This is a genomic window from Pseudofrankia inefficax, assembly GCF_000166135.1.
In the GTDB taxonomy this organism is placed as follows: domain Bacteria; phylum Actinomycetota; class Actinomycetes; order Frankiales; family Frankiaceae; genus Pseudofrankia; species Pseudofrankia inefficax.
In genome coordinates, this window is the sequence record NC_014666.1 from 3,847,779 (window position 1) to 3,905,449 (window position 57,671).

General features: G+C 72.2%; 18 protein-coding genes, 1 tRNA gene and 5 pseudogenes (1 of these 24 only partly in view). 9 read left to right on the forward strand and 15 right to left on the reverse strand.

What is annotated here, in order from left to right:
- Positions 1 to 561 carry the 3' portion of an amidohydrolase family protein gene (locus tag FRAEUI1C_RS15695; RefSeq protein ID WP_013424293.1) on the forward strand. It extends 657 nt beyond the left edge of the window, so only the last 561 of its 1,218 coding nucleotides appear in the window; its start codon lies off the left edge, out of view; it ends in the stop codon at positions 559 to 561.
- Here the strand turns inward: FRAEUI1C_RS15695 and FRAEUI1C_RS15700 are convergent.
- The 4 genes and pseudogenes from FRAEUI1C_RS15700 to FRAEUI1C_RS15715 form a co-directional block, all read right to left on the reverse strand.
- Complete coding sequence (locus tag FRAEUI1C_RS15700; RefSeq protein ID WP_013424294.1) at positions 545 to 1,552, reverse strand: acyl-CoA dehydrogenase family protein; 1,008 nt, start codon at positions 1,550 to 1,552, stop codon at positions 545 to 547. The genes FRAEUI1C_RS15695 and FRAEUI1C_RS15700 overlap by 17 nt on opposite strands.
- The gene (locus FRAEUI1C_RS15705) at positions 1,549 to 2,760 is read right to left on the reverse strand and encodes an acyl-CoA dehydrogenase family protein (RefSeq protein ID WP_157734952.1); all 1,212 of its coding nucleotides are present in this window, start codon (positions 2,758 to 2,760) and stop codon (positions 1,549 to 1,551) included. Before FRAEUI1C_RS15705 ends, FRAEUI1C_RS15700 begins: the two co-directional genes overlap by 4 nt.
- A gap of 105 nt (positions 2,761 to 2,865) precedes the next feature.
- Positions 2,866 to 4,125: pseudogene (locus tag FRAEUI1C_RS15710) on the reverse strand (amidohydrolase family protein).
- Between the two features lie 88 nt (positions 4,126 to 4,213).
- Entirely contained in the window at positions 4,214 to 5,431 is a 1,218-nt protein-coding gene (locus FRAEUI1C_RS15715; RefSeq protein WP_013424296.1) for a CaiB/BaiF CoA transferase family protein, read from the reverse strand.
- Positions 5,432 to 5,701: 270 nt separating this feature from the next.
- Here FRAEUI1C_RS15715 and FRAEUI1C_RS40225 point away from each other — a divergent pair, with 270 nt between their 5' ends.
- The gene (locus tag FRAEUI1C_RS40225; protein WP_013424297.1) at positions 5,702 to 5,863 is read left to right on the forward strand and encodes a hypothetical protein; all 162 of its coding nucleotides are present in this window, start codon (positions 5,702 to 5,704) and stop codon (positions 5,861 to 5,863) included.
- Between the two features lie 89 nt (positions 5,864 to 5,952).
- On the opposite strand, the gene FRAEUI1C_RS15720 is transcribed toward FRAEUI1C_RS40225, so the two are convergent.
- Positions 5,953 to 6,921, reverse strand: a complete 969-nt coding sequence (locus FRAEUI1C_RS15720; protein ID WP_013424298.1) for an aldo/keto reductase — start codon at positions 6,919 to 6,921, stop codon at positions 5,953 to 5,955.
- Between the two features lie 447 nt (positions 6,922 to 7,368).
- Here FRAEUI1C_RS15720 and FRAEUI1C_RS39030 point away from each other — a divergent pair, with 447 nt between their 5' ends.
- On the forward strand, positions 7,369 to 32,760 hold the full coding sequence (locus FRAEUI1C_RS39030) for a CLIPPER-2 domain-containing protein (RefSeq protein ID WP_013424299.1): 25,392 nt from the start codon (positions 7,369 to 7,371) through the stop codon (positions 32,758 to 32,760).
- A 98-nt stretch (positions 32,761 to 32,858) separates the two neighbouring features.
- Here the strand turns inward: FRAEUI1C_RS39030 and FRAEUI1C_RS41660 are convergent, their stop codons facing one another.
- Both FRAEUI1C_RS41660 and FRAEUI1C_RS15740 read right to left on the reverse strand, forming a co-directional pair.
- Complete coding sequence (locus FRAEUI1C_RS41660; protein WP_013424300.1) at positions 32,859 to 42,083, reverse strand: MauE/DoxX family redox-associated membrane protein; 9,225 nt, start codon at positions 42,081 to 42,083, stop codon at positions 32,859 to 32,861.
- Positions 42,084 to 42,605: 522 nt separating this feature from the next.
- Positions 42,606 to 43,469, reverse strand: a complete 864-nt coding sequence (locus FRAEUI1C_RS15740) for a class I SAM-dependent methyltransferase (RefSeq protein WP_013424301.1) — start codon at positions 43,467 to 43,469, stop codon at positions 42,606 to 42,608.
- Between the two features lie 218 nt (positions 43,470 to 43,687).
- Here FRAEUI1C_RS15740 and FRAEUI1C_RS15745 point away from each other — a divergent pair.
- Positions 43,688 to 43,772 (forward strand) — tRNA-Leu (locus FRAEUI1C_RS15745).
- Here FRAEUI1C_RS15745 and FRAEUI1C_RS39035 read toward each other — a convergent pair.
- The 5 genes and pseudogenes from FRAEUI1C_RS39035 to FRAEUI1C_RS15755 form a co-directional block, all read right to left on the reverse strand.
- Positions 43,754 to 44,050, reverse strand: coding sequence for a hypothetical protein (locus tag FRAEUI1C_RS39035; RefSeq protein WP_095522664.1), 297 nt, complete (start codon positions 44,048 to 44,050; stop codon positions 43,754 to 43,756). The genes FRAEUI1C_RS15745 and FRAEUI1C_RS39035 overlap by 19 nt on opposite strands.
- A 262-nt stretch (positions 44,051 to 44,312) precedes the next feature.
- Positions 44,313 to 44,435, reverse strand: a pseudogene (locus FRAEUI1C_RS41905) (recombinase zinc beta ribbon domain-containing protein); the annotation flags it as partial.
- A gap of 197 nt (positions 44,436 to 44,632) precedes the next feature.
- A pseudogene (locus tag FRAEUI1C_RS41910) lies at positions 44,633 to 45,211 on the reverse strand (recombinase family protein); the annotation flags it as partial.
- A 549-nt stretch (positions 45,212 to 45,760) separates the two neighbouring features.
- Positions 45,761 to 46,726 carry a hypothetical protein gene (locus FRAEUI1C_RS15750; RefSeq protein ID WP_013424302.1) on the reverse strand — a complete coding sequence of 322 codons (966 nt, stop codon included), beginning with the start codon at positions 46,724 to 46,726 and terminating at the stop codon, positions 45,761 to 45,763.
- A gap of 13 nt (positions 46,727 to 46,739) precedes the next feature.
- Positions 46,740 to 47,393 carry a SigE family RNA polymerase sigma factor gene (locus FRAEUI1C_RS15755; RefSeq protein WP_013424303.1) on the reverse strand — a complete coding sequence of 218 codons (654 nt, stop codon included), beginning with the start codon at positions 47,391 to 47,393 and terminating at the stop codon, positions 46,740 to 46,742.
- An 817-nt stretch (positions 47,394 to 48,210) separates the two neighbouring features.
- Between FRAEUI1C_RS15755 and FRAEUI1C_RS15760 the strand changes: the two genes are divergently transcribed.
- The 3 genes and pseudogenes from FRAEUI1C_RS15760 (at position 48,211) to FRAEUI1C_RS41090 (ending at position 50,989) form a co-directional block, all read left to right on the forward strand.
- Positions 48,211 to 49,413 carry an EAL domain-containing protein gene (locus tag FRAEUI1C_RS15760; RefSeq protein ID WP_232425442.1) on the forward strand — a complete coding sequence of 401 codons (1,203 nt, stop codon included), beginning with the start codon at positions 48,211 to 48,213 and terminating at the stop codon, positions 49,411 to 49,413.
- Between the two features lie 748 nt (positions 49,414 to 50,161).
- A pseudogene (locus tag FRAEUI1C_RS41920) lies at positions 50,162 to 50,611 on the forward strand (PKD domain-containing protein); the annotation flags it as partial.
- A gap of 78 nt (positions 50,612 to 50,689) precedes the next feature.
- Positions 50,690 to 50,989 carry a hypothetical protein gene (locus FRAEUI1C_RS41090; RefSeq protein ID WP_041259379.1) on the forward strand — a complete coding sequence of 100 codons (300 nt, stop codon included), beginning with the start codon at positions 50,690 to 50,692 and terminating at the stop codon, positions 50,987 to 50,989.
- 642 nt (positions 50,990 to 51,631) lie between these two features.
- Here FRAEUI1C_RS41090 and FRAEUI1C_RS15775 read toward each other — a convergent pair.
- From FRAEUI1C_RS15775 to FRAEUI1C_RS15790, 3 genes and pseudogenes are all read right to left on the reverse strand, one after another.
- A pseudogene (locus tag FRAEUI1C_RS15775) lies at positions 51,632 to 52,633 on the reverse strand (IS256 family transposase); the annotation flags it as partial.
- A 327-nt stretch (positions 52,634 to 52,960) separates the two neighbouring features.
- Positions 52,961 to 53,458 (reverse strand): hypothetical protein, encoded by a 498-nt coding sequence (locus FRAEUI1C_RS15785; protein ID WP_232425443.1) that lies wholly within the window; start codon positions 53,456 to 53,458, stop codon positions 52,961 to 52,963.
- Between the two features lie 260 nt (positions 53,459 to 53,718).
- The gene (locus FRAEUI1C_RS15790; RefSeq protein ID WP_013424307.1) at positions 53,719 to 54,111 is read right to left on the reverse strand and encodes a hypothetical protein; all 393 of its coding nucleotides are present in this window, start codon (positions 54,109 to 54,111) and stop codon (positions 53,719 to 53,721) included.
- A gap of 500 nt (positions 54,112 to 54,611) precedes the next feature.
- Between FRAEUI1C_RS15790 and FRAEUI1C_RS15795 the strand changes: the two genes are divergently transcribed.
- The gene (locus tag FRAEUI1C_RS15795) at positions 54,612 to 55,370 is read left to right on the forward strand and encodes a hypothetical protein (protein ID WP_013424308.1); all 759 of its coding nucleotides are present in this window, start codon (positions 54,612 to 54,614) and stop codon (positions 55,368 to 55,370) included.
- A gap of 323 nt (positions 55,371 to 55,693) precedes the next feature.
- Positions 55,694 to 56,722, forward strand: a complete 1,029-nt coding sequence (locus FRAEUI1C_RS15800) for a hypothetical protein (protein ID WP_041259384.1) — start codon at positions 55,694 to 55,696, stop codon at positions 56,720 to 56,722.
- Positions 56,723 to 57,671 lie beyond the last annotated feature (949 nt).

The window sequence follows — 57,671 nt, forward strand, 5'->3', positions numbered from 1 at the left end:
GCGGCCGAGGCCGGGGTCGTCGTCGCCACGCATGACGGCCAGGACGAGACGTACACGCCGGTGACGGACCTGATGGCCTCGGTGTGGGGCGAGGCCCACATGGCGGGCATCGCCCCAGGCGACACCGCGCACCTGGGCCAGTCCTCGACCTTCTCCGGCCTGATGAAGCACCGGACGGTGCACGACTTCGCCTACGTCCTCGTCGCCCACCGGCTCTTCGAGCGGTTCCCCGCGCTGAAGGTCGCCTACATCGAGAACGGCTGCGCCTGGGTGCCGTCGCTGCTGCTGTCCCTGGACTACCTGGGGCACGGCGAGGCGTTCAGGACCAGCCCGCGCGACCAGTTCATCGAGCACTGCTGGGTCGCGCCCTTCGTCGAGGAGGACGTGCGCGACCTGTCCCGCTACCTCCCCGTCGAGCGGATCCTCTTCGGCTCCGACTGGCCGCACGGCGAGGGGTTTCCCACCCCGAAGCACTTCCTGGCCAACGTCGCCGGCTTCACCCCGGCAGAGCAGCAGCGGATCCTCTACGACAACGCGCGGGAGCTCACCTTCCCGCGCTGAGCAGCGCCGCGAGCGGCACGGCGGTGTCGCCGCGGGTCTGGCGCAGCCGGGCACCGAGGCCGTGCGTGAGCGCGGCCGAGGTGCCCAGCAGCGCGTCGAGGGCGAGCACGCGGCTGTGGAGGTGGTGGTGGCTGTGCTCGCTGGTGAAGCCGATGCCGCCGAGCACCTGCAGGGCCCGTTCGCAGACGAGCCGCCCGTTGCGCCCGGCGAGCGCCTTGACGACCTCGTCGTGGTGCGGGGGAGCGGCCGCGTCGAGGCTGACCGCCTGCGCGGTGACGCTCGCCAGCGCGGCGGCGTCGGTGGCGGCGGCCGCGAGCAGGTGGCGGACGGCCTGGAACGTCCCGATCGGCCGGCCGAACTGCTCGCGGGTGCCGGCGTAGGCGACCGCGTCCGCGAGCGCGGTCTCCGCCGCGCCGAGGATCTCACTGGCGAGGGCCACCCGGCCGAGGAACAGGCTCCTGGCCCGGGCCGCCGCGGCCGTGCTCTCGTCGAGCGTGATCACGGCCGTGGCCGCGTCCGGGTCGAGTTCGTGGACGGCGAGCCGGCCGGCGATGGCGACGGGCCGCAGGGGGACGTCGGCCGCCGCGAGGACGACGGCGCCGTCGCCGGGCCGGTCGACGAGCAGATGCCTGCCCGTCGCGTCCCCGAGGACGACGTGACGCGGGCCATGACGTCCAGACTGCCGGGTGACGGTGGCGATCATCGTGCCGGCCGCCAGACCGGTCGCGGGACGGAACGGCTCCGCGAGCAGCGCGCCGAGCGCTGCGGAGCTGGCCAGCTCCCGGCCCTGGGCGCGGAACAGGGTGAAGACGGCCGCGCGGGTCTCGGGGTCCGCCAGGTCGGTGAGCAGATCCCACCAGCCGAGCGTGTCCAGCGGGTCCTCGCGGCCCGCGTCCGGGTCGTCCTCGCCCGGGGCGCGCAGCGCGAGGCACGCCGCCGCGAGAAACGCGTCCTCGTCGGCGCGCGCGGGGCCGGTCGTGGTGCCCGTCATGGGAGCCGCAGGATCTGCTTGGCGATCGTGTCGAGCTGCATCTGCTGGGAGCCCCCGTAGACGGTGACGATCCGCGAGAACAGGTAGTCCTGTCGGGCCACGGCGACCTCGTCGTCCTGGATGCCGATGGCGAGGTCGGGGTCGGCCGCGAGCATCCAGTCGCCGACCGAACGCTCGCTGGCGCACAGCAGGAGCTTCACGAACGCGGCGCGCGGGCCGAGCGTCGCGCCGGCGGCGTGCGCGAGCAGCCCGTCGAAGCTGGTGGCCCGCACGGCCGCCAGGTCGAGGACGGCCGCGCCCAGTTCGCCGTCGAACGCCGCCGCGCCGGGCCCGACCTGCTCCAGGTGCTCCTGGAGCCGGCGCTGGAAGAAGCAGTGCTTGAACCAGGCGAGCGTCCCGCGCTCGCTGCTGAGGATGTGCATCGCCACGGCCCAGCCGCCGCCCGGCGCGCCGACGATCCGGCCGGCCGGGACGTGCACGTCGTCGAAGGTGACCTCGGCCAGCTCATCGGTGCCGTTCGCCTGCTCGATCACCCGGACCTCGACCCCGGGGGAGCGCAGGTCGACGGCGAACGCGGTCAGCCCGCGGTGGCGCTCGGCCGGCGTCCCGGTGCGGGCCAGCACCAGGCACCAGGTGGCGTAGCGGGCCCAGCTCGTCCAGATCTTGCGGCCGGTGACCACGTAGCCGCCCTCGGCGGGGACCGCCCTGGTCCGCAGGCTCGCCAGGTCGGAGCCGGCCTCGGGCTCGGAGAAGCCCTGCGACCAGGTCTCGTCGCCGCGCAGGAACCGGGGGAGCACCTCGGCGACGAACGCGGGCTCGCCCAGCGCCGCGAGCGTCGGCGCCAGGATCTCCAGGTGCTCGTACAGCGCCATCGTCGGCAGGCCGGCCCGCGCGAGCACGTCCCACAGCGCGGCTCGGTGCTGGATCGCGCCACCGAGGCCGCCCAGCTCGACCGGCCAGCCGTAGCGGGACCAGCCCTCGTCGAAGAGGACCCGCATCAGGGCGGACGTCGCCGTCACCCGGTCGGCGTACTCGGCGATCGGCCGGGCCGCCGCGCGCAGCGCCGCCGGGCCAGCGGCCGCCCACTGCTCGAAGGCGGCCGCGAACCCGAGTGGATCGGCACGCGGATCACCGACACCGGGCGCGGCCGGGTGCGGATCGCCGTCACGCGATACGTCGTCGCCCTGACCCGGGGTGAAATGCAACATTGACGTCAATATAGACATTGGGTCCTGATCGCGCAATCCGGACGGCGCCGGCTCGGCGCGAAACGCCTGGCCGGCGCCGTCGCGGCGCGCTCGCGCGGCCCGAATTCAGGCGGACGCCGCCTGCGCGGCGTAGCGGGCCGCCCATTCCTTGCGGGTCCGGACCCTGACGTCGACGTCGGTCGCCTGGGCCCGCAGCGCGCCGACCGTCGCCTGCTCGTGGGCGAGGCCACGGAAGGGGTCCCAGTCGAAGAACCGGCAGGAGTTCTGCCAGGTGATCTTGTTGATGTCGTCGTCGGAGGCGCCGGCGTCGGTCATCTCGGCCATGACCTGCTCGGGGGCGTCCGGCCAGATCGAGTCGGAGTGCGGATAGTCGCACTCCCAGGCGATGATGTCGATGCCGATGTCGTGGCGGACCTTCAGCGCGACGGGGTCGGTGACGTAGCAGGCGAGCGAGTGGTCCCGGAAGACCTCACTCGGCAGCTTGCCGCCGAAGTCGCGGCGCAGCCAGCGCTAGTTGAGGTAGTGCCGGTCGCAGCGGCTGAGGTAGAAGGGGATCCAGCCGATCCCCGCCTCCGACCAGGCGATCTTCAGGCTCGGGTAGTTCCGCATGGCCGGGCCCCACAGCAGGTCCTGGGCGGCGAGCGTCGACACCTGGGTCGCCAGGATGATGAAGTTGTCGATCGGGGCGTCCGACGGCTGCTTGAGGGCGCCGAACCCCTGGCCGATGTGCAGGCACATGACCATGCCGGTGTCGCTGAGCGCCTCGAACACCGGGCCCCAGTGGCCGAGGTCGTGATAGCTCGGCAGGCCCTCGATGTGCGGCAGCTCGGGCATCGACACGGCCCGGCAGCCCTTGGCCGACACCCGCCGGATCTCGGCCACCATCAGCGCGCTGTCCCAGGTCGGCAGCAGGGCGAGCGGGATGAAGCGACCGGGGTAGGCCGTGGCCCACTCGTCGATGTGCCAGTCGTTGTAGGCCTGGACCATCGCGTAGGCGACCTCGTCGCGGCCCCGGTTCAGGTTGCCCGCGCTGAAGCCGGGGAACGTCGGGAAGCACATCGACGCGAAGATCCCGTTGCGGTTCATGTCGCGGACCCGCTCGTGGATGTCGTAGGCGCCGGGCCGCATCTCGGCGTAGCCGGCGGGGTCGAGCCCCCACTCCTCCGGCGGCCACGACACCACCGCGTTCAGGGACAGCGTCCCGGTCCGGTTGCCGTTGAACTCCCAGGACTGGAAGCCGTCCTCGGTGGTGACGACCTTCGGCGCCTGGTCGGCCCACTTCGCGGGCACGTGCCGGGTGAACATGTCGGGCGGCTCGACGACGTGGTCGTCGATGCTGACCAGGATCATGTCCTCGACCCTCATGGTCGTCACTCCTCTGTGGCTTTGGCGTCTGTGGCGGTCAGCGTCTGGGCGTTCGGTGTCCGGGCGTTCGACGTCTGTGGGGTTCGGGTCAGGCGACGACGCCGTCGACCTTGAGGGCGACGACGGTGTCCCAGTCGTAGCCGAGCTCGGCGAGGATCGCGTCGCCGTGCTCGTTGAGCTCGGGGGCGCGGCCGGGCTGGGCCGGCTGCTCGTCGAACTGGACCGGCGCGGCGACCAGCTGGAACGGAGTGCCGGCGGCGTTCTCCAGGGACTGGACGTAGCCGTTCGCGACCGCCTGCGGGTCCGTGATGGCCTCCAGCGTGGTCTGGACGGCCGTCCACTGGCCGCTGAACGGGCGCAGCCGGTCGCGCCACTCGGCCAGCGGCGCGCTCCCGAACACCGCGCGCAGCTCCTTGGTGGCCTCGGCGGCGTTGGCGCTGATCGTGGCGAAGTCGGCGAAGCGCGGGTCGGTGGCGAGGTCCGGGCGGCCGACGAGGCCGCACAGCTCGGCCCAGTACCGGGTGACCTGCAGGCAGGAGAAGCTCAGGAAACGGCCGTCGCTGGTCTCGTAGCTGTTGACCAGCGGGTTGCCGGTCCGCCCGCCGGGCGGCTGCGCCCACGGGATGCCGAGTTGCCCCGACAGCGCGATCGCCTGGCCCATCGACCACATGCCCGCTCCCATCAGGGAGACGTCCACGATCGCGGCGTGGCCGGTGCGCTCGCGGTGGAACAGCGCGCCCATCAGGCCGCCGGCGATGGTCATCGCGCCGATCGAGTCGCCGAAGCCGGGTGCCGGCGGGAACGGCACCCGCCCGGGGCCGTCGTCCATCATCATCGCCGCGGCGATGCCGGCCCGGCCCCAGAAGGCGAGGAAGTCGTAGGAGCCCCGGTCGGCGTCCGGCCCGCGTTCGCCCTGGCCGACGCCGCGCGCGTAGATGATGGTCGGGTTGTGGGCGCGGATGTCCTCGACGTCGATCCTGAGCTTCGTCCGGACGCTGGGCAGTTTGTTGGTCAGGAAGATGTCGCAGGTCGCGGCGAGCTCGTAGAGGATCTTCAGGCCCTGCTCGGTCGTGAGGTCGAGGGCCAGGCTGCGCTTGCCGCGGTTCGAGTGCTCCAGCAACACGTGGACCCCGCCAGCGATGGGGGCGGTGCCGGTCGAGGCGAGGCCGCGCATCGCGTCGCCGCGTTCGACATGCTCGATCTTGATGACCTCGGCGCCCCAGTCGGCGAGCAGCGCCGAAGCGGCCGGGACGAACGTGTGCTCGGCCACCTCGAGCACGCGGACGCCCGTCATGATTGCGGTCATGCAAGTCCTCCGGCGGTCTGTGCGGGGTACCCGTGGCGAGGCGTCGGCCCTCGTCGTGATCCGGCCCGCTACCAGGCCCGGTGCGTGATCCGATCAGGACGTTGGTTTCAAAGTCGACATCGACCTCGATGTTGGCGAAGATAGTGGTCCACGCCCGCACTGGCAAGGCCGGGGGCTCGTCGCGGGCGGCCACCGGCTCGCGAGGCAGCGCCACTGGTGACGGACGGTTATGTTTCAGCGACAGACTGTCTGCGGAAGGTTGGCGCGACGATGAAGGCTGTACTGCCCTGGGCGTTCTGGATCTTCGTGGCCTTCTACGTCGTGACCGCGCCGACCGAGGCCGCGGCGTTCCTGCACACGGCGGCCGGCTGGCTCGGCGCGCTCGGCAACGGCCTGTCCACCGTCGTCACCGACACCACCAACTCGGCCTGAACGAACAGCGCCTGAACCAGCTCCGCCTGACCGGCGCCGGCCGGACTGCCGGCTTCGCCTGAACCAGCCGGCCGCGCGCCTCGGCCCGGTCAGCGCTCGATCATCCGCATCTGCTCCTCGTTGTGGTGGTCGCCGGCGGCCGGGGGGATCCGGTCGAGGCGGTCGAGCTGCGCGGGGCTCAGCGTGACCTGGTCGGCGGCGGCGTTCTCCTCGACCCGCGCGACGCGCTTGGTGCCGGGGATCGGGGCGATGTCGTCGCCCTTGGCCAGCAGCCAGGCCAACGCCACCTGGGCCGGGGTGGCGCCCACCTCGGCGGCGACGGCCCCGACCTCGTCGGCGCTGCGCAGGTTCCGCTCGAAGTTCTCGGCGGAGAACCGGGGGTTGCTCCGCCGGAAGTCGGCGTCGTCGATCTCGCCGACCGAGCGGATCTGGCCGGTGAGGAAGCCGCGGCCCAGCGGCGAGTACGGCACGAAGCCGATGCCCAGCTCGCGCAGCACCGGCAGCACCGCGGGCTCCGGGTCGCGGGTCCACAGGGAGTACTCCGACTGCAGCGCGGTGACCGGGTGGACGGCGTGGGCCCGCCGGATCGTGCTCACCCCGGCCTCGGAGAGCCCGATGTGGCGGATCTTCCCCGCGGCGACCAGCTCGGCCAGGGCGCCGATGGTGTCCTCGATCGGTGTCCGGGGGTCGACCCGGTGCTGGTAGTAGAGGTCGATGCGGTCGGTGCCCAGCCGGCGCAGCGAGCCCTCGACGGCGGTCCGGATGCTCGCCGGGCTGCTGTCGGCCCCGTCGCGACCGGTGTGGGAGATCAGGCCGAACTTCGTCGCGAGCACCACGTCGTCCCGGTGGCCCTTCAGCGCCCGGCCCACCAGCTCCTCGTTGACGTACGGCCCGTACACCTCGGCGGTGTCCAGGAAGGTGACCCCGAGGTCCAGGGCCCGGTGGATGGTCCGGATCGACTCGACGTCGTCGCCCGGGCCGATGTACGCGGTCGACATGCCCATCGCGCCCAGGCCGATCCGTGAGACGTCGAGGTCGCCCAGCTTGGCGTGCTTCATGGTCAGGTCCTTCCGTGCCGCCGTGGGTGGGCGGCGCCGTGGCAGGTGTCCGGTCCCGCTGACGCCGGTGTGGACGGCGTCCGCCGCATCGACTCTGGCCCGCGCCGCGGCGCCCGGGGAGTGGCTGGCTTTCCCGGTACCGGCAGTACCTCCCTGCGGCGCCGCCCGATGCTCTGACGGTGCGTGATCGCCCGGTTCGGTCCGCCGCCCCGCTTGGCGCCCCCACGGGCATTCTGACCTGCGGGTTTACGACACGCGGCCCCTGCTTGCGGGCCGTTCGCGGTCACTCTATGTGACTGTTGGCCTGAGGTCGGGACTCACCCCGGGGGAGTGGTCCCCGCGCGGTGCTCCGGCATCTCTGAACAGTAAACGGTCGCTGACGCCTGCCCTGGATCCCCCTGGGGCGGGCGTCAGCTGTGTGGCGTCGCCGCGCGTCGAGGAGCCAACGTGTTCCGTTCCACCGGGTCGTTCCAGGGGCTCCTCTCGCGCGCGCGACGAGGCCGGGCGGCCCGCCGCGGCCTGTGGGTCACCGCCATCCACACGACCCGGTGGGCGCTGGTCGTGCTCATCGCGGTGCTGGCCGCCCTGCTGCCCGCGGCCGACGTGGCCCAGGCCCAGGTGACGGGGATCAACCCGGTGCTGCCGGTCTCCCCGGGGACCCCGACCGCCGACCCGAGCCACGGGTTCCTCGTCCTCAACCAGGGCAACGCCTCGTTGTTCACGAACGAGACGGAGGGGCCGGTCGCCGTCGGCGGCAACCTCGCGTTCCAGAACTACCGGACCGCGCTGAACAACTCCGGGAGCTACGTGCGGCCCGGGGACAGCGCGCCGACCTCGACGGTCGTCGGCGGGTCGCTCGACTTCACCAGCAGCGGCTCCGGGTCCACCGTCACCGTGCTCGGCAACTCGTACGCCAAGGTCGGCAGCCTCGCGAACGCCACCGTCCTCGCCAGCGGCGGCACCACCCGGGTCGTGCCGACCGGCGGCGGCTCGGGCACCACGCCCGCGATGATCGTGAACACGTCGCAGCCGGCCGCCTCGGTGGCCGGTTCCAGCGGTTTCGACTTCGGCAGCCTCTTCTCGACGTACAACACGATCAGCGGCGAGCTCGGCAGCTGCGTCGCGACCGTGTCACTGCTCGACCAGAACGGCAACGGGCCGTGGAACGGCACCGACCCGACGGCGACGCTGAAGCTGGTCTCAGGCACCACGAACGTCCTGCGCCTCTCGCCCGCGCAGCTCGCGGTGCTGCAGAACATCAACCCGGCGAACGGCGGCGCGACGCCGTCCAGCTCGACGGCTCTGATCATCAACGTGGCCGGCTCCGGCAACTTCTCGATGAATCTCCCGAACGTGTTCTGGCAGGGCAACGACCCGTCCCGCCACGTCCTGTGGAACCTCACGACGTCGGGCACCGTGACGTTCCCCGCCAGCGACCCGACCCTGTGGGGCACCTTCTACGGCCCGAGCGCGTCGCTGGTCGACCTGTCGACGTCGAACATCGAGGGCAACGTCGTCACCCGTACCCTGCAGGAGGGCAACGCGGGCCGGGACGGCGGCGAGATCCACTACGCGCCGTTCAGCAACCTCGTCACCTGCGCGGCCGCGCCGAGCCCGAGCGTCTCGCTGACGAAGTCGGTCGCGCAGACGTCGTTCAACGCGGTCGGGCAGACGCTGAACTACTCCTACCTGGTCCGCAACACCGGCGGGACCGCGCTGTCGGGCATCGTCGTGAGCGACGCGAAGGCCGGCGTCTCGGCGATCTCCTGCCCCGTCACGAGGCTCGACGCCGGCGGGAGCACGACGTGCACGGCCACTTACACCACGACGCAGGCGGACCTGGACGCCGGCTCGGTCGTGAACAGCGCGACCGCCAGCGGCACACCACCGACAGGCTCACCGGTCACGTCGAGCGTGTCGACGACGACGGTGCCGGCCGTGGCCACCGCGTCCCTCTCGCTGACGAAGTCGGCCACGCAGACGACCTTCACCGCCCCCGGCCAGACCATCAACTACTCGTACCTGGTCAGGAACACGGGCAACGTCACGCTGACGAAGGTCGCCGTGGCGGACAGCCTGGCCGGCATCTCCGCGGTCTCGTGCCCGGCGACGACGCTGGCTCCCGGCGCGACGACGACCTGCACGGCGACCTACACCACCACCCAGGCGAACCTCGACGCCGGCTCCCTCGTGAACACCGCGACGGCCAGCGGCACGCCCGCGGTCGGGTCGCCGGTCACCTCGGCGCCGTCGAGCGTGACGATCCCCGCGAGCGGCGCCGCGGCGATCACGGTGACGAAGTCGGCCACCCAGACCTCCTTCACCGCCGCCGGCCAGACGATCAACTACTCGTACCTGGTCCGCAACACCGGGAACCGCACGCTGAACGGCATCGCGGTCCGCGACGCGCTGACCGGTGTGTCGTCGGTGGTCTGCCCGGTCACGTCGCTGGCGCCCGGGGCCACGACGACGTGCACCGCGACGTACACGACGACGCAGGCCGACGTCGACGCCGGCTCGGTCGCGAACACCGCCACCGTGACCGGGGCCCCACCGGTCGGTTCGCCGGTCACGTCCGGGCCCTCGTCGGTGACCATCCCCGCCGCGGCGACGGCGTCGATCGGCCTGGTGAAGTCGGTCGCGCAGGGCTCGTTCAGCGCGCCCGGGCAGACGCTGAACTACTCCTACCTGGTCACGAACACGGGCAACAAGACGCTCACCGCGGTCGGCGTGACCGACACCCGCGCGGGTGTCTCGCCGGTGGTGTGCCCGGTGACGACGCTGGCCCCGGGTGCGTCGACCACGTGTACGGCGACCTACGTGACGACGCAGGCCGACCTGAACGCCGGGTCGGTGGCCAACAGCGCGACCTCGCGCGGCACGCCGCCGGTCGGCGCGCCCGTGGTGTCGGCCGCCTCGACGACCACCGTCCCGGCGAACGCGATCCCGGCGGTCAGCCTGGTGAAGTCGGCGGCGCAGGCGTCGTTCTCGGCGGTCGGGCAGACGCTGAACTACTCCTACCTGGTCACCAACACGGGCAACGTCACGCTGGCCGGCGTCGCCGTCGCCGACGCGCGGGCCGGGGTCTCGCCGGTCGTGTGCCCGGTGACGACGCTGGCTCCCGGCGCGGCGACGACGTGTACCGCGACGTACCTGACCACGCAGGCCGACCTGAACGCGGGCGCGGTGCAGAACAGCGCGACCGCGAGTGGCACCCCGCCCGTGGGCGCGCCGGCCACCTCGGCGCCGTCGTCGACGACGGTCCCCGCGGTGACGACGGCGTCGGTCAGCCTGACCAAGTCGGTGGCGCAGGCGTCGTTCTCCGCGCCGGGGCAGACGCTGAACTACTCCTACCTGGTCACGAACACCGGCACGGTCACGCTGACCGGTGTGGCGGTCGCGGACGTGCTGGCCGGGGTCTCCCCGGTCGTCTGCCCGGTGACGACGCTGGCCCCCGGCGCGGCGACGACCTGTACGGCGACCTACGTGACGACCCAGGCCGACGTCGACCTGGGCTCGGTGGCGAACAGCGCGACGGCGCGCGGGGCCCCCGCCGTCGGTGCCCCGGTGGTCTCGGCCCCGTCGACCACCACCATCCCGGCGACGGCCGTCCCGTCGATCGGCCTGGTGAAGTCGGTCGCGCAGGGCTCGTTCAGCGCGCCCGGGCAGACGCTGAACTACTCCTACCTGGTCACGAACACGGGCAACAAGACGCTCACCGCGGTCGGCGTGACCGACACCCGCGCGGGTGTCTCGCCGGTGGTGTGCCCGGTGACGACGCTGGCCCCGGGTGCGTCGACCACGTGTACGGCGACCTACGTGACGACGCAGGCCGACCTGAACGCCGGGTCGGTGGCCAACAGCGCGACCTCGCACGGCACGCCCCCGGTGGGCGCGCCGGTGACGTCGGCGCCGTCGTCGACGACGGTCCCCGCCGTGACGACCGCGTCGGTCAGCCTGACCAAGTCGGCGGCGCAGGCGTCGTTCTCCGCGCCGGGGCAGACGCTGAACTACTCCTACCTGGTCACGAACACCGGCACGGTCACGCTGACCGGCATCGCGGTCACCGACGCGCGCCCCGGGGTCTCGGCCGTCGTGTGCCCGGTGACGACGCTGGCGCCGGGCGTCGCGACGACGTGTACGGCGACCTACGCGACGACGCAGGCCGACGTCGACGCCGGTGTGGTGACCAACAGCGCGACCGCGAGCGGCGCCCCGGCGGTGGGCGCGCCGGTGACGTCGCTGCCGTCGACGACCTCCGTGCCGGGCGTCAGCGCCCCGGCGATCACGCTGCTGAAGTCGGCGGCGCAGGCGTCGTTCACCGCGCCGGGGCAGACGCTGAACTACTCCTACCTGGTCACGAACACCGGCAACGTCGGGCTGGCCTCGGTCGGGGTCACCGACACCCGCGCGGGCGTGTCGCCGGTGGTCTGCCCGGTCACGAGCCTGGCGCCCGGCGCGGCGACGACCTGTACGGCGACCTACGTGACGACGCAGGCGGACCTGGACGCGGGCGCGGTCGCGAACAGCGCGACGGCGGCCGGCACTCCGGCGGTCGGGGCGCCCGTGGTCTCGGCTCCGTCGACCACGACCGTCCCCGCGGTGGCGACCTCCGCCATCAGCCTGGTGAAGTCGGCCGCTCAGACGTCGTTCTCCGCGCCGGGGCAGACCCTGAACTACGCGTACCTGGTCACCAACACCGGCACGACGACGCTCACCAACGTCGCCGTCACGGACGCCCGCGCCGGCGTCTCGCCGGTGACCTGCCCGGTCACGACGCTGGCCCCCGCAGCGGCGACGACCTGCGCGGCGACCTACGTGACGACGCAGGCGGACCTGGACGCGGGCGCGGTCGCGAACAGTGCGACGGCGGCCGGCACTCCGGCGGTCGGGACGCCCGTGGTCTCGGCTCCGTCGACCACGACCGTCCCCGCGGTCACCACGTCGTCGATCAGCCTGGTGAAGTCCGCGGCGCAGGCGTCCTTCACCGCGCCGGGGCAGACGCTGAACTACTCCTACCTGGTCACCAACACGGGCACCACGACGTTGGGCACCGTCGGGGTCACGGACCTGCTCGCGGGTGTCTCACCGGTGGTCTGCCCGGTGACGACGCTGGCCCCCGGGGCGGCGACGACCTGCGCGGCGACGTACACGACGACCCAGGCCGACGTGGACGCGGGCGCCGTCGCGAACAGCGCCACGGCGACCGGCACGCCGCCACTGGGCGCACCGGTGGTCTCGGCGCCGTCCACGACGACGGTCCCCGCCACGGGGGTCGCCGCGTCGATCAGCCTGGTGAAGTCGGTGGCCCAGGCGTCGTTCAACGCACCCGGCCAGACGTTGGACTACTCGTACCTCGTCACGAACACCGGCGCCCGGACCCTGGGCACCGTCGCCGTGACCGACCTGCTGGTCGGCGTCTCGCCCGTGGTCTGCCCGGTCACGACGCTGGCCCCCGGGGCGGCGACGACCTGTACGGCGACCTACGTGACGACGCAGGCCGACGTCGACGCGGGCTCGGTGCAGAACAGCGCGACCGCGGCGGGCACGCCGGGAACCGGTGCGCCGGTGGTGTCGGCCGTCTCGGCGACGTCGGTGCCGGCGGTGAGTACGTCGTCGGTGAGCCTGGTGAAGTCGGCGGCGCAGGCGTCGTTCAACGCGCCCGGCCAGACGTTGGACTACTCGTACCTGGTCACGAACACCGGCACGACGACGCTGACCAACCTCGCGGTGGCGGACGTGCTCACCGGGGTGTCGCCCGTGGCGTGCCCGGTGACCACGTTGGCGCCGGGCGCGGCGACGACCTGCACGGCGACGTATGTGACGACGCAGGCCGATGTGGACCACGGTTCGGTGGCGAACAGCGCGACGGCTGCCGGGACGGCGGGCGCGGGTGTGCCCGTGACGTCGGCTCCGTCGTCCACGACGGTGCCCGCGGTCAGCACGTCGTCGATCAGCCTCGTGAAGTCGGCGGCGCAGGCGTCGTTCAACGCGCCCGGCCAGACGTTGGACTACTCGTACCTCGTCACCAACACGGGCACGACGACGCTGAACAACCTTGCCGTGGCCGACCTGTTGACCGGGGCCTCGCCGGTCGTCTGCCCGGTCACGACGCTCGCCCCCGGGGCGGGGACCACCTGTACGGCGGCCTACCTGACGACGCAGGCCGACGTGGACGCGGGCTCGGTGCAGAACAGCGCGACGGCTGCGGGGACGGCGGGCGCGGGCACGCCGGTGACGTCGGCTCCGTCGTCGACGACCGTGCCGGCGGTCAGCACGTCGTCGGTGAGTCTGGTGAAGTCGGCGGCGCAGGCGTCGTTCAACGCTCCTGGGCAGACGTTGGACTTCTCGTACCTGGTCACGAACACCGGGACGACGACGTTGACCAACGTCTCGGTGTCGGACGCGCTGGCGGGTGTGTCGCCGGTCGTCTGTCCGGTGACGACGCTGGCGCCTGGCGCTGCGACGACGTGTACCGCGACCTACACCACGACGCAGGCGGACCTGGATGCCGGTTCGGTGCAGAACAGTGCGACGGCTGCCGGGACGGCGGGTACGGGTGTGCCGGTGGTGTCGGTGCCGTCGTCGACGTCGGTGCCGGCGGTGAGTACGTCGTCGGTGAGTCTGGTGAAGTCGGCGGCGCAGGCGTCGTTCAACGCCCCCGGGCAGACGTTGAACTACTCGTACCTGGTTACCAACACCGGTACGACGACGTTGACCAACGTCTCCGTGGCCGACGCCTTGGCGGGTGTGTCGCCGGTGGTCTGCCCGGACACGACGCTCGCCCCTGGGGCGGCTACGACGTGTACGGCGACCTACACCACGACGCAGGCGGACCTGGACGCCGGCTCGGTGCAGAACAGCGCGTCCGCTGCGGGTACCGCGGGTACGGGTGCGCCGGTGGTGTCGGCGCAGTCGTCCACGACGGTGCCGGCGGTCGCGACCACCGCGCTGACGTTGACCAAGTCGGCGGCGCAGGCGTCGTTCAACGCCCCCGGGCAGACGTTGGACTACTCGTACCTCGTCACCGATACCGGGACGACGACGCTGCACAACGTCACGGTCTCGGACGCGGTGGCCGGCGTGTCGCCGGTCGTCTGCCCGGTGACGACGCTGGCCCCTGGGGCGGCGACGACGTGTACGGCGACCTATGTGACGACGCAGGCGGACCTGGACGCGGGTTCGGTGCAGAACAGCGCTACGGCGGCGGGGACGGCGGGCGCGGGCACGCCGGTCGTGTCGGCGCCGTCGTCCACGTCGGTGCCGGCGGTCAGCACGTCGTCGGTGAGCCTGGTGAAGTCCGCGGCGCAGGCGTCGTTCAACGCCCCCGGGCAGACGTTGGACTACTCGTACCTGGTCACGAACACCGGTACGACGACGTTGACGAACGTCTCCGTGGCCGATGCGCTGGCTGGTGTCTCCCCGGTGGTGTGCCCGGCGACCACGTTGGCGCCCGGCGCGGCGACGACGTGTACCGCGACCTATGTGACGACGCAGGCGGACCTGGACGCCGGTTCGGTCCAGAACAGCGCGTCCGCTGCGGGTACCGCGGGCACGGGCGCGCCGGTCGTGTCGCCCCAGTCGTCCGCGACTGTGCCCGCGGTCAGCACCTCGACGATCACCCTGGTGAAATCGGCGGCGCAGGCGTCGTTCAACGCCCCCGGGCAGACGCTGAACTACTCGTACCTGGTCACGAACACGGGTACGACGACGCTGCACAACGTCACGGTGTCGGACGCGCTGGCCGGCGTGTCGCCCGTGGTCTGTCCGGTGACGACGCTGGCGCCTGGGGCGGCGACGACGTGTACGGCGACCTATGTGACGACGCAGGCGGACGTCGACGCGGGCTCGGTGCAGAACAGCGCGACGGCTGCCGGGACGGCGGGCGCGGGTGTGCCGGTGACGTCGGCTCCGTCGTCGACGTCGGTGCCGGCGGTGAGTACGTCGTCGGTGAGTCTGGTGAAGTCGGCGGCGCAGGCGTCGTTCAACGCTCCTGGGCAGACGTTGAACTATTCGTACCTGGTCACGAACACCGGGACGACGACGTTGACCAACGTCTCGGTGTCGGACGCGCTGGCGGGTGTGTCGCCGGTCGTCTGTCCGGTGACCACGTTGGCGCCCGGGATGGCGACGACCTGTGCGGCGACCTACACCACGACGCAGGCGGACCTGGACGCCGGTTCGGTGCAGAACAGTGCGTCCGCGGCGGGTACGGCGGGTACGGGTGCGCCGGTGGTGTCGGCGCAGTCGTCCACGACGGTGCCGGCGGTCGCGACCACCGCGCTGACGTTGACCAAGTCGGCGGCGCAGGCGTCGTTCAACGCCCCCGGGCAGACGTTGGACTTCTCGTACCTGGTCACGAACACGGGTACGACGACGCTGCGCAACGTCACGGTCTCGGACGCGGTGGCCGGCGTGTCGCCGGTGGTCTGCCCGGTGACGACGCTCGCCCCTGGGGCGGCGACGACGTGTACCGCGACCTACACCACGACCCAGGCGGACCTGGACGCGGGCTCGGTGCAGAACAGTGCGACGGCTGCCGGGACGGCGGGTACGGGCACGCCGGTGGTGTCAGCGCCGTCCTCGACGTCGGTGCCGGCGGTCAGTACGTCGTCGGTGAGCCTGGTGAAGTCGGCGGCGCAGGCGTCGTTCAACGCTCCTGGCCAGACGTTGAACTACTCGTACCTGGTCACCAACACCGGTACGACCACGTTGACGAACGTCTCCGTGTCCGACGCGCTGGCTGGTGTCTCCCCGGTGGTGTGTCCGGCGACCACGCTGGCCCCTGGGGCGGCGACGACGTGTACGGCGACCTACACCACGACCCAGGCGGACCTGGACGCCGGCTCGGTGCAGAACAGCGCGTTCGCGGCCGGTACGGCGGGCACGGGCGCGCCGGTCGTGTCGCCCCAGTCGTCCACGACGGTGCCCGCCGTCGCCACGGCCGCGCTCACGCTGCTGAAGTCGGTGGCGCAGGCGTCGTTCAACGCCGCGGGCCAGACCCTGAACTACTCCTACCTGGTCACGAACACCGGGACGACGACGCTGCACAACGTCACCGTCTCGGACGCGGTGGCCGGCGTCTCCCCGGTGCTCTGCCCGGCCACGACCCTGGCCCCTGGCGCGGCGACGACCTGCACGGCGACCTACGTGACGACCCAGGCCGACGTGGACGCCGGCTCGGTGGTCAACAACGCGACCGCGGCCGGTACGCCGGGCACCGGCGCGCCGGTGGTCTCGGCGCCGTCGACCACGACCGTCCCGGCGGCCAGTACCTCGACGATCAGCCTGGTGAAGTCGGCGGCGCAGGCGTCGTTCAACGCCCCCGGCCAGACGCTGGACTACTCCTACCTCGTCACCAACACCGGCACCACGACGCTGACCAACGTCGCCGTGACCGACGCGCTGGCGGGTGTCTCGCCGGTCGTCTGCCCGGTCACGACGCTCGCGCCGGGCGCGGCGACGACCTGCACGGCCACGTACACGACGACCCAGGCTGACCTGGACGCGGGCGCCGTGAACAACAGCGCCAACGCCTCCGGCGTCCCGCACAGCGGTGTCCCGATCTTCTCGGCGTCCTCCACGACGACCGTCCCCGCCGTCGCGAGCTCGGCCCTCTCGCTGCTCAAGTCGGTCGCGCAGGCCTCGTACCCCGCGGCCGGCGTCACGCTGGACTACTCCTACCTGGTGACCAACACCGGCACGACCACGCTCAACGGCGTCGGCGTGACCGACGCCCTGACCGGTGTGTCGCCGGTGGTCTGCCCCGTGACGACGCTGGCCCCCGGCGCGGCGACGACCTGCACGGCGAGCTACGTCACGACGGCCGCCGACGTTACCGCCGGCTCGGTGGACAACAGCGCCGTCGCGGCGGGCAGCCCGGTGTCCGGCGCCCCGGTCGTCTCCGCGACGTCGGCGACGTCGGTGCCGCTCGCTCCCGGCACGCCGTCCATCTCGCTGGTGAAGTCCGTCGACGAGACGACGTTCGCGGCCGCCGGGACGACGCTGCACTACTCCTACCTGGTCACCGACACCGGCGACACCGCACTGACCTCGGTCGCCGTCACGGACCTGCTCGCCGGGGTCTCGCCGGTCGTCTGCCCGGTGACGACGCTGGCGCCCGGCGGGTCGACGACCTGCACGGCGACCTACGTGACGACGGCCGCCGACGTGCTCGCCGGCACGGTCGGCAACAGCGCGACCGCGACGGGCACCCCGCCGGTCGGCGTGCCCGTCGTGTCGGGGGTCTCGACGACGACGGTGCCGCTGCTGCTCGCGCCGGCGATCGCGGTGTCCAAGTCGGTCTCCCCGCTGACGTTCACGACCGCGGGCGTGGCGCTGGCGTTCTCGTATGTGGTCACCAACACCGGCAACGACCCGCTCAGCGCTGTCGCGGTGACCGACACGCTGCCCGGGGTCCCCCCGGTCAGCTGCCCGGTGACCACGCTCGCCGTGACGGCCTCGACAACCTGTACGGCGACCTACACGACCACGGCGGCCGACGTGCTGGCCGGCCAGGTGCTCAACAGCGCCACGGCGACCGGCACGCCGACGGCCGGCCCGAACGTCGTCTCGGCCGCGTCGTCCGCGACCGCGACCCTCACCCCGGTCCCGGCGGTCACGCTGGTGAAGTCGGTGGCGCAGGCGTCGTTCTCCGCCCCGGGGCAGACGCTGGACTACTCCTACCTGGTCACCAACACGGGCAACGTCGCGCTCGCGTCGGTGGGGGTCGCCGACGCGCTGGCCGGCGTCTCGCCGGTGACCTGCCCGGTCACCACGCTCGCCGTGGCGGCGTCCACGACCTGCGCCGCGGCCTACACGACGACGCAGGCCGACGTCGACGCCGGCTCGGTGGCCAACAGCGCGACCGCCATGGGCACCCCGCCGACCGGCGCGCCGGTGGTGTCGGCGGTGTCGTCCACGACCGTGCCGGCGGCGGCGACATCGTCGATCACGCTGGCGAAGTCGGTCGCGCAGGCGTCCTTCAGCGCGCCCGGGCAGACGTTGGACTACTCGTACCTGGTCACGAACACGGGTACGACGACGCTGACGAATGTCGTGGTGACGGATGCCCTGGCGGGTGTGTCGCCGGTGGTGTGCCCGGTGACGACGCTGGCTCCGGGCGCCGCGACGACGTGTACGGCGACGTACACCACCACGCAGGCTGACGTGGACCACGGTTCGGTCGCGAACAGCGCGACCGTGGCGGGCACGGCGGCGGCCGGGGCGCCGGTCGTGTCGGCGCCGTCGTCCACGACGGTGCCCGCGGTCAGCACGTCGACGATCAGCCTGGTGAAGTCGGTCGCGCAGGCGTCGTTCAACGCGTCCGGGCAGACGTTGAACTACTCGTACCTGGTCACCGACACCGGTACGACGACGCTGACCAATGTCGTGGTCACGGACGCGCTGGCGGGTGTGTCGCCGGTGGTGTGCCCGGTGACGACACTGGCTCCCGGGGCGGCGACGACGTGTACGGCGGCGTACACGACGACGCAGGCGGACGTGGACGCGGGCGTGGTGAACAACAGCGCGACCGCGAGTGGTGTGCCTGGTTCGGGTGCGCCGGTGGTCTCACCGTCGTCGGCGACGTCGGTACCGGCGGCGAGCACGTCGTCGATCACGCTGGCCAAGTCGGTCGCGCAGGCGTCCTTCAACGCGCCCGGGCAGACGCTCGACTACTCCTACCTCGTCACCGATACCGGGACGACCACGCTGACCAACGTGGTGGTGACGGATGCCCTGGCGGGTGTGTCGCCGGTGGTGTGCCCGGTGACGACGCTGGCTCCGGGCGCCGCGACGACCTGTACAGCGACGTACGTGACGACTCAGGCTGACGTGGACCACGGTTCGGTGGCGAACAGCGCGACCGCGGCGGGTACCGCGGGCACCGGGGCTCCGGTGGCGTCGGCGCCGTCGTCCACGACGGTCCCGGCGGTGAGTACCTCGACGATCAGCCTGGTGAAGTCGGCGGCCCAGGCGTCGTTCAACGCCCCGGGGCAGACGCTGAACTACTCCTACCTGGTCACCAACACCGGCACGACGACGCTGACCAACGTCTCCATCGCCGACGCGCTCGCGGGCGTCTCGCCCGTGATGTGCCCGGTGACGACGCTGGCGCCGGGAGGGGCGACCACGTGTACGGCGACCTACGTGACGGCGCAGGCGGACGTGGACGCGGGCGTGGTGAACAACAGCGCGACCGCGAGTGGTGTGCCTGGTTCGGGTGCGCCGGTGGTCTCACCGTCCTCGGCGACGTCGGTGCCCGCGGTCAGCACCTCGACGATCACCCTGGTCAAGTCGGCGGCGCAGGCGTCGTTCAACGCCCCCGGGCAGACGCTGAACTACTCGTACCTCGTCACCGATACCGGGACGACCACGCTGACCAACGTGGTGGTGACGGATGCCCTGGCGGGTGTGTCGCCGGTGGTGTGCCCGGTGACGACGCTGGCTCCGGGCGCCGCGACGACCTGTACAGCGACGTACGTGACGACTCAGGCTGACGTGGACCACGGTTCGGTGGCGAATAGCGCCACCGCGGCCGGGACCGCGGGTACGGGTGCTCCGGTGGCGTCGGCGCCGTCGTCCACGACGGTGCCCGCGGTCAGCACCTCGACGATCACCCTGGTGAAGTCGGCGGCCCAGGCGTCGTTCAACGCGCCCGGGCAGACGTTGAACTACTCGTACCTGGTCACGAACACGGGTACGACGACGCTGACCAACGTCTCTGTGGCCGACGCGCTGGCGGGTGTCTCGCCCGTGGTGTGCCCGGTGACCACGTTGGCCCCCGGGGCGGCGGCGACGTGTACGGCGGCGTACACGACGACGCAGGCGGACGTGGACGCGGGCGTGGTGAACAACAGCGCGACCGCGAGTGGTGTGCCTGGTTCGGGTGCGCCGGTGGTCTCACCGTCGTCGGCGACGTCGGTGCCCGCGGTCAGCACGTCGTCGATCACGCTGGTCAAGTCGGCGGCGCAGGCGTCGTTCAACGCCCCCGGGCAGACGCTCGACTACTCCTACCTGGTCACGAACACCGGTACGACGACGCTGACGAATGTCGTGGTGACGGATGCCCTGGCGGGTGTGTCGCCGGTGGTGTGCCCGGTGACCACGTTGGCGCCGGGTCTGGCGACGACCTGTACCGCGACGTACGTGACGACGCAGGCCGATCTGGACCACGGTTCGGTGGCGAACAGCGCGACCGCGGCCGGGACGGCGGGCACCGGGGCTCCGGTGGCGTCGGCGCCGTCGTCCACGACGGTGCCCGCGGTCAGCACGTCGTCCATCAGCCTGGTGAAATCCGTGGCGCAGGCGTCGTTCAACGCCCCTGGCCAGACGTTGAACTACTCGTACCTGGTCACGAACACGGGCACGACGACGCTGACCAACGTCGTGGTGGCTGACGCGCTGGCGGGTGTGTCGCCGGTGGTGTGCCCGGTGACGTCGTTGGCGCCGGGTGCGGCGGCGACGTGTACGGCGACCTACGTGACGGCGCAGGCGGACGTGGACGCGGGCGTGGTGAACAACAGCGCGACCGCGAGTGGTGTGCCTGGTTCGGGTGCGCCGGTGGTCTCACCGTCCTCGGCGACGTCGGTGCCGGCGGTCAGCACCTCGACGATCACGCTGGTCAAGTCGGCGGCGCAGGCGTCGTTCAACGCCCCCGGGCAGACGTTGAACTACTCCTACGTGGTCACCAACACCGGCACGACCACGCTCACCAACGTCGTCGTCACGGACGCCCTGGCCGGTGTCTCGCCGGTCGTGTGCCCGGTGACAACACTGGCTCCGGGCGCCGCGACGACCTGTACAGCGACGTACGTGACGACCCAGGCCGACGTGGACCACGGCTCGGTCGCCAACAGCGCCACCGCGGCCGGGACGGCCGGCACCGGCGCGCCGGTGGCGTCCGCGCCGTCGTCCACGACGGTGCCCGCGGTCAGCACCTCGACGATCAGCCTGGTCAAGTCGGCGGCCCAGGCGTCGTTCAACGCCCCTGGGCAGACGCTGAACTACTCGTACCTGGTCACGAACACCGGCACGACGACGCTGACCAACGTCTCCGTCGCCGACGCGCTCGCGGGCGTCTCGCCCGTGGTGTGCCCGGTGACGACGTTGACGCCGGGAGCGGCGACCACGTGTACGGCGACCTACGTGACGACGCAGGCGGACGTGGACCACGGTTCGGTGGCCAACAGCGCGACCGTGGCGGGCACGGCGGCGACCGGGGCGCCGGTCGTGTCGGCGCCGTCGTCCACGACGGTGCCCGCGGTCAGCACCTCGACGATCACCCTGGTGAAGTCGGCGGCGCAGGCGTCGTTCAACGCCCCGGGGCAGACGTTGAACTACTCGTACCTGGTCACGAACACGGGTACGACGACGCTGACCGGGGTCGCCGTGGCCGACCTGCTCGTCGGGGTCTCCCCGGTGGTCTGCCCGGTGACGACGCTCGCGCCGGGCGCGGCCACGACCTGTACCGCGACGTACACCACGACGCAGGCCGACGTGGACGCGGGCGCGGTGAACAACAGCGCGACCGCGGCCGGCACGTCCGCCACCGGGGCGCTGGTGGCGTCCGCGCCGTCCACGACCTCGGTCCCGGCGACGAGCACGACGTCGATCACCCTGGTGAAGTCGGCGGCGCAGGCGTCGTTCAACGCCCCGGGGCAGACGTTGAACTACTCGTACCTGGTCACGAACACGGGCACGACGACGCTGACCGGGGTCGCCGTGGCCGACCTGCTCGTCGGGGTCTCCCCGGTGGCCTGCCCGGTCACGACGCTCGCGCCGGCCGCGGCCACGACGTGTACCGCGACGTACGTGACGACGCAGGCCGACCTGGACGCCGGCGCGGTGAACAACAGCGCGACCGCGAGCGGCGCCCCCAGCTCTGGGGCGCCGGTGGTCTCCGCGCCGTCCACGACCTCGGTCCCGGCGACGAGCACGGCGTCGATCACCCTGGTGAAGTCGGCCGCCCAGGCGTCGTTCAACGCCCCCGGCCAGACGCTGAACTACTCCTACCTGGTCACCAACACCGGCACGACCACGCTGACCAATGTCCTGGTGACGGACCTGCTCGCCGGCGTCTCGCCGGTCGTCTGCCCGGTCACGACGCTCGCGCCGGGCGCCGCGACGACCTGTACCGCGACGTACACCACGACGCAGGCCGACGTGGACGCGGGCGCGGTGAACAACAGCGCGACCGCGGCCGGCACCCCCGCGGTCGGTGCCCCGGTGGTCTCGTCGCCGTCCACGACCTCGATCCCGGCGACGACCACGACGTCGATCACCCTGGTCAAGTCGGCCGCCGAGGCGTCGTTCAACGCCCCCGGCCAGACGTTGCACTACTCCTACCTGGTCACCAACACGGGCAGCACGACCCTGACGAACGTCGCCGTGGCCGACGCGCTGGCCGGCGTCTCCCCGGTGGCGTGCCCGGTCACGACGCTCGCGCCGGGCGCGGCGACGACCTGCGCGGCGAGCTACACCACCACGCAGGCCGACCTGGACGCCGGGGCGGTGAACAACAGCGCGACCGCCGGCGGCACCCCGGCGGTCGGGCCGCCGGCGGTCTCGGCACCGTCCACGACGACGGTGCCCGCCGTCGACGCGACCTCGATCACGCTGGTCAAGTCGGTCGCCCAGGCGTCGTTCAACGCGGTCGGGCAGACGCTGAACTACTCCTACCTGGTCACCAACGCCGGCACCGTCACGCTGGCCAACGTCGCGGTCACCGATGTGCTGGCCGGGGTCTCCCCGGTGGTCTGCCCGCTGACGACGCTGGCCCCCGGCGCCGCCACGGCCTGCACGGCGACCTACCTGACGACCCAGGCCGACCTCGACGCGGGCGCCGTGCAGAACAGCGCCACCGCGGCCGGCACCCCGGCGGTCGGCGCGCCGGTCGTCTCGGCCCCGTCGTCGGCCACGGTCCCGGCGGTGGGCGCCGCGTCGATCACGCTGGTCAAGTCGGTCGCCCAGGCGTCGTTCGACGCCCCGGGCCAGACGCTCGACTACTCGTACCTGGTCACGAACACGGGCAACAGGACGCTCACCTCGGTCGGCGTGACGGACACCCGCTCCGGGGTCTCGCCGGTGGTCTGCCCGGTGACGACCCTGGCGCCGGGCGCCGCGACGACCTGCACGGCGACCTACGTGACGACGCAGGCTGACGTGGACACGGGCTCGGTGGCGAACTCGGCCACGGCCGGTGGCACCCCGCCGGCCGGCGCGCCCGTCACCTCGGCGCCGTCCTCGACGACGGTTCCCGGGGTCACGACGGCGTCGATCAGCCTGGTGAAGTCGGTGGCGCAGCCGTCGTTCAACGCTCCCGGCCAGACGCTCGACTACTCGTACCTGGTCACCAACACCGGCACGGTCACGCTGACCGGCGTCGCGGTCGGGGACGCGCTGCCCGGGGTCTCCCCGGTCGTCTGCCCGGCGACGACGCTGGTCCCCGGCGCGGCCATGACCTGCACCGCGACCTACACGACGACCCAGGCCGACGTCGACGCCGGCGTGGTGAACAACAGCGCGACCGCGACCGGCGCCCCCGCCGTCGGCGCGCCCGTCACCTCGGCACCGTCCACGACCTCGGTCCCGGGCACGAGCGCTCCGGTGATCACGCTGGTGAAGTCGGTGGCGCAGGGGTCGTTCAACGCCCCGGGCCAGACGCTGAACTACTCCTACCTGGTCACGAACACCGGCAACGTCGGGCTTTCCTCGGTCGGCGTGACCGACACCCGCGCCGGGGTCAGCCCGGTCGCCTGCCCGGTCACGTCCCTGACGCCCGGCGCGGCCACGACCTGCACGGCGACCTACGTGACCACCCAGGCCGACGTGGACGCCGGCTCGGTGGCGAACTCGGCCACGGCCAGCGGCACGCCGCTGGTGGGCGCCCCGGTCACCTCGGCGCCGTCGACGACGACGGTCCCCGCCGCCGGGGTCTCCTCGATCACGCTGGTGAAGTCGGCGGCCCAGGCGTCGTTCGACGCGCCGGGGCAGACGCTCGACTACTCCTACCTCGTCACCAACACGGGCAACACGACGCTGAGTGACGTCGCGGTGGCCGACGCCCGCGCCGGCGTGTCGCCGGTGGTCTGCCCGGTCACGACCCTGCTGCCCGGCGCCGCGACGACCTGCGCGGCGACCTACCAGACCACGCAGGCCGACCTGAACGCGGGCGCCGTGGAGAACTCGGCCACCGCCGCCGGCACCCCGCTGGTCGGCGTGCCGGTCACCTCGGCGCCGTCCGCCACGACCGTCCCGGCGAGCACCGCCAGCACGATCACGCTGGTCAAGTCGGCGGCCCAGGCGTCGTTCGACGCCCCCGGGCAGACGCTCGACTACTCGTACCTGGTCACGAACGCCGGCAACACGACGTTGAGCGACGTCGCGGTCGCCGACGCCCTGCCCGGGGTCTCGCCGGTGCTCTGCCCGGTCACGACCCTGCAACCGGCCGGGTCGACCACATGCACGGCCACCTACGTGACGACCCAGCACAACGTGGACGCGGGCGCGGTGCGGAACTCCGCCACGGCCACCGGCACCCCGCTCGTCGGCGGCCCGGTGACCTCGGCCCCGTCGACCGCGACGGTCCCGGCCGTCGCCGCCTCGACCATCACGCTGGTCAAGTCGGCGGCGCAGACCACGTTCACCGGGCCGGGCCAGACGCTGAACTACTCCTACCTGGTCACCGACACCGGCAACACGACCCTGACCAACGTCGTCGTGACGGACGCGCGGTCGGGCGTGAGCCCGGTCGTCTGCCCGGTGACGACCCTGCTGCCCGGCGCGGCGACGACCTGCGCGGCGACGTACGTGACGACCCAGGCCGACGTCGACGCCGGCTCCGTCCCGAACAGCGCCACGGCCAGTGGCACCCCACTGGTCGGCGCGCCCGTCACCTCGGCCGCGTCGTCGACCACGGTCCCGGCCGACGGGTCGGCCTCGATCACGCTGGTCAAGTCGGTCGCGCAGGCGTCGTTCGACGCGCCGGGCCAGACGCTGGACTACTCCTACCTGGTCACGAACACCGGCATCGTCACGCTGACCAACGTCGCGGTCGCCGACGCCCTGGCCGGGGTGAGCCCGGTCGTCTGCCCCGTGACGACCCTGGCGCCCGGCGCGGCGACGACCTGCGCGGCGACGTACGTGACGACCCAGGCCGACGTCGACGCCGGCTCCGTCCCGAACAGCGCCACGGCGGCCGGCACCCCGCCCGCCGGCGCCCCGGTCACCTCGACGGCCTCGACCACGACGGTACCCGCGGCCGCCGCGTCGGGGATCACCCTGCTGAAGTCGGCCGCCCAGGCGTCGTTCAACGCGCCGGGCCAGACGCTGGACTACTCCTACCTCGTCACCAACCCGGGCAACACGACCCTGGCCAACGTCCAGGTGAACGACGCCCTGGCCGGCCTGAGCGCGGTCAGCTGCCCGGCCACGACGCTCGCCCCCGGCGCGTCCATGACCTGCGCCGCCACCTACCTGACCACGCAGGCCGACCTGGACGCGGGCTCGGTGGCGAACACCGCGACCGCGACCGGCTCGCCGGCGGTCGGAACCCCGGTGGTGTCCACCCCGTCCTCGACCACGGTCGCCGCGGCCGTCACCGCGTCGATCGCGGTGACGAAGACCGCGGCCCAGGTGTCCTTCAGTGGTGCCGGCCAGACCCTGAACTACTCCTACCTGATCAGCAACACCGGCAACGTCACGCTGCATGATCTGCGGGTCAACGAGGCGGTCGCCGGAGTCAGCCCCGTGACCTGCCCGGTGGCGGTGCTCGCGCCCGGCGCCTCGACCACCTGCGCGGCGACCTACACGACGACCCAGGAGGACGTCGACACCGGCGCCGTCGAGAACAGCGCGACCGCGGCCGGCACGCCACAGGCCGGCGGCCCGGTGAGCTCCCAGCCGTCGACCGTCACGGTGCCGTTCGCGACCGGCCCGGCGATCGCCCTGGTCAAGTCGGTGGCACCGACCACCTTCACCGGGGCCGGGCAGACGCTGAACTACAGCTACCTGGTCACCAACATCGGCACCACGGCGCTCACCGGCGTCGTCGTGGCCGACGGCCACCTCGGCGTCACGCCGGCCGTGTGCCCGGTGACCACGCTGGCGCCCGGCGCGGCGACCACCTGCACGGCGAGCTACGTGACGACGCAGGCCGACGTCGGCGCCGCGATCGTGCGCAACACCGCGACCGCGACCGGCACGCCCGCCGGCGGCGGGACCCCGGTGACCTCGACGCCGGCCACCGCGTCGGCGTCGTTCGTGACCGGGCCGGCCATCGCGCTGACGAAGCTCTCGGCACGGGCGTCGTTCACCGGCGCGGGCCAGACGCTGACCTACAGCTACGTCGTCACCAACAGCGGCGGCGCGACCCTGACCGACGTCGCGGTGACGGACACCCATCCCGGCGTCTCGGCGGTCGTCTGCCCGCTGACCACGCTGACCGTCGGTGCCTCCACGACCTGCGCCGCGACCTACGTGACGACGGCGGCCGACGTGGCCGCGGGCACGGTGCAGAACACCGCCACGGCCACCGGCGCCCCCGCCGGCGGCCCGCCGGTCGTCTCGGACCCGGCGACCCTCGCGGTGCCGCTCGCGGTGACACCGTCGATCAGCCTCGTGAAGGCGGCGGCGCAGACCTCGTTCAGCGGCGTCGGCCAGGCCCTGAACTACAGCTACCTGGTCACCAACACCGGCAACGCCGACCTCTCCGGCATCGTGGTGACGGACCCGCACGCCGGTGTCGCGGCGGTCGCCTGCCCGGTGGCCACGCTCGCGCCGGACACGTCGACCACCTGCGCCGCGACCTACGTGACGACGCAGGCCGACGTGACGGCGGGCGCGGTGAACAACACCGCGACCGCGACCGGCACGCCCGCCGGGGGCGGCGCGCCCGTGACCTCGGCCCCGTCCAGCGTGTCGGTGCCGTTCGTGGTCGGGCCGGCGATCAGACTGGTGAAGACGGTCGCGCAGGCGTCGTTCAGCGCGGTCGGCCAGACGCTGGACTACAGCTACCTGGTCACCAACATCGGCGGCGGGCTGCTCACCAACGTCGCCGTCGCGGACCTGCTGCCCGGCCTCTCGGCCGTCGCCTGCCCCGTCGCGTCGCTGAGCCCCGGAGCGTCGACGACCTGCACGGCGACCTACGCGACGACGCAGGCCGACGTGACGGCCGGCGCGGTCAACAACACCGCGACCGCGTCCGCCATCCCGGCGGGCGGTGGCGTACCGGTGGTGTCGGGCCCGTCGAACGCCACGGTGCCGTTCGCCGCGGCGCCGGCGCTCGCGCTGGTGAAGTCGGTGGCGCAGGCGTCGTTCAGCGGGCCCGGCCAGACCCTGAACTACAGCTACCTGGTCACCAACACCGGCAACACGGCCCTCGACGGCGTCGCCGTCACGGACGTGCTGGCCGGCGTGAGCCCGGTGGCCTGCCCCGTGACGACGCTCGCGCCGAACGCGGCGACCACCTGCACCGCGACGTACGTGACGACCGCGGCCGACGCGGCGGCGGGCGCCGTCGCGAACTCCGCGACCGCGACAGGGACCCCGGCCGGCGGCGGCGCCCCGGTGACGTCGGGCTCGTCGAGCGTGTCGGTGCCGTTCGCGGCCGGCCCGGCGATCGCCCTGGTCAAGTCGGTGGCCCAGAGCTCGTTCACCGGGGCCGGCCAGACGCTGGACTACAGCTACCTGGTCACCAACATCGGCAATACGCCGCTGACGGGCCTCGTCGTGGCGGACAGCCGGGTCGGTGCCTCCGGGGTGACCTGCGCCGCGGCGGCGCTGGCACCGGGCGCGTCGACGACGTGCGTGGCGACCTACGCGACGACCGCCGCGGACGTGACGGCGGGCGTGGTGGCGAACACCGCGACGGCGACCGGAACGTCACCCGGCGGCACATCCGTGACGTCGGCCCCGTCGAGCGTCTCGGTGCCGTTCGCGGCCGGCCCGGCGATCGCCCTGGTCAAGTCGGTGGCCCAGAGCTCGTTCACCGGGGCCGGCCAGACGCTGGACTACAGCTACCTGGTCACGAACACCGGGAACGTCGCCCTGACGGGTGTGGCGGTCGCCGACATCCACGCGGGCGTGTCACCGGTGGTGTGCCCGGGGACGACCTTGGCTCCCGGCGCGGCGACGACCTGTACGGCGACCTACGTGACCACCGCGGACGACGTGGCGGCCGGGACGGTGGCGAACACCGCGACGGCGTCCGGCACCCCGGCCGGCGGCGCCGCTCCGGTGACGTCGGGCTCGTCGAGCGTGTCGGTGCCGTTCGCGGCCGGCCCGGCGATCGGGCTGGTCAAGTCCGTCGCGCAGGCGTCGTTCAACGCCGTCGGGCAGACGCTGGACTACAGCTACCTGGTCACCAACACCGGGAACGTGGCCCTGACCGGGGTGGCCGTCACCGACGCCCACCCGGGCGTCTCGCCGGTGGCCTGCCCGGTCGCGACGTTGGCCCCGAACGCGTCGACCACGTGCACGGCGACCTACGTGACCACGGCGGCCGACGCGGCGGCGGGCGCGGTGACGAACACCGCGGCGGCGTCCGCCACGTCGTCGGCCGGCGGCGCGGTGGCCTCGGCGCCGTCGGCCGTGTCGGTGCCGTTCGCCGCCGCCCCCGCGATCGACCTCGCCAAGTCGGCGGCCCAGGCGTCGTTCACCGGACCCGGCCAGGCCCTCGACTACAGCTACCTGGTCACCAACATCGGCAACACCCCGCTCACGGGCGTCGCCGTGTCCGACATCCACGCCGGTGTCTCGGCGGTGGTGTGCCCGGTGACGACGCTGGCCCCCGGCGCGTCGACCACGTGCACGGCGACCTACGTGACCACGGCGGCCGACGTCGCGGCGGGCGCGGTGAGCAACACCGCGACGGCCGCGGGCACCCCGGCCGGCGGCGCGGCCCCGGTGACGTCGGGCCCGTCGAGCGTGTCGGTGCCGTTCGCGGCCGGCCCGGCGATCGGGCTGGCGAAGTCGGTGGCGCAGGCGTCGTTCAACGCGGTCGGCCAGACGCTGGACTACAGCTACCTGGTCACCAACACCGGGAACGTGGCCCTGACCGGGGTGGCCGTCACCGACAGCCGCGCGGGGGTGTCGCCCGCGGTCTGTCCCGTGACGACGCTCGCGCCGAACGCGTCGACCACCTGCACGGCGACCTACCTGACCACCGCGGCCGACGTGGCGGTCGGCCAGGTCGCGAACTCCGCGACCGCGACCGGTACCCCCGCCGGCGGCGGCACGGCGGTGACGTCCGATCCGTCGACCGCGTCGGTGCCCTTCGCGGTCGGGCCGGCGATCGGCCTGGTCAAGTCGGTCGCGCAGGCGTCGTTCAGCGGGCCCGGCCAGACGCTGAACTACCGCTACCTGATCACCAACATCGGGACGGTGCCGCTCACCGGGGTGACCGCGTCCGACACCCACGCGGGTGTGTCGCCGGTGGTGTGCCCGGCCTCGACGCTGGCTCCCGGCGCGTCCACTACCTGCACGGCGACCTACCTGACCACCGACGCCGACGTCGCGGCGAGGACGGTGGACAACACCGCCACCGCGGCCGGCACCCCGTCCGGCGGCGGTACTCCGGTGGCGTCCGACCCGTCGAGCGTGTCGGTGCCGTTCGCGGCCGGCCCGTCAATCGGCCTGGTCAAGTCGGTGGCCCAGGCGTCCTTCACCGGCGCCGGTCAGACGCTGGGCTACAGCTACCTGGTCACCAACAGCGGGAACGTTGCGCTGACCGGTGTGGCGGTCTCGGACGTCCACGCGGGTGTGTCGCCGGTGGTGTGCCCGGTCTCGACGCTGGCTCCCGGCGCGTCCACGACCTGCACGGCGACCTACGCGACCACCGACGCTGATGTCGCGGCGGGCTCGGTGAACGACACCGCGACCGCGTCCGGCGCCCCTGCCGGGGGTGGCGCTCCGGTGGTCTCGGGCCCGTCGAGCGTGTCCGTGCCGTTCGCGGCCGGCCCGGCGATCGGCCTGGTCAAGTCGGCGGCGCAGAGTTCCTTCACCGGGGCCGGCCAGACGCTGGGCTACTCCTACCTGGTCACCAACACCGGGAACGTGGCGCTGACCGGGGTGGCGGTCGCCGACGTCCAGGCGGGTGTGTCGCCCGTGCTCTGCCCGGTGGCGACGCTCGCGCCGAACGCGTCGACCACCTGCGCCGCGACCTACGTGACGACGGCGGCCGACCTGACGGCGGGGACGGTGAACGACACCGCGACCGCGTCCGGCGTCCCGGCCGGCGGCGGCACCCCGGTGGTCTCCGGCCCGTCGAGCGTCTCGGTGCCGCTCGCGAGCGTGCCGGCGATCGGCCTGGTCAAGTCGGCGGCCCAGGCGTCCTTCACCGGCGCCGGTCAGACGCTGGACTACTCCTACCTGGTCACCAACACCGGGAACGTGGCCCTGGCCGGAGTGGCCGTCGCGGACGTGCACCCGGGTGTGTCGCCGGTCGTCTGCCCGGTGACGACGCTCGCACCGAACGCGTCCACGACCTGTACCGCGACCTATGAGACGACGGCGGCCGACGTGACGGCGGGCGCGGTGCAGAACACCGCGACCGCGTCCGGCGCCCCGGCCGGCGGCGGCGCCCCGGCGGTCTCGGGCCCGTCCAGCGTGTCGGTGCCGTTCGCGGCCGGCCCGGCGATCGCCCTGGTCAAGTCTGTCGCACAGGCGTCGTTCAACGCGGTCGGCCAGACGCTGGACTACCGCTACCTGGTCACCAACACGGGCAACACGACGCTCACCGCGGTCGGCGTCACCGACAGCCATCCGGGCCTGTCTCCGGTGGTCTGCCCGATGACGACGCTCGCCCCGAACGCGTCCACCACCTGCTCGGCGACCTACGAGACCACCGCGGCCGACGCGACGGCGGGCCTGGTGGCGAACTCCGCCACCGCGACCGGCACCCCGGCCGGCGGCGACACCCCGGTGACCTCCGACCCGTCGACCGCGTCGGTACCCTACGTGACGCAGCCGGCGATCGCCCTGGCCAAGTCCGTGCTGCAGAGCTCGTTCACCGGCGCCGGCCAGACGCTGGACTACCGCTACCTGGTGACCAACATCGGGACCGCGCCGCTCACCGCCGTCACGGTGGCCGACAGCCATCCGGGGCTCTCGGCGGTCACGTGCCCGGTGACGGCGCTCGCGCCGAACGCGTCGACGACCTGCACCGCGACCTACGTGACGACCGCCGCCGACGTGGCGGCGGGCGCGGTGAACGACACCGCGACCGCCGCGGGCACCCCGGCGGGCGGCGCCGCCCCGGTGGTCTCGGCTCCGTCGAGCGTCTCGGTGCCGTTCGCGGCAGGCCCGGCGATCGCCCTGGTGAAGTCGGTGGCGCAGGCGTCCTTCGGTGGCGCCGGCCAGACGCTGGACTACCGGTATCTGGTCACCAACACCGGGAACGTGGCGCTGACCGGGGTGGCCGTCGCGGACGTGCATCCGGGTGTGTCGCCGGTGGTGTGCCCGCTGACGACGCTCGCGCCGAACGACTCGACGACCTGCACGGCCACCTACGTGACGACCGCCGCCGACGTGACGGCGGGCGCGGTGAACAACGCCGCGACGGCGTCCGCCACGTCGTCGGGCGGCGGCGTCCCGGTGGTCTCGGCCCCGTCGAGCGTGTCGGTGCCCTTCGCGGCGGACCCGACGATCGGGCTGGTGAAGTCGGTGGCGCAGGCGTCGTTCAGCGCGGTCGGCCAGCGGCTGGACTACCGCTACCTGGTCACCAACACGGGCGGCACGTCGCTTACCGGCGTCGCGGTGACCGATGACCATCCAGGTGTGTCGCCGGTGGTCTGCCCGGTGACGACGCTGGCCCCCGCGGCGTCGACCACGTGCACGGCGACCTATGTGACGACTCAGGCCGACGTCGACGCGGGCATGGTCGACAACACGGCGACGGCCTCCGGCACCCCGGCGGGCGGCGGCACCGCGGTGACGTCGGCTCCGTCGAGCGCCTCGGTGCCGTTTGTGGCGGGCCCGGCGATCGGGCTGGTGAAGTCGGTGGCGCAGGGGTCGTTCACCGGTGCCGGGCAGACGCTGGACTACCGTTACCTGGTCACCAACACCGGCAACGTGGCACTTACCGCGGTGACGGTGGCTGACAGTCACCCGGGGCTCTCGGCGGTCACGTGCCCGGTGACGGCGCTCGCCCCGAATGGGTCGACGGCCTGCACGGCGACTTATGTGACGACCCAGGCCGATGTCGACGCGGGCATGGTCGACAACACCGCGACGGCCTCCGGTGCCCCGGCGAGTGGCGGTGTCCCGGTGGTCTCGGCACCGTCGAGCGCCTCGGTGCGGTTCGCGGCCGGGCCCGCGATCGCCCTGGTGAAGTCGGTCGCTCAGGCTTCGTTCGCCGGTGCCGGGCAGACGCTGGACTACCGCTACCTGGTCACCAACACCGGGAACGTGGCGCTGACCGGGGTGGCCGTGGCGGACGCGCACCCGGGTGTCTCACCGGTCGCCTGCCCGGTGACGACGCTCGCCCCGAACGCGTCGACCACCTGTACCGCGACCTACGTGACCACGGCCGCCGATGTCGCGGCCGGCGCGGTGAACAACACGGCGACGGCGACGGGCACCCCTGCCGGTGGCGGAACCCCGGTGACCTCGGACTCGTCGGGGGTCTCGGTGCCCTACACCGGGAAGCCGGGCCGGCCCACGTTCGTCCTGGTGCCGTTCCCGGTCCCCGTCCCGGTGTTTGGGGGAGCGGGGGAGGGCCACGGTGAGCCCGGCGTCGGGGTCGGCGTCGCCGGGGTGGCTGCCGGTGGCGGCGCTGTGGTGGCTCCGCCTGCCGGCACCAGCCCGATCGGCGGCCAGCGGGTACCGGTGACCGGCTGACCAGGCGCCCGCGCGGGCCGTCGTCAGGCCGGTCTGAACCTGAGCAGTAGCCGGAGGCGAGGTCCACGCTCTGTCCACAGCCACGACGGGCGTCCTGCTCAGTGGTCGGTCGCGAGGCTTTTCGGGGGTCTGGTGCCGAAGCCGCCCAGGCTCGGGGGCGCCAGCGGTGGCGCCGGCGGGAGCGGTGCCGGTGGGCCGGTGGGGACCAGGTCCGGCCCGGGTGCGTTCGGCGGTTTCGCCTTGAGCGGCAGCCCGGTGCGTCTCCCCACGAGGTCCCGGATCGGGCCTTCGAGCGCCGCGCCCCTGGGTATGGGCGGCAGATCGGGGACCTCGACCCGCCCGAGGTAGTCGGACGTGGTCGGTTTCCAGGACTGTTCGGCCGGGTCCCAGCGGTAGCGCTGGATCCAGACGTCGCCGGTCTCCGCCTCGTACTGGACCAGGCCGAACTCGCCGTTGGCCCGCGCGGGCAGGCGCCACTCCGAGGCCTGCCGCATCGCCTTGCGCGTGCCCGAGTTGTTCAGCGGCTTGACCTCGCCGACGGAGAAGCCGCCGACCCGCGGGTTGAGCCGGGCCTCGGCGGCCGCCGCGGCTCCGTCGAAGAACAGCATGACCTGGGCGGCGTTCCCGAGGCCGTGCAGGACCTGGAGGGTGCCGACCACGACCCGCTCGCCCGGGGTGAGGCCGTTCCCGTTGCCACGTACCCCCTGGTGGACGTTCTCGCTGCCCTCGGACAGCAGCGTCGGGATCTCCGACGCCGCGACGACCAGCGCCGGGCCGACGGCGAGCGCGTCGCCGATCACCTGGATCGCGGTCGCGACGACCATGCCCGCGAGCGAGGCCTGCGTCCGCCGGATCTCGGCATCGAAGCCGTTGTCGAGTCGCGCGCTGCCCAGGTCGGTGACGAACCCGCCGGCGGCGTCGGCCACCGAGCTGACGCCGCGCTGCCAGCTGGCGAGGCTGCTCTTGATGTCGCCGAGGACGGAAGCGGCCAGGCCGTAGGGGTCGGCCCGGTTGACCGGGTCACCGGCCGCGTACTCGTAGAGGTCGAACCCGTCGAGCGGGCCGAGGGGATCGGGCGTCAGGAACTCGCCGAGCGCCGGGGAGTACCAGCGGTCGCGCAGGAAGACGAGGCCGGTGATGGCGGACCGGTAGCCGCCGAAGGCGCCGAACGGCACCCCGAGGGTGGCGACCTGATCGGGCCCGGTCTCCACGGTGATCAGAGCGCCGGTGTCGTCGAACACCGTCACCCGGCCCTCGGGCGTGTAGGACGCGGACCGCGTGAGGCGCCCGGTCGACGGCCGCCACAGGCCGCTGACGTTCTTCGACTGGTCCGCGAGCACGACCATCGGGTCGCCGCCGGCCAGGTCGCCGACCGCCAGCAACTCGTCGACCGTCCCGCCCCACTGGGCCTGCCAGCTGGGCGATCCTCCCGGGCCGTAGCCGGTGACCGGCTGGTCGCCGTCCCAGCCGACGAGTGACGCGACGCCCGCCCCTCCCGGGGTCGGGCTGACGGTCGCGACGAGCCGGCCGGCGTCGTCGTACAGGTAGCCCTCGGCGAGGTGGCCGGAGCGCCGCATGGTGGCGAGCCGCCCGGCCGGGTCCCAGCTGTACGCCGCCGACCCGGCCGACGTGGTCCGCCCGGCCGCGTCGTATCCGATGGGGACACTGACCGCGTCGATCTGGACGTCCGCCAGTTCGTGGCCCGGCGAACGGGGGGCACCGAGCGCCCAGCGGGGGGTGCCGGCGCTGTCGGAGACCGACCGGACGGAGCCGGTGCCCGGTTCTCGGTCGTACGTCCAGGCGCTCGTGCCGTCGTCGGCGGAGGCCAGCCGGGAGCGTTGGTCGTAGCCGTAGCCGGCCGTCCGTGACCGGGTGGTCGTTCCCCCTCCGGGCTGGGGCAGGACCAGCTCCTCGGCGACGGACGCATACCGGCCGGCGGTGTCCCGGGGGGTCACCGAGCGGCGCAGCACCCCGGCCGGGCCGGGCACCTTGGCGACCGACGCGGTCGGCAGGGCGAAGGCGTCGACCGTGATCGCCTCGGCGAACGTCTCGACGCCGGCGACGGTGTGCCGTCGGCCGGTGGGCACGGCGCCGAGCCAGGACAGCTCGATGGTGGGCTGCCCGGCGGCGGGTGGGCCGGCGGCCAGCGTTCGCAACCGTCCGGCGAGGTCGTAGGTGTGCTGGGTCGGCCAGGTGAACGGGCCGCAGATGTGGTCACTGGAGCGGCGCCAGGCATTCCCGGCTACCGACCAGGTGTGGGCGATGTCCACGGGCGGGCTGGTGCCGACGGTGACCCGCTCGGCGTTCACCCGACCGAACCGGTCGTACCCCAGCTCGCGGACCACCGCCGAGTCCGCGGGCGCCACCCCGCTCGCCGGGTTGGCGCGCTCGGCGCGGACCACCCGGGCCAGGTCGTCGTAGGTCCAGGACGCGAGCGTCCGCCAGCGCGGCGCCGCCCAGTACTGCTGCGCCCGGAGATCGCCGCCGGCGTCGTACTCGGTGCGCAGCAGGGTGACGCCGTCGTCGCGCAGGACCTCGCGGCCCAGCTGGTCGTAGACCCAGGTGCGGGCAGCCGCCCCCGTGCGTTCCAGCCGTTCGACGGCGCCGAACGGGTCGCGCACGTAGTGGGTCGTCTCCCCGTCGGGGTCGGTGAGCAGCCGCGGGGCGCCGCGCCCGTCGTACTCGACGGTGGCGCGGGCGAGGGCCGGCGGGCGTGCCGCGTCGAGCTCGTCGGCAAGCGCGGTCGGCCAGCCCAGCCAGTTGGTCCAGACCTGGGTGGCGGAGCCGTCGGCGTGGGCGACCCGGCGGACATGGCCGTCGGGGCCGCGTTCGATCACGGTGGCGCGCTCCTGGCCGCCGGCCCAGCTCGACTCGCGCACGAGGCGGCCGGAGGGGTCGAAGGCCCGCACGGTGGTGACCGTGCGCCGGGTGGCCCCGTCGACCATGATCGCCGCCTCCGTCGCGACCCGGCTGAGCGGGTCCCAGGTGCGGACGGTCTGGTTTCCCTCGCCGTCGACCGTCCAGACAGGCTGCCCGGACAGGTCGAACGTGGTGTGGACCGGTCCCGCGCCGGTCGGCTCGTTGCGCCAGCCGCGCCCGCCGGGGGTGCGGCGCCACCGGGCGGTGACGACCCCGCCGTCGATGCGGCGCGACAGGTCGCCGAACTCGTCGTACTCGAGGCTCAGCTCCCATGTCGAGGTCGCCGGCACCTGGTCGGGGTACGGCGCGTCGTCCCGCTTCACCCGCGACAGCTGGTCGCCGGCGGTGTACGCCAGCTGCCAGGCGAAGCCGCGGCTGTCGACGCGCAGCGTGCATCGGCCCAGCCCGTCGTAGCCGTACTGCTCGGCGAGCTCCGGGCCGCCGAGAGCCAGGCTGTCGCCGGCCCGCAGCTCCAGCAGGTGGCCGTCGTCGGTGTAGCGGGCGCGGTGCCGGCGGCGGTCACCGGGGCGGGCAGGGTGGCTCGCCTCGGTGAACTCGCGGCGCTTCGCCGCGTCATACCGCAGGGTCGTGACCAGGCCGGTGGGGTCGACCGCCCGGCCGAGGGCGCCCTCGGGGGTGTACTCGTAGCTGTGGGTCACCGGGTCGCCCGCCGCCGAACCGGTGAACTCCCGGGTGGCGGTCACCCTGCCTTCCTCGTCGTGGTCGATCTCGGTGTGGCCGCAGAGCGCCCCGTCGGAGCCGTACCGGTCAGTCGTCCGGGGGAAGCCGTCCTGGTCGAGGGCGATCACGAGCCGTTGGTCGGGCGTGCTGACCGTGCGCACCCGGCCGTCGGTGTCACGCTCCACGGTGGTGACGGCACCGTCCGCCCAGATCCGGCGGGACACGCCGAGAACGCTGTGCGTGAACGAGGCTGACCGTTCCAGCGGTCCCGTCGAGGCGAGGACCGCCGCGACCGTCTCGGGAGGCAGGCCAGCCGTGGCGAGCGCCGCCTGCACAGCGGCCTGGTCGGCCGGCACGGTGCCCGGCAGCATCCACTGGTAGGGGCCCGGCAGCCCCGGGCAGGGCGCGGCGGCCGGGCCGAGCGCAAGGGGATAGACCGCGCCGTCGTGCCGGGAGACCCGGACCCGGGCGAGCAGGCCCGCGTAGCCCGGGTTGACGGCGCTGTCGGGCGGCAGCGTGCCATCGCCATACCGGTCCGCCTCCGACCCGTTCGGGGCCAGCGGGTAGTACGCGAAACTCACCCGCCCGCCGTCGGGGTCCATCGCCCACGCGAGCCGGCCGGCGCTGTTCCAGGCCAGCGACGACACCCGCCGAGTCCCAGCGGTGCCCGTGCGGACGACCAGCACGGGCCGGCCCTGACCGCGCCGGTGCGGCCCGGGCCCGGCACCGAGAACTCCGTCGCCGTTCAGGTCGACCCCGTACAGGGGCAGCCTGAGCTGCCAGGTCACGACCGTGTCCCGGTCGTAGCCGGTCGGCGTCCGGGCCCAGCCGAAGCCCCAGGGCGCGAGCTCGTCGAGCAGCGGGGCGAGGCTGCCCGGCGAGTCGGGAGGGACGTCGAGGCTCAGCTCCTGGTAGTCCATCACCCAGCGCACGATCTCGGCGGGCACATACACCGGGGACGGGCCTGTCAGCTCGATCGCGCCGCGCTCGAACTCGCGCAGCTGGTTGAACAGCGGCTCGTAGCTGTAGGCCAGGTAACGGCCGGTCGCCTGGGGGAAGCCGGCCGGGCCGTGGTCGTTCGCCGCGCCGCCGGCCGCGCGTTCCTCCTCCCGGAGCAGGTTGCGCCGCCGCGTCCAGTAGGCCGGCAGGCTCCCGTCCCAGCCGAGTGAGCCGGTGGGGTCGATGACGTCGTAGGTGTAGACGGTCGTCGCGACCCCCGTGTCGAGGGCGGCGCCGCGCTGGGCGGCACGGACCAGCGCCGGATCGCCGTCGGCCGTGACGAACCGCTCGAGGAAGACCCAGGCGAGCTCGTCCTCGGGGTTCGCGCCCCGGTCGAGGCGTGCCTCGACCAGCAGGTCGCCGCGGTAGTTGAGCCCGTAGTACCGCAGGTCCCCGTCCCGGTCGACGATCGACGTCCACCGGCAGACCCGGTTGGCGTTCACCGCGACGAGCTGGCGCCGGCCGGTGATCCGGTGCGGCCGCTGGACCTGCTTCGTCGCGCCGCCCGCGACCGGCACGTCGAGCATCTCGAGGGCCGACAGCAGGTCGTTGTGGGTGGGATCGCCGACCTGGGCCATCGCGAGCTGGTCGGGGCTCAGCCAGGTGCGGGTCAGCCGGGTGGTCGGGGCGGGTGTGGCGAGCGCCGGGTCGCCCGCCGTGTACGGGACGTACGGGCGCCAGCCCGGGAGCTGGGCGCGGGCCTGCTCCATCGCGCCGTAGTCGCACCAGCCGTCCTCGTCGGGCTGGCCGGTGACCGGGTGGGCCGGGTCGCTGGCCGGCTCCGGGCGCGGTTCCAGCGGGTAGCGGCGCGCGACCGGGCCCGGCAGGAAACCGTCGGTGCGGTCGGTGGCACCCTCTCCGGGTGGCAGCGGGCCCGCGTCGGCGTAGCCGAAGGCGGCTTTGGGCAGCGCGCCGCGCCAGTCGTCGCCGGGCTGGTCGGGCGGGACCACCCCCGGGGCCGGGAGCGCCACCGAGCTTCCGTACCGCTGGGCGAGGACCCGCCCGTAGGTCACGGAGAACGGGTCGTTGTCGTACCGGGTCTCCGACTCGATCCGGCCAGACCGGGTCACGGTGCGGATACCGGCGGCGACGGACGCGATGTAGGCGAGGGCCTCCCGGCGGGCGAGCACCGCCGGGTCGCCGGCGCTGGACTCGATGAGCGGGCGGATCACGAGCTGCCCGTGGCAGTCGAACACCGACCGGTGCAGGCAGTTGACGAAGGTGCGGAAGTACGCGCCGAACCGTCTCTCGACCTCGTCGGCGTACGGCTCCCACGGCACGACCGCCGGCGCCTCATGGGTCGGCGGTGTCACCGGGCGCCGCGGCCACTGGTACTCGTACGTGTACTCGACGGCCGACGACGCCGTCACGTCGGCCGGGCGGGCGGGCGCGTCGGTGCGCGCGGCCCGCAGGAGGAAGAACTGGTTGAGCTCGGCCGGGTGGCCCGCCGGCTGCGCGTAGGTATAGGTGACGGACGTACCGGCGGGACCGGCCACGCTCGTCAGCAGCTCCGCGTCGGGTGTCTGGGCGAAGCCGTACAGCGGGTCGCCGTCGGCGTCGGTCCCGACGGCCGGCGCCGTCCCGTAGCTGAGGACGAGGTCGCGGCCGAGGTCGTCCGTCACCAGCACCGGCCGTTCCCGGGCGAATCCGTAGGCGCACTCCGCGTTGGGCCCGCGGCCTGCGACGTCGAGCAGGAGGCCGCGCGCGTACCCGAGTGGAGCGCGCGCCACGGGGTCGGCGGGCAGCGGGTAGTCGGCGGCGTCGAGCTGGTAGGCGGACGCGTCGCCGGGCCGCGCCCCGAGGTCGAGCAGCCACGCCAGCAGGGCGAAACGCCGGTGCGCCAGGGTCTGGCCGGGCGGGGCCGCCGCCCAGTAGTGGTCGAAGAGCGCCTGCAGGGGGGTGCGTTCGAGGCGGAGCGCGAAGCCGTTGCCGAACCGGTCACGACGGGAGGTGAGGTGGCCGAGCTCGTCGTACCGTTCCAGCGCGCCGTCCGCGGCGCGGCGCAGCCAGCCGTCGTCGACCCTCAGGATGGTGTCCGTGCTGCCGGCGGGCGGCATGAACAGCTGGCTGTCGAGGTCCCTGACGAACAGGTCGACGGCCCCGGCCCGATAGGCCAGCACCGCGTTCCGGTCGGCGCCGTCGGGCCCGCCCGCGCAGTAGGGCGCGGCCCAGGCCGGCATCGTGTCGGCCGTGAGCGCGACGATCCTCGCTGACCAGTTGTGGTCCCAAGCGGTGCCGAGCACCGAGCGGCCCAGGTCGCCCGACGTGTAGTGCCGGGCGAACTCGAGGGGCGCCGCCGGGCCCGCGAACGACAGGTCCGTCGTGTCGATGGTGAAACGGCCGTCGGCGACGGTGACCGGGTCCGCGTGAACCGGTTCCTCCCCCCTGGCCGCCTTCGCGGGCGGGACCGGCTGGGACGGTGCCGGTGTCGGGGTCTCCGGCGGCCTGGGTGCCGGGTTCGGGCCTTCCCGGGTGTGCGGCTCGCGGTCCCCTTCCGGCGGCTTCTTCGCCGGTGGCGTCGGCGTCCGGTTGCCCGTGATCGACGCCGGGTCGAAGTCCGCTTCGTTCCAGTCACTCCTGGGCTGCGAGCCAGGGGTGGGCTTCTCCGGCGCCTCGGTGCCGGCGGGGCCGTCCGTGTCGGTGCTCTCGCCGTCGTTCGAGGACCCCCCGTCCGCGTACGGGTCGACGTCGGGGCGTCTGTACTCCTGATGGCAGGCGCCGGCCGCGTCGCACACCGCGCACACCTCGACGTCGAGCCGGTCCGACTGCGTGCAGTGCCGCGCCTCGTGGCCGGGAATCCAGCCGGCGGCCAGCTGGAGCGCGCCGTTGGCCAGCGCCTTCTCGGTCTCCGTCTGGGCATGGCAGGCGCCCTCGTCGCCGTACGGCCGGGCCACGACGCACCCGGGTGGCACCGAGCTGTGCGCCGCGTAGGGCCCGCCGCAGCTGTCGCACCAGCCGCCGCACTCGGGTGGCAGGGTCTCCCAGTGCCCCACGGTGCAGTGCGCCGGAACGTCGTGCCCGGCGCGCGCGCCACCCCCGCCGACCCCGCACGGATCGGACGACGAGTTGCTGCCCGGGTCGTCGCTCGTGAAGACGCCGTCGCCGGGGTCGCACACGGGCGTCGCGACCGCGCATCTGGGGTCGCGGACGTCGACGCAGTCGCCGAACACCGCGTGGAGCCCGTCCGGGCCGAACCCGTACATCGCCGCGTTCACCCGTCCCCGCCCGGTCGCGTCGCGGGCGGTGAGCCGCAGCGGTGGGACCGCGGAGACGCCCAGCTCGTCGGACGGCGGCAGCCACGGCACGCCGCCATCCACCGGGTCGCCGCCGCCGGGACCCGAGCCGCCTCCCGGCCCGCCCGGGCTGGACGAGCCGGCGGTCGGGACGCAGATCGTCGCGGGCCCGCAGCAGGCCTGGCCCAGCGACCCGAGGGCGCCGGACGCCGCGAAACGGGCGGCGCCACCCAGCCAGGTGGCCGTGCCGGCGAGCTCGATCGCGGCGACGCTCATCCGTTCGGCCTCGACCAGGCCGCGGGTGTCGTCCACCCGCGGGTCGTCGACGACGAGGAACAGCGAGCCGCGGAAGCCGACGGGCTGCCCCTCCTCGCCGCGGCGGACCTGGGCGACGACGCGCAGGGTGGCCGGGTCGCCCGCCCGCGCGGCGAGGCGCGCCGCCGCGACCGACGTCAGCGCGTCCGTTCCGCGGGCCTGCCCCGACTCCGTCGCCCGCGCGACCGCCAGGTCGAAGTCAGCCCGGGACAGCACGATCGCCGCAGGGTCAGCGGGAGTGAACCCGTCCACGCGGGTCGCGACGGCGTGCGTTACGGAGACCAGGGCGCGGATCGCGGCGGCCCCGACCGCCGGCGACCGCGCGGGCGCGCCGTCGCCGTCTACCTGGCACCCACGGCCCGTCAGCAGGATGGCGCTCGGGGTCGCGGTGACGCCGAACCGGCGGGCGATCGCCTGGCCGTCGTCCGCGACGGCAGACCGCAGCCGGTGGCGGCGGGCCAGCTCGCGCGCCTCCGACGCCGACCCGGAGATCACGACGCGCAGCGAGAGGACGTCCTGCCACTGCTCCAGCGACGGAAGCAGGGCAAGGCAGGGAGCGCAGCGGGCGTGGAGGAAGACCAGCAGCGTGCGGGGCCGTCCGGGCGTGGCTGTACCAAGCGTCAGCCGGGCTCCCTCGACCGTCGTCGCCGGCTGCCGGGGCGGCCGGGCGCACTGACCGCGGCGCAGCCCTACCACCGCCACCGCGGCGCCCACGGCCAGCAGGGCCAGCGCCACAGCTGCCGCCGTCGCCAGGTCGAGGCCGCGCCGGGGATGGCCCGCGCGTGCCGCGACCGCCAGGGCGGCGGCGACGAGAATCCCGTTGCGGACGAGCGCCAGCGGGAACGGCGTGCGGTGGGCCGAGCCGAAACAGGCGCAGCCGTCGTCTGCTCCCGTTGCCTGCCGCTGCGCGAGCAGCGCGGCCGTGAAGACCGTGAACAGCCCCGCGGCCGCGGCCGCGGCGACAGTGGCGCTGGCGCTGGCCAGCATTCCGGCCGCGACCAGGATCTCCACGATCGGCACGGCGAAGGCCAGCGGAACGGAGAGCGAACGGGCCCGGCGCCCGAGGACGGCGAGTTCCGAGAGCTCGCCGCGGAAAGCAGGTAACTCCAGACCTTTGGCCGTCGCGCCCAAGCAAAGAATGAGGCCGAGGACAAGCCGCGCGGCCAGGTCGAACATGAGGGTCATCCTCCCGGACCGGTCACACGGCGCCGCACTCTGGCGAATTCTGCTGCCAGTCTCCACGGGGAGCGCGAGGCGCGCAACGAAGTATTGTTGCTGCCCGCGGCTGGCGATTGCGACGGGCTCCGAGGCGCGGGCAGCTGGCTTCACTGCGCCCGGCCATGCCCTCGGGTGGGCGCGGTTCCAGGCGGTGCCGGAGGCCGGGGTGGGTGATGAGGACGCCGCGTTCCTCAGCGGCCGCACCGGAGTTCCGTGAGCCCTTTCCCGAAACGGTCAGGGTGTTTTTCCACACTGGTGGTAAGTGTTCTGGAACGCTTACAGAAAGCTTTCGTCACCGTCCCGTCGACGTCCTGTTCGCCCCGCCCCCAGAACCACAACAGCCGAACCCCACGCTGAGGGTTCAGCTGTCTCCGAGGTCGTCGGCCAGGTCGGAGGCAGACAGCCAGGTGATCTCCATTCCCCACGAGACGAGGCACTCGCGGCCGGCCAGAGCTCGTCGGGCGGCGCCGACGATCCGGCTCAGGCTGCAGGGGGCGCCACGGCGGTGACGGCCCAGCACGCCGCCGTATAGCGGACTCGGCCGTCCTGGAGGTAGGGCTCGAAACCCGTCCGGACCGCGTCGATCACCTTCGCCCGCAGGTCGCCGTCGAGTTCGGCGAGGGCGCGGCCGGCGGGGCCCACCAGCGTGAAGTAGCGCTCCAGCTCCGCCTCGGCGAGCGAGCAGGGCACGTCGAGGCGCTGGATGTCGATGCCGGTCCAGCCGCTGTCCGTGAGCACGCGCCGGGTGTGGTCGTGGCGGGCGAGGGCGAACGGGCCCGGCGCGTCCGGGTCACGGGACGCGAGGCCCGGCAGCAGCGGTGACGCCGCCTGCTCGGCCGCCGTGAGGAACGGATTCTCGGCCGGGCCCCGCCAGGCGACGAACCGGAGCCGGCCGCCGGGCCGCGCGGCGCCTCGGAGGTTCGAGAAGGCGCCGACGGCGTCGTCGAAGAACATGACCCCGAACCGCGAGATGACCACATCGAACGCGGCCGGCTGGAACGTGTGGCTCGCGGCGTCGCCGTGCAGGAACCGCGCGGCCACGTCCTCCCGCTCGGCCCGTGCCCGGGCCGCCTCGATCATCGGCTCGGAGATGTCGACGCCGACGCAGCCCCCGCGCTCACCCGCCCGCCGGGCGGCCGCGAGAGTCGTGGCGCCCGCGCCACAGCCGACGTCGAGCACCCGCGAGCCGGGGGCCACGCTGTCGGCGAGCAGGTCCTCGAACGGCTGGTACATCCGGTCGAGAAGCTCCTGGGCCGCCACCCATCCGCGCCCCGCGACGCCGCTCCACAGCGCCTTCTGCCCGCCACCCGCCTGCCCGCCGTCACCGTGTGCTGGGACATCCATGAGCGTCTCCTCGCCTGGGTCCAATCCACCCAATCACGGCCGAGGCGGGCCCACCGTGCGGCGGCCAGGACCGCGTCGGGCCCAGGGTCGGATGGCGGCCCCAAGCTGTCCGTAGGCGGACGGCTTTTCTTGATCTCCTCATGGTCTGGGGTTGCGTCAGACCCCCCGTCGGACCGTGTAGCATCTGGTTCGCACCGGGGCGGCGCCCCGGGTCACCGGTCCGGGTGGCGGAATGGCAGACGCGCTAGCTTGAGGTGCTAGTGCCCTTTAACGGGCGTGGGGGTTCAAGTCCCCCCTCGGACACGATCCATTACCCTGCGGTAGCTAGAGTCGATCTTCGCGTCGACTCGCACCGTGTTGGTGGCCGGCTGGTAGGCCAGGCGCAGGTTGAGTTGGCGGTAGAGGTCCGCTTTGTCGGCGGGCTCGGCGGCGGCGAGCGCTGCGGCGACGTCGCCGATCGAGTCGATCATGTTGCTGATGTCGTCGCGGGTCAGGTGTCGTTCCTGGTCCTGGTTCGCCTGGCGGAGGTCGCGCTCGGCGGTGGTCTTCTCGGCTTGGGCTTGTGCGATCCACGCGGTCACGACCTGGGGGTCGGCTCCTGCGTCCAACGCCGCCCGGTAGCGGGGTCAGCTTGGCGTTGCTCTCCTCGATCGCCCGTCGCGCCTGTGCGACGGTGGCGTCGTCGCATGACGGACTGGACTGGGCCGCGACCATGGCATCGAGGGTGCTGGTGAGCTGCGGGGGTGCGAGCGCGCGGGCGAGCCAGCCGTCGAGGGCAGGCAGGACAGTGTCCTCGCGCAGGTAGACGTTCGCTGGGTGGCTGACTGTGTTCGCCAGGGCGTACTCCTGGGGGTAGCGGCAGCGGTAGTAGGTGACGTCGCGGACAGTGTGCCCTTGCATCTTCCGGTCGCAGACGGCGCAGTAGAGCGCGCCTCGGAGTGCGTAGGGCCGGCGCGTGCGCGGCATCTTCTGGTCGCCGGGGCCGCGTCCCCGGCCGGCGAGAATCTGCTGGGCCTGGGTGAACACCTCGGTCGTGATGATCTCCTGGTGGACAGTCTGGTCCGACCAGACCCAGTCCGCGGCGGCGTTCCAGCGCAACCTGGTGGTGTGCCCGAGATGACGTCCTCGACGTCGAGTAGGACCTCGTCCTTGCGTTGGCGGTTCCAGACCTGCCGGCCGGTATAGCGGGGGTTGGTCAGGATCGCGCGGATGGCGCCCTTCGACCAGGCCAGTCCGTCGCGGTGGGAGTTACGAGCCGGATCGTGGGCGGAAGGGCAGGGGGTGCCGTCACGGGTCAGGCCTTCGGCGATCGCGAACAGGCCGCTGCCGCGGAGGAACTCGGCGAAGATCCGGACGACGACGGGCGCGGCCGTCTCGTCGATCGCGAGTCCGTGTAGCTGTCGGCCGTCGGCTGCCTTGGCGGGGTTGGGATGCGGGCCGAGGTTGGTCAGCCGGTAGCCGTAGGGCGGGCGGCCGCCGAGGTAGCGTCCTTCGACCTTGGCCTGGGCGGCCATCGCGCTGCGGACGCGGATCTTGATGCGGTTGCGTTCGCCTTTGGACATGCCTCCTTGAGCGGGCGTGGGACCTTTAACGCGTAGATATTCGGGCATGCCCTGGACGCTCGACGATGGCGCCCTCGGGACTACCCTCGCGCGGGACATTGCGTCGACGTCGCCGTGTAACGCGTCCCCGGGAGGGACCTCCGTGAGGGTGCCTTGACGCGTCGGCGGTCGCGCGAGCATGGCGCTGGCCTTCTCCGACCAGCCGGCCTGGGCTGGCTCCTGGATCCACAAAAGTAGGTTCGGCTTTCGCCAATGTCCTGAAGCATCACGGTGCTCGGGCGGGCGGGGCCTGAACCTGCGGCCGAAAGACTATGAGATCAATCTTCCGGAACATTCCTTGCTGACGATTGCTGTCGTCGGGTGTCTCTTGTGGAGGATTTCTGTTGGCTCTTCGGAGTTCCAGGGCGGAGCGAACCCGGTCAGCATGCCATCGAACGCTAGTTCGATGATGTGCTGAAGGGGAGCCGTCCTCGTCTGTAGGTTCCCAGCTCACGCCGCCACTTCCCAGCTTGCTCCGCCACTCAACCGTCAATTGGCAGAAGCAATCTTGCGGTCGGTTCCCGCAGCCATTGCAGACGGTGGGATGGCTGGCGGTCTCTGGGCGTCTGGTAGCAGTCGCTGTTCGTGGCTGCTGGTGCGGTGTGTTGTGGTGTCCCACTGTTCGCGTGACAGACGGGGGCGGCGTCGACACGTCGATCGGCGCGGGGGATACGTCGTGGATCGCCGCCTTCATCGCCGCGGCGGTCCCGGCGTCGGCGGCATCGTAGGCGCGGGCGACCCCGTCGGCGGAACCCTGATCGGCGGCTGCTGGCCGAGGACCAGTCCGGCGCCGATCTGCCGCAGCACGGCGACGTCAACCGGGCTGGAACTGTCGGCCTCGACGCCGAGCAAGGTTCCGTTCGGCGTGTACCAGGTGAGCAGACCACCGTAGCTGTTGCTGTGGGTCACCGGGACGAGTAGGTCACCCGGGCTGAAATGGACCGAGAGGAAGGTGGCGGGCTGGTGGCCCATCGTCGTCGCCGACACCTCGGCGCGGCCCTGAAATCGGTCCGTCTTAAGGGAATCCCAAAGGGCGGCCGAGATCCTGTCGTCCGTCTGCCAGGTCACGCTCACCCAGACAGTGGACAAGCCGACCGCCGCGGGCGTGGAAGCCGCGGGCCGCGCGACGAACCTGCTGACGAACGAGGCCCTTTCCCCGTTGAAGAGGTGACCGAAGACGCTGAGCGGCGGATCTCCCGGTAGCCCCATGCCCCCATAGGGACGTGACTGGGAGGCGATGTCCACGTCGTGAGTCATCGCGGCGGGCAGCCAGGTGACGGTCACCCCGCCGAAGCTGTACGGGACTGCCGGCGGCGCGGCCGCAGCAGACACCCGGTCGTTCCCGCCGACACGGAGGCCCACGGGAATGGCGACGCCCACAGCGATTACCAGGACAAGCGCGGCGACGGCGAGGACGCGAGCACGTGACCGGTGACGGCGGGCTCGCGCGCGGATCAGGTCGGGGAACACGGGGCCGACGCCGCGCCGGGGCATATCGGCCCACAGCGCGCGCGCCCGCGCCGCCAGATCCTGGTCGGTCGCGTCCGTGAGGTCACGGGTCTGCCGAGTCCCCGCGGGGATCTGGACCCGCGGGGTGAACCTGCCCCGGGAGGCTGATCCAAGCGGGTCGGTGCGTCCGTCTGCTTCTGTGCTCACAGCGTCTTCCCCCTCACCGGGTGGGTCGCGTCGAAGGCGGGGCGAACGCCCCCGATGAGGACGGAGCGCGGTGGCCGTCCCCCTTCTCGTTGGTCAGGACGTCGGGACCCACCCCGCCGCGGTGGCGTCCTCCCGGAACGCGGATGGCGCCGAGCGCGGCCAGGTGCTCGCTGCCGCGCAGCCGGGCGAGGCCCCGCGATGCCTGGCTGCGCACCGAGCCGACCGAGCACCCGAGCGCGGCGGCGACCTCGGCCTCAGGCAGGTCCTCGAAGTAGCGCAGCACCACCACGGCGCGCTGCCGGGGTGGAAGGGACCGCAGCGCGCGGACCAGGTCCTCATGCTGGGACAACCGGTCAGCATGGTCGATGTCCGCCGCGGCGACGTCGATAGCCCACTCGCCGTCCACGACGAGCGGCACCTCGGCGACCCGCACCCGCAGGCGCCGCCACCGACTCGTCGCGGCGTTGACCAACGCCCGGCGGACATACGCCTCCGGCTGGCCGTCGGCGACCCGTGACCAATGCCGGTAGACGCGTTCGAACGCCCCCTGCAGCAGGTCCTCCCCGGCCGCCCAGTCCCCGCCGACAAGCAGCACCGCGCTCAGTAGCAGCCGGTCCGCCGCCCCCACCACAAACGCCTCAAAGGCCAGCTCCTCATCAGCACGCACCCTGCCTCCCTGTATGGCTCGTCCCAGTCGAAACGCGCCAAACCGTTGGCCACGATGAGCCCCGGCCGATGCCCGCGCCGACGGCGGTCACCCGACCGCGACCGCCGCGATGAACACGACGCCAGACGCCCGTCCCACCTCAATGACGGTCCAGGACATCAAGTCCTGGACGACCGAGGACCGGGGGTGTCGGGACAGGAACGGAGCCCGATCGGCTCAAGCGGCCCAAGGACTGGACAGAACGCCCAGTCTCGCTCGGCCGAGTACGGCGATCAGATGATCACAAGCCGCAGAGATCGGTCCCAACGTCGATCGCTCCCAGCAAGCTCAACGAGCACGTCTCGCCGCATCTCGCGCAGAACTGCCACCGAAACCCGGGAAGTCAGCACTGCGCCCAATGACACCCAGCCCGGGAAACCCCATGCGGCACGCCGCCGAATGGAAGATCAACGGGGGGAATCTACACTCGCCCCGCCGCGCCGCTGTAGGTTCCCAGCTCCCAGGTTGGTCCGGCGCTGGAAGGTGGGGCCAGAACTCGCTACCAGAGCCAATCTTGCGATCGGCTCCCCGGAGTCGTCGCCGAGTGCTCGTCTGCTGTCGATCGAGACCACGGCAGGCAACCCCGAGGGGTCGGGGCGTACTTCGCGCGGGGTACGCGGATCAAGGGGCACTCTCGACTCAGGACGCTCGGCGCAATTTCGCGCGAATCATCTAACAGGGCTCCAAGGCGCGGCGCGCCAGTTTGCGAGAATCCAGCCCGGCCCGCAGGGGTATGGGTGCGGTGCGAGCTGGTGCAGCCGCGTGTGGCGGGGTGGTGGTGAGCGTGGTGGTTGGCCCGTCGCTTCTGGGGACGCAACGCGATGTGCTGGAGCCGGACGCGGCCGTGGTAGAGCTGCTCGGTACCCTGCGCCGGCAGCTGGGGATGGACCTGGCCTGGCTGTGTCGGGTGCAGGGCAATCGGACCATCCTGCAGGCGTTCCACGGTGACCTTGCCAGCTTCGGGGTCAGACCGGGGGCAATTACGGAGTGGCCCGTCAACGAAAGCCCGATCACCGAGACGGGCATGGTGCCCGACACTCACGCGGACCCCACTGCGTGCCGCCGCACTGTCGTGTCGGAGCTCGGGATCGGTGCTTATGCGATGGATCTGGTCTATACCGATAGCGGTGAGGTATACGGCAAGGTCGGCTGCCTCGCGCACGAGCCGTGCCCCCACCTGGACGCCAGACACATGCAGATCTTGACCCTGGTCGCCGGCCTGCTGACCGCCTCGGTCCAGGATCTGCACCAGATGTGGGAGCGGTCCGTTCAGACCTGGCGGGCTGTCCGTCGTGTCCTGGACAGCGGTGGACCCGACCTCGTCTACCAGCCCATCCTCGATCTGCGCACGAGTGTCACCGCCGGGGTCGAGGCGCTGTCTCGATTTCCCGCCCCGCCCGCTGATCCCGAACAGTGGTTCTCCCGCGCCGCCAGCGTCGGCCTCGGGGTCGAGCTGGAACTCGCCGCCGTCCGCAAGGCACTGCCCGCGCTACACCGAGGCCCTCCCACGGCCCGGCTGGCAGTCAACGTGTCTCCGACGACGCTCACAGATGGCCTGATCGACCTGCTGACCTCCACCACAACCCCCGCCGATCTCGCTCACCTCGTCGTAGAGATCACCGAGCACGAACGCAACTTCGAAGATCCGGCGGTCCTGCACGCGGTAAGCCAACTGCGTGCCCACGGCGTGGGGATCGCCGTCGACGACATCGGAACCGGCTACTCCGGGCTGCAACGCCTCGTCAATCTGCGCCCCGAGGTCATCAAGCTTGACCGGTGCCTGATCCACGACATCGACACCGACCCCGTCCGCCGGGCCACCGCGATCGCGCTCGTCTCCATCGGCAAAGAGATCGACAGCGCGCTCGTTGCCGAGGGCATCGAGACCCACGCCGAACTCGCCGCGGTTCAGGACGCCGGAATCGGCTACGGCCAAGGACACCTCCTCGCCCGGCCGGATGCCCAACCAGCCTTCGCCTGAACCAACCGCCTGGGCAGAGGCCGCGCCGACCTCACCGACCAGCGTCACTACCCAGCGGCTGGCACAGCCTCACCAGATCATGATGTCGGGCGGCTGGACGCCAGCTCCACTGCCGATCTGCCACGGAGATAGCCAACTGCGCCGGAATCCGGCCGGCGGCGACACATCGAACTGTCGCGCACCAGGCCAGGGCGGCGTCACCTGTCATGATCCCCGGGACAGGACACGCGAAGCAGCCCGACTCACGCTCCGGGGACTGCTTCAAGATCAGTGGTTCCGGCCCGAGACGCCGGGCCCAGGGTCCGGCGGGATGGGACACTGTGAGTGATGACATCGGGTGATATGACCCCTCGGAAGCAAGATCGGGATGTAGGGCGGCTGCTGTCGCCGGAGCAGGCCGCCGCGGCGGCGATGGTCGCGGACGCGAAGGCGCGTGGGCTGGCGCTGACGGGCCCGGACGGCTTGTTGAAGCTGTTCACGAAGAACGTGTCTGTCCCGGCGGCGCTCGATCCCGGCAGGGTGCAACCCGCGACCGCGCGCGTGAGCAGGACGGCGAGGGCGAACCGTCGCGGGCGAATCGTGGCGCCGATTATGGCGCCCACCAGCCAGGTCGTGCTCGGCTGGCCGCCAGTCGAGTTACGAGCTTTCGGCCCGAACTCGTTGGTCCCACTCGACACATGCGGACGTCTGCGCGATTCTCGCAGACCGGGGAGTCGTCAGAATTTCTAGGCACTTCTGGGAGGGCCGGATGCGATTTCTTGGCAGCCACCGAGGCGGGGACGGCGAGGACAGCACAAATGGACGCGCCCTGCGAGAGCGAGGCAGATCCAGGTCGGGGAGCTGGGGCCCGAGAGCCATCGTCCTGACCGGGGTGACAGCCGCTCTGGCCGTGGTCCTGGTGGCCGTGAGCGGTCCAGTCTCCGCGGCACCGGCAGATCCGCCGCAGACAAGCCAGCGGTCCTTGAAACCGACGTGGAAGCCGGTACGCGCTCGGCTCTCCGTCGCTCCGATACAGGGCACTACACCGTTGGCCGTGACGGCGACCGCCTCGGACTCGACTGGTGTCCCACCCCTGGCCTATCGATTCAGCTTTGGCGACGGAACACCGGCGGTCATCGGATCAGCCTCGACGGTCACCCATAGCTATTCCCACGCCGGATTCTTCCTGATCACGCTGACCGTCCGCGGCCGAAACGGCGCTACCGACACCGCGTGGCAATGGGTGAGAGTGGCACCGGCCGTCGTCCCGGGTCCCGTACGTAACCTGCGAGTCCAGGTGGGCGCCGATGAACCGGGGCTCCTGGAGCCGTGCTACCTGCACTACTACGTGTCGTGGGACCCGCCGCTGCGTGGCGCCAACCAGGTGACCTCTTACACCATTACCCCGGAGATCTCGGGCTACACGGTCATGACCACCGGCACGAGTTTCACCTACTTCCACTACAACGACGTCGGTCACAACGGACTCTCCGTGGTCACCGTGCGGGCGAATTCCGCCGCGGGTCCCGGCCCCGTCGTCTCCACGGCCGTCCACCTGCCCGCCGACCCCTGTGACGCGGTCGCGCCCGTCTCCTAATCTCGACCGGCACTCACCAGACAAATCGCTCTGCCCGCGCGGGGCGATCGCGATGAACCACCGGGAATTCCGCCGCCCCATCGCGGTCGCCCCCATTGCCCTGTCAGCCTCACGGCGGTGTCCCGCCACGGCCGCATCGTGCACGCAATCAGCCCGGCCGACCTCGGGCAGTTGGAACGCGCGACCGAGCCCCGACAGGCGGACACCAGCAGGCCAAAGCAAACATCCTCGAGGCAGGGCCGACGGCGGCAGCGCCCACGCGGCCGACGGGCCGATCGAGCCGTCGTGACACTGCCGGGACCAATCCCTGGGGCCGTACCGCCGTTGATGCCGGCCGTGTCGATCGGGTGCCTCGTGCGCCTCTCCCGAGACGCCATCGGCGGGTGCCTAGCAGCTAACGATCATAAATAGTCGCGACGTGACGACCGACCCGACGCTGGTAGCACCTGCCCGTGCGGGGATTGCCGTGTGCGGCCAGCGGTGTCACGGACAAGGCGGGTCGTACGGGACGTCGGGAAGTACCTGGTGCCACTCGGCGGCGGTGAGAGAGTTGGCTGAGTCGACACAGGCGGCGGCGACGAGCTGGGCCACGTCCGGTGGCGTGGTGTACGGAGGGTGACGTCGCGTGATCCTCGGTGCAGGTTATGCGGCGAGGGCGTCGGTGGTGACGCTGATCTCGGGTGTGTCGGCGGGGTTTTCGTTGGGGTCGGTTTTGGCGAGGATTTCCAGTCCGAAGTAGCGGTGGGTCTCGATCCATTCGTCGTGCTGTTCGGCGAGGACGGCGCCGACGGGGCGGATGATGGCTTCGCGGTTCGGGAAGATACCGACGACGTCGGTGCGCCGGCGGATCTCCTTGTTGAGCCGTTCCTGCGGGTTCGATGACCAGATCTGACGCCAGATCTCTCGAGGATAGGTGGTGAACGCGAGTACGTCGGCTTTGGCTTCCTCCAGGTGCGTCGCGGCGCGGGGTAGCTTCTCGGCCAGGCCGTCGACGGCCCGGTCGAACTGTGCGTTCACCTCGGTCGCGTCGGCCTGATCGAAGATTGTTCGCACGAGCGTGGCGACCCAGGGCTGCGACGTCGCGCCGATCGAGGCGACCAGGCCGGCATGCGCGTCGGAGGTGACCAGGCGGACGCCGGTCAGGCCGCGGGCGACCAGGCCCCGGAAGAACGCCAGCCAGCCGGCGCCGTCCTCGCTGCTCACGACGTCGAGGCCGAGGATCTCGCGGTGCCCGTCGCCGTTGACGCCGACCGCGAGCAGGCAGTGCACGTTGATCACTCGGCCGTCCTCGCGGACCTTCATCGTCAACGCATCCGCCTGCACGAACCGGTACGGACCGGCGTCCAGCGGCCGGGAGCGGAACGCCTCGACCTGGCCGTCGAGGTGCCGGGCGAGCTCGGAGACCTGGGATTTGGAGATATGCGCGACGCCGAGTTGCTCGACCAGTCTGTCGACCCGGCGCGTCGATACTCCGCGCAGGTAGGACGTCGCGACGACCGAGATCAGTGCCTGCTCGGCGCGCCGGCGCCGCGTCAACAGCCATTCCGGGAAATACGAGCCCTGCCGCAGCCGCGGAATCGCCAGCTCGATCGTCCCGGCCCGGGTGTCCCACGCCCGATCCCGGTAACCATTCCGACGATTAGCTGGTGGGAAGGTCTCGGCCTTCCTCTGATCTTCGTGCGGTGCAGGCTCAGTGCGGCCGGGTCGCCCTGGTCCAGGTGCACCCGGAGCCAGGCTGAGAACGGTCGGCCGTCTGCATCGCGTGTTCCGCCGCGATCCAGCTCAAATCTGCCTCGCCCAGCTTGCTCAGCGTCGTGGCCGCCAGATGATGCGTCCGAGTCGAGGCCGACCAAGCACCGTGCTCGTAGTCGGCACCCGCACCCGCTGTCACGCCCTCCAGATGCTGCGCCGACCCGATCAGCCCCGGCAGAGTCACCACAACGCGGCCGATCCGCCCCCGCGCCTGGAGCGTCAAAACGTTCCGGCCAGGGCCGCCGCCACCTGCTGGGCGCCTGCGAGGTTGACCCGAGGAACGTCGAACTGCCAGACCGAACCGTCGTCGAACGCAATCTCGAGGACGCCGGCGAGCCTGCCCTTGTCGACCCGGGCGGCCCGGACCGCCGCGCGCGGCACCGACGCGATCACCTCAGGAGTCGGTTTCGGCTTGAACGCGCCTCTCTTGGCCGTAAACAGGACGACCTCGGCGTCATAGACACCGAAGTAGGCGATCGCTCCCTTACCCAGCGGGGACGTCCCCTGGGTGCCCGCTGACGCGACGGCGGCGCCGATCAAGCCGCCGGTCGCACCCGCGACCGCTGAACGGACCATGCCACGCGGCTCAACGAACGTCGCTACCCGCGCCTGCCTGGGATCTGGCATTTTGGGCTCCCTTTCTTTGGTTCTCTCCCGCGGATTCCGGTTGATCGACAGCGACCCGGACGTCCCAGCCACATCCCAACTGCCGTCCACCCCGGGATGCGGATCACCTGGCCGGCCCAGCTCGGCTCGAGAGCCCTGACCACCCAGCAACCATGGTCCGTCTACCGAATGTGCGCCAGAGTCGATCTTGAAACGTCCAGACCGTCATCCAAGCACGCGGCATTTCCGTCGGCGGGGGCACCGAGCCAGAAGCCTCCTACATGAACGCGACGCTACGACCATCGCGCTGAAACAGCCGCGCTCTTTTCAACCTCTGAACCACCTGCTTACCGTGCCCAGCACCGCGTAACTCATCCCGCGACCGCCAGCGCCGACACGTCAGGCAGCCGGCCGCTTGAGTACGTGACCCGGCTGAGCTGCCAGCCCGCCGTCGTCCGGATGGCCGTCCCGGGCATGCCCGCAGAGAACTGGGTCGTGAGGCCGCCGGGCACCGGTACCGACGGGTCCGTGAAAGTCAGCGTCATCCCGACTTCCACGTCGCCGCCCCCGAGCGTCGACATGCCGTCCACGGCCACCGCCTCCGTACGCGCCAGCCCCGGGAACCGCGCGTTGATCTGCCCGCGCAGCCCGATCAGCGCCGGGCCATCCTCGGCCGCGTTCGCCCACTGCGCCGATGGCACCCCCGCGGTGAACGCGTCGTAGAAGGCCGCCCGCACCGCCGCGTCGGTCGCCGTCGGCGTCATGAACTACCTGGGTCAGCAGAGCGCTGCGCGGCCAGACGCGTTCGCGGAGATGCGGTTCGTCACGGCCATCAGAGCCGGATGCCACCGCCCGCCCACAACCCGCCAGCACCCGCCCTTACCAAACAGGCCCAGTTTCTCCCGCGCCCGCGCTGGCCGGCGTTCTCGTTACGCCAGCAAGCCTGTCGTGCTGCCACCGAGAGCTGGTCCGGTGACGCCAAACTCATCGCGCGGCGGCTCGCGGTCGCGTCAGGCGCGCAGGCAGCCTAACCGGCACCCCGCTACCGCTACATCCCCCGCCACACACACAGCCGGCGGGATGGGCTATAGCAACAGCACCTTTACCGGGCCCCCTCGCCCTCCACGGCGCTCGCGGCGAGCAGCCGCGCCGCCCGGGGACCGCGTCACGATGTGACGTGGTCCGCCCTTGACGATGGCGCTGGCCCGTAGCACGCTTCGGCATCCGAGAGTTAGCCGTACGCCACCGAACAAGCGTCTTCGGGATGGCAAAGAGTGCAGCGAAAGGGCATGCATTGCGTGACGTTGCGCCAGAGCCTGACAAGTCGACGCGGTTGAAGTCATACCGGCTCGCGGTGCGTAAACCTTCGGTCGTCAGCCGCGACGGCAACATCGAGATGACCCTGCCCACCTACTTCGGCGGCCGGAAGTGGATCATTCCCTTACGTCAGATAGCGGTACGGGATCTATCTGCGGCGCCTTCCGTCGACAACACGGCAGACCGCGAACCCGTCCTTGCCCGTGAACTGCGCGTGCCCTACCTGTTCACCACAGGGCCCGTCACGAAACCGAACCTGCAGTTGATGTTCGACGAGCCGCAGCGTGTACCACCGGTGCGACTCGCAGCCGCGTTCGCGCCGAACACCGACCTGCCGTTCGGCTACCGCTCGACCCGGTCGCAGATCGGAGACCACGTCGACGGTGTCCTCCTGCGAGCCTACGACTCAGCGAAGCTCAGCCGCCTTCTCAAGGCGGCCGGCGCGCGTCCATTCGACGACCCGACCAGCTGGATGCACGAGCACCGAACGATCGTTTCGGACGCCACGGAACGGGATACCCTCACGCGGCGGCGCCGCACCGGGCGCAGTCTTCAACGCGTCGCAGCGGTCCTACTCTTCGCGACCTTGGTAGCCGGCCGGTGGCTTCTCCCGGGCAACGGCCCGTGGTGGCCAGTACTGCTCCTGCTAGGCGTCCTCATCGGGCTTCTCGGACTGGCCGCGGTCGGCCGCCGACTGGCGCGGTAGCGGCCGGAACCGTACCCTTCCGCCGCTTACGGCCCGTACACCCGGTCCGCGACCATCGTGACCAGAGCAGATCGACGCCGGCCCATTTGTCCCCGGAGCCCGCGACGCCGAGGACGAGCAGCGCGGTGAGCGCGGCCGACGAGGTCCTACTTTTCGTCCGGTATGCCGGGAAGCCTGGTCAGCGGTCCTGTCCGTCATCGCCAGTCCCGGGAGGCGCGATGCCCAGCCACGACGTGAAGCCCGGACGAGCGGCCCGTCGGCGCCGCCCTGCGGGGCGACCCCGAGCGTTGGCCGGGCCGGCGTCGCGCTGGATCCGCCACGTGATGACATCCAGCCGCGCGCTCCTCCCGGAGCGGCCTGAGACCAGGCTGGCGGCGATGGTCATCGGCCTGCTGCTCGTCGCGCTGGCACTGGTCGAGGGGGTGACGTCCTGGCAGATGATCGTGACGCGGGCGGCCCGCGCGCAGGCGACGGCGGTAGCCGTCGGAACGCTCGACCCGAGCCACCAGCAGTACAAGGACGAGATTTGGGTCCGTTGGGTCGACGCGGGCGGCGACCCACACACGCAAGGTGTCAGCACGAACGACGACGTCGCTCCCAAGCCGGGCACGACCTTCTCTGTGGCATACGACCCGCGCCATCCATCCGCGCCTGCCTACCTCTCCGGCCCCGCCACCGAGGTCAACGACAGCCACATCGTGCTTGCGCCGGGAATCCTGTACGGCGTGTCGCTCGTGGCGCAGTTCCTGTGCTGGTGTGGCCGGCGTGCTCGGAGCCGGTGGACCTCCCGGTTGCCGGCCCGGCCGATGACAGCGGTCGCCTACTCGGCGAACTACCCCAGGGGTAACCGCGCCGACGACCTGTTCCGGCTGGTCGGGCCATCCACCTGGCTGCGGCTGAGCCCGCCGGACGGGGCGAGTTCGGCCCCGGGCGCGGCGGTGTGGCAGCGGGTGATGTGGAACCCGACCTTCGAAGGCGCCTCGGCGCGTGGCGCGGTCACCGTCCGCGGAACGCCCGCGGTCGACCATGTGGTCGGCGTGGAGCTGGCCGATGGGACGCAACTGGTCCCTATCGGACCGGTCCGTGACCGGCCGCGTAACCGTCTCCTACTCACGGAGCTGGGCGCCAAGCCACGGCAGGGCAACCGTCCTAGGCCCCCGCTCGCCCGCAACGCCACCGTCTGCCTGCTCGCCCCGGCCGCGGCGCTGGTCGGAGCGGTCGGCGGCTTCCTCTCGCACAGTTCGGCGTCGTCGATCCTCGGTGGAGTTTTCGCGTCGCTCGGCTGCGCACTCGCCGGAGCCGCCTTGGTCATCAATGGATGGGCCCTCACCGGTGGAGCCCCGCGACGGTGACACCGGCGCCAGTTACAGGCTCCATTGACATGGCGAAGGCCAACTGGGTCGCCCTTACCGCGGGGAATGACCCCCAGCCACCGCCGACGGCGATGTCGCGATCTCGCCGCGTCGCTGCCGATCCGGCTCTGCGTGCTCGGTCTTCGGATCCCATTGTCCGCGACAGCGTCGACATCCACGGCCCTACCTGTCCGTGCCCGCTACGAGTGGCGCGCATTTTGAGACTGCATGATCATCCGGTTCGTACGGAGAAATGGTCTCCGCTAGACCCCACTGGCCCTCACAGCCGCGGGCCACAAGCCATCGCACAGCGTCGTCGGACAGATCGATCCAACCGGCGAGATCCGCTACCGTGCCCCTGCGAACCGCCACACCTGGTACTCGACCGGCCGGCTGGACAGCCGGCTCACGAGCGTCACTGTGCATAACCCATCGCGCCCTGACCTCCGAACAGATCGCCGACGCCCGCATCCTGCTCGGCGCCGGACAAACCCGAACCGCCGTCGCCGCCAAGCTACGCGTCTCCCGCTGGACACTTAGCCGCGCCCTCGACACCGCGCCCCGCTGACGCCCGCCACCGGGTGCCAACGCTTGACCGCAGCGGACAGGCCACGCGCGGATCGCGGCACGACAAGATGCTTTCTCAGCTTGCTGACCACCACTGGGCGTGGGTCCGCTTCGCCCGGCAGCCAGGGTGACAGGAGTTGGGCAACGGGAGACTGTCACGCCGAGATCTGGGATGGCCGGGAGGTGAGACTCCTCCCGGCTACTCGACCTGAGGTAGAGCCAGCTATACCGCGCGGGTACCGCAGCCTCACCCGGTTGTGCTAGCTCATGTGCCATCGCGCTCCGAGCGGCCCTTCTCTACTGTCGTCCCATGCGATTTCGATCGATCACGACAACTGGTGCCGCCGAACCAACACCAGGTTCCGACCGCAAAAATGTTCGA

Coding starts and splice junctions, on each gene's coding strand:
- FRAEUI1C_RS15700 (WP_013424294.1), bottom strand. CDS start 1,552: ATGACGGGCACCACGACCGGCCCCGCGCGCGCCGACGAGGACGCGTTT.
- FRAEUI1C_RS15705 (WP_157734952.1), bottom strand. CDS start 2,760: ATGTTGCATTTCACCCCGGGTCAGGGCGACGACGTATCGCGTGACGGC.
- FRAEUI1C_RS15715 (WP_013424296.1), bottom strand. CDS start 5,431: ATGACCGCAATCATGACGGGCGTCCGCGTGCTCGAGGTGGCCGAGCAC.
- FRAEUI1C_RS40225 (WP_013424297.1), top strand. CDS start 5,702: ATGAAGGCTGTACTGCCCTGGGCGTTCTGGATCTTCGTGGCCTTCTAC.
- FRAEUI1C_RS15720 (WP_013424298.1), bottom strand. CDS start 6,921: ATGAAGCACGCCAAGCTGGGCGACCTCGACGTCTCACGGATCGGCCTG.
- FRAEUI1C_RS41660 (WP_013424300.1), bottom strand. CDS start 42,083: ATGTTCGACCTGGCCGCGCGGCTTGTCCTCGGCCTCATTCTTTGCTTG.
- FRAEUI1C_RS15740 (WP_013424301.1), bottom strand. CDS start 43,469: ATGGATGTCCCAGCACACGGTGACGGCGGGCAGGCGGGTGGCGGGCAG.
- FRAEUI1C_RS15790 (WP_013424307.1), bottom strand. CDS start 54,111: ATGACGCCGACGGCGACCGACGCGGCGGTGCGGGCGGCCTTCTACGAC.
- FRAEUI1C_RS15795 (WP_013424308.1), top strand. CDS start 54,612: ATGGCAAAGAGTGCAGCGAAAGGGCATGCATTGCGTGACGTTGCGCCA.
- FRAEUI1C_RS15800 (WP_041259384.1), top strand. CDS start 55,694: ATGACATCCAGCCGCGCGCTCCTCCCGGAGCGGCCTGAGACCAGGCTG.